Source organism: Veillonella montpellierensis DSM 17217, from assembly GCF_000426745.1.
Lineage (GTDB): Bacteria > Bacillota > Negativicutes > Veillonellales > Veillonellaceae > Veillonella > Veillonella montpellierensis.
In genome coordinates, this window is sequence record NZ_AUFY01000007.1 from 1 (window position 1) to 57,671 (window position 57,671).

Consider the following 57,671-nt stretch of genomic DNA (forward strand, 5'->3'; position numbering starts at 1 on the left):
GCAAATTTAAAATATAAGTATGGAAATAGACATTTCTGGTGTAGAGGATATTATGTGGATACGGTAGGACGATATGAAGGCGCAATAAAAGCGTATATTCGCAATCAACTACAAGAAGATATAGCACAAGATACATTAAACCTTAAAGAGTATACCGACCCGTTTACGGGTGAGCCAGTAAAATAGGCAAAAGAAAAGCCCCCGAGTAGGGGGCAGTCAGTGATAATAGAGTGGTTGTCAGATTATTCAATGCCCTCTTTAGAGGGCTACCACTAGAGAAAGACCCTTATAGGGTCAGAGCAAACCACCCGTTCTACGGGTGGGTATGATTTAAATAGGATAGGGATATAGTTTCTATCGATGTATGAGGATTTATTTTTATATGAGTAATGAAGTAATCGCATATAAATAGTATTTTAATGATAGGATAGAGTGTGTCACTGGATTATTCTCGTGTGACCAATGAAAAATAGAATACCTATCATGAGATTACTATAGATAAGAAGATATCCATCGCTTTATAGAGCACTGATAGCAGATGCATCGTTGGTTTGTCGTTTGACGAAGCGAAAGAAATAAGTGATGATGTTACTTGTAATCTGGTAGTGAAGTACGAAAATGGGGGGACAGAGTAGCCAAGTGATGAAGATACTTTTAATAAGAATAAAAATTATTACTAATTACTTGCTAAAATTATCGATATAGTGTATTATGTAATTGTAAATGAAAAATGTTTTCATTATAAAGAGTTTTAATCATTACATGATAGTATAGTGAGGTATCAAGTATGTCAATTATTGGTAAAGAAATTCCGGAATTTTCCGTACAAGCATTTAGAAATCCGAATATTGAAACAGTAACAAAAGCTGATATTATTGGTAAGTGGGCTGTATTCTGCTTTTACCCTGCAGATTTTACATTTGTTTGCCCTACAGAATTAGAGGATTTACAAACTAAATACGCTTATTTACAAGAACGTGGTGTTGAAGTGTATTCCGTATCAGTAGATTCTGAATTTGTCCATAAAGCATGGGCCGATGCATCTCCTAATATTGCGAAAATTCAATACCCTATGATTTCAGATCAACGTCATGAATTAGCTGATTTCTTTGGTTGCTTCTCTGAAGCAGAAGGTCGTGCCTATCGCGGATCGTTTGTCATTAATCCAGAAGGTAAAGTTGTAACAGCGGAAATTCATGATATGCCAATCGGTCGTTCTGCGGATGAATTAGTGCGTAAAGTAGACGCTGCTCAATTCGTAGCTGAACATGGCGATCGTGTTTGCCCAGCGAAATGGAAAAAAGGGGAAGATACATTAAAACCTGGTTTGGATTTAGTGGGCAAATTATAATTAATTAGTATATTTCTATATGATTGTTTAAATACACTCCTCATACAAAAAGCTACTATGGATCAAGTATTTGGTTCATAGTAGCTTTTTTTTGCTTTGATGCACGATACTTTCTATAATATTGTTCAATGTATTGAGGATTTATCGTAAAAGAAGTGACTACAGATAAGATTCCTACAAGTGTGTTCATAGGTGTGGTTGATAGATGTATATAGTGTACACGATGACGTTGGCGAAGTAGATACATTATCTATATACTTCCTATAATGGTAATAGAGGCATGGAACACGTACAGTAAAAGGAGAGAGTATAATAATGTATCTATAAATGTATGAGTATGGTGTGTGATAGATGCAGAGAATGTATACGATGACGTTGGTGAAGTAGATACATTACCTATATACTTTCTATAATGGTAATAGAGGCATGGAACACGTACAGTAAAAGGAGAGAGTATAATAATGTATCTATAAACGTACGAGCATGGTGTGTGATAGATGTTGCAGTGTATACGATGACGTTGACGAATTAGATACATTGCTATATATAATTCCTACAATTTTACTAGATGTATTGAAAGTTTGCAGTAAAAGTGATAGTATAGACATGAGTTTTCTATCGGTGTGTGCTGTGTCTGATTGATAGATTGTATATATTTTATACAATGCTCTTGACGAATTAGATAAATTGCTATATCATTAACATATGAATGATTATTCATATGTTAATGATGAAGAGTGATTGCATGCAGAAGTAATGATTATATAGTACAAGATGTGTATTATATAGTAGATAGAAATGATTTTATCATATATCAAAGGAGATATACAAACATGAAGCAAGTTTATCTAATGGAAGGGCTTACCTGCGCTAATTGTGCTGCTAAAATTGAAGACCGCATTCGCCAGATGGAAGGCATTCAAGAGGCCAACTATTCAGTGGGTACACAAAAAATGCATATTGTTACTGATATAGAAGACATGGAAGAACTAACCAGTAAATTTCAAAGCATTTGTGATGCCATTGAAGAAGGGGTTACAGTAAAACCGTTTCACCGTAAGGCAGTAGGGGAAGAAAAGAAGGAACACACTTTTTTGTTGAAAGGCCTTACTTGTGCCAATTGTGCCGGTAAAATTGAAGAAAAAATTAAAACATTACCCCATGTAAGTGATGTGACCTATGCGTTTAGTACGCAACAATTACGGCTAACATCGAATCATACTACCTCGATGTTGTGTGTGGAATTACAAGGTATCTGCGATGCCATAGAAGAAGGCGTGACAGTAGAAGCCTATAAACGACTTACGAAAGCGGAAACAGAAAAGAATCGGCAAGAGACTAAAAAAAGTGACGATGGTCTATGGACACTTATCATTGGTGGTATTATCCTACTCTTTGTATCGATTACAGAATTTGTTTCAGCTTGGGCACTTCCTAAACAGTTGGAAGATGTTATACTCGTTATTACCTATATTATTTTGGCCTATAAAATATTGTGGACAGCCATTAAGAATATCGGTCGAGGTCAAATTTTTGACGAAAACTTGCTCATGGGGATTGCAACGATAGGGGCTCTATTGATTGGCGAATTCCCAGAAGCGGTGGGTGTTATTTTCTTTTATCGTATTGGTGAAATGTTTGAACACCGTGCTACAGAACGGAGTCGTAATGAAATTATGACTGCCGTTGACATGCGTCCACAAGAAGTACGCGTGTTAACAGATGCTGGAAATGTAGTGATTGTGAATCCAGAAGAAGTGGAAGTAGGACAAATTATCGAAGTCCGTCCTGGCGATTTAATTCCATTGGATGGAACAATCATAGAAGGAACGACTCGTGTTAATACGGCGCCAGTTACAGGAGAACCGGTACCAATCGCTGCTGAACCGGGCACCTCATTATTGTCAGGGTGTGTTAATGAATCTGGTCGCATTGTATTGCGCGTCGATAATGCATTGAATGACTCAATGGTTACTAAAATTTTAGATTCTGTAGAAAATGCGGCAGCCTCTAAGCCTAAGATTGATAGATTTATTACTCGCTTTGCCCGTGTATATACGCCAATTGTTGTAGTAGTTGCATTAATTACAGGAATCATTCCTCCACTATTGGGATTCGGTACGTGGGATCATTGGATTTATACAGCCTTGACATTCTTGGTTATTAGTTGCCCTTGTGCATTGGTATTAAGCGTACCATTGGCCTTTTTCTCGGGTATTGGGGCGGCATCAAAACGAGGTATTTTATTAAAAGGTGGCTTAGTGATTGAAGCCTTATCAAATATTAAAGCGGTAGCATTAGATAAAACTGGTACGATTACAACTGGTGAATTTGCAGTACAGTCAATTAATCCTGTACCAGAATCAGATGAATTAAAAGTATTAACCTATGCAGCCGCCTTGGAAGTCATTTCTAATCACCCTATTGCGATTAGTGTTACAAAAGCGGCAAAAGATCGTAATATTTTTATTAGCAAAGCGACCGATACTGAAGAAATTCCTGGAGAAGGTCTGGTTGGTATAGTTGATGGTAAACAAGTATGCGTTGGTAATGTGCGTTTGATGGAACGTTATCAAGTAGCAAATCATCCTAGCGAATTAGCACCGTATTGCAGTGAAGTGTTGGTTGGTGTAGATGGTCAATACATAGGCAATATTCGCATTGCTGATAGCCTTCGTGAAGATTCGGCAGAGGCAATTCGCACGTTGAAATCTAAAGGTATTGAAAGTGTTATGTTAACTGGCGATAATCAACGAAGTGCAGAATATATTGCTTCCCAAATTGGCATTTCTGCTGTAAAAGCGCAATTATTACCACAAGACAAATTATCAGCAGTTAAAGAAATTCGTCAACAATATGGAGAAACTATGTTTGTTGGTGACGGTATCAATGATGCGCCTGTATTGGCTGGTGCTGATGTAGGTGGGGCTATGGGATCTGGTGCCGATGCAGCGATTGAGGCTTCTGATGTGGTATTTATGAGATCGTCATTAAGTGCGATTTCTGATGTTATGGGGATTTCAAAACATACAGTACGTATAGCATGGCAAAATGTTGCGTTTGCAATCGCTATTAAAATTGTTATCATGGCATTAGGTTTGGCTGGTTATGCATCCATGTGGTGGGCTGTATTTGGTGATACAGGTGTATCAATCCTTTGTATTTTGAATTCAGTTCGTATTTTATACAAAAAATAACTACCTTCGTAGATGTACGTATGCTTGCCAAGGCACATATTTGTGGTTGATATAGCATATCGATGTGATTACATTGAGTAACTAGTTCTAGAAAATTTACTATATGATATAGCTCTAATACCGTAGAGGAGCGTTGATTCATTGTATCAACGCTCCTCTGTTTTATTTGTAGCATGGAGTTAGTGATAGAAATAATGCCCTGATTACAAGCATAATCAATTTGACCGTTGCAATGCTTGCTTTCAAGGCGATTAGAAAAAGATAAAAGCAAGGAGGGTGAAAGCCCATCCACCTTTCTAATAATATTTTAAATATAAGGAGGCAATATGTAAAGCTTACTTGTTTTATCAATTGTAACAGGTGTATTAGCAACTACATTATATATTTTATTAATAGTTAGTAAATGAATTTTATATATTGGATTTTTGCAGTAGGTTATTTTACCTAGTTTTATTACATTTTAATAAAGTAGTTCTTTACAGCAATATATCATTATATCTTGTAAAAGTGTAATGAAATGGGGTATAATTCAATAGATATAGATGAATGAGGAGGTGCGATATGCTTACGGTATATAAACATGTAGATGAAGAACTAGTTTCTGATACAACCGTTGCGGATGCAACAAAAGGATCTTGGGTTAATTTGGTGAACCCAGACCCCGATGAGTTAGCATTAATCAATATCCTTACAGAAATTCCGACAGACGTATTAAAAACAGCCTTAGATATGGAAGAACGTTCTCACGTTGAGATCGAAGATAATTATATATTTGTTGTTATTAATATTCCTGCTTTGCGCGGTAATGATGAATATGATACGGTGCCATTAGGTATATTTTTAACTCCAGATTTTATTATTACTGTTTGTTTAGAAGAATCGGATGTGCTATATCCATTTATTAATAATCAAGTTTCTACATTTTATACGTATAAAAAGACACGATTTTTATTTCAAGTTTTATATCGTACAGCAGTATTGTTTTTGCGTTATTTGCAACAAATTAATCGACGTACGGATGATATTGAAATACAATTACGTCATACGACTAAAAACAAAGATTTCTTCCAGTTGTTAGAATTGCAAAAATCCATGACCTATTTTTCATCAGCCTTACGCACAAATGGAACTGTGATGGAACGATTGCTCCGCATGCGGCGGCATACGGCATTAACACATTTGCTCAAAATGTATGAGGAAGATGAAGATTTGTTGGAAGATGTTATTATCGAAAACAAGCAGGCTATGGAAATGGTAGAAATGTATTCTAATATTTTAATGAACATGATGAATGCGTTTACATCCATTATTTCTAATAATGTAAATAATGTCATGAAAATGTTGGCAGCCTTAACGATTACATTAGCAGTACCAACGATTATTTTTAGTTTGTGGGGTACTAATGTAGGGCTCCCTTTTCAACATGATATATATGGATTCCTTGAAATTATTTTAATTGCTGTGGTGGCTATGGCGATAGCTATTGTTGTTATGTGGAAAAAAGATTTGTTTTAGGATGGATGTATACTAGCGTAGATGTATACCAGTATTGCTTCTTACTAGCGTGATAGAGATTCGTTCATGCTAGTAGGGCATGGATGGAAATTATATAGACCTAGTTTATAATACTAACAGCCCCCCGTGGATAGGAGTACACGGGGGGCTGTTTCTGTTTGCATGTATGTATAGAATGATTATTTTAATTTCATTGGTTGACCACAGCATTGGAAGTCGCAGCAGTGATCATGGTTTGGTTGACAAGCGCTATCATGATCGCAAGTACATTCTTTAATTACTTCGATTTCAAAACCACAATCTGCACAAACGTACACTTGACCTTTTTTCATTTCTCCACAAGATGCCATAATAATATACCTCCTAGTATAAATAAAATAAAATTAACTTTTAATTATTAACATATACCCGTATAGGTATCGTCTATACTTCTATTATATATTAAATTTAAAATTTGTAAAGGGGGTATATCAAATTTTTTTGAAATATTTATGTTGATACAGATATATGCGAAAAATAGGCAATCAGAAGGTATAGAGAATTGTGAGTAGAGGAAGAACATATTGGGCTATGTGTAGAAGACATACAATATATTATATTGGCATACTTGTGAAGGTTAGTAACGTTCATAGTGAGTAGACATAGTATATAGTATTTTGTATAATAGAAAAATATTTTCAAGTCTTCTTGTGAAAAGGCTGATAATACTAGCCTAATAAGGAATATGAGGCGTGTGTTTATAGAGGGGTCATTTTCCATTATGGAATATTTCTAGACCTTTGCAGTGAAAGGAATTATGATGACAAATAGAGGGATTAAAGAATTAGCAAGAACGGGTTTATTTGTAGCATTGACAGTTATTATGTCATATATATTGGCAATTCATACAACCTTTGTACATATTACATTTGGTTTTATACCAACGGCTATATTTGCAATCATGTACGGACCAATTCGTGCAGGCATTATGGCAGCCATTGCGTGTTTGATTGGAATGACACTGTTTGGACGAGGTGTATTTTTCCCAGGGTTTATGGTAACAGAATTTTTGGTGGGATGTGTCTACGGTTATTGGTTATACAATCGACCTATTACGATACGTCGCATTTGCATTCCCGAATTGATAGTAACTGTGTGTTTACATTTGGGGTTAAATACATTGTGGCTTGTAATTTATTATAATAAAGCCATATCGGCTATATTTATGAGTCGATTGATTAAAAATATTATTTGTTTTCCTTTAGAAGTAGCCTTGATTTTCGTTGTGTATAAAGGGTTAGAAAAATGGTTGCAAACGTATCGCAAATAGGGTACCTGTAAGGGGAGCAGTTCCGCCCAATGATTTCCTTTCTATACGTAGTACATTAGTATATGCGTGACTTCTTTTCTGTGCGTGGCGTTGTAGTTATTTTGCATGGTACGTCATGGGGGAATTTAGTACGATTACTTTTTCTAGGGACAGTGATGTATAGTACACGCACGCTATCATAGGCGCGATATCTGGTAACGTCCAATCGTTGATAGGTAGAGAATTGTGCATAGCAGATTGACTATATCTATGTATGGTGAGTGGATACTTTATGTGACGGACCTTCTATCAAGTAGAAACCTACTTATAAAAAGCTTGCTAAAGACTAAAATTTTTGATAAAATACATATAGTTTTGGAGAGGTGTCTGAGCGGTTTAAGGAGCTGGTCTTGAAAACCAGTGATACGGCAACGTACCGTGGGTTCGAATCCCACCCTCTCCGCCACATATATGAATTCAATTTTTATCACCTAGATTTTTTCTAGGTGATTTTTATTATATTTTTGTGTACTCATCCTTTGATAAGAGATACATAATTAACTTTCGTGATATACAAAGGGAACGATTAGTATATAATGATATAGTATATAAAAATGTGATTTATTCTTCATAAGAAAAATATGATTGATGGCAAAGAATCAATAGATGAGCATATAGGCGTGTGCATAAAAATATTACATATACATAGACAAAGAACTTTTTATTACATATAATATGTGCATACGAGTCTGTGGTTGAAAGTCGATGCCAGACGCAGGCAAAACGATCCACGTAAGCAAGTGAATGACTTGTGAGCATGGTGCGTCTTAGATGTAAGTCCTGCCGGAATAACCGAGAGGAGCAGTAGTGGGGAGCAATAGACTTATGAGCGAACCTCCCAGCAGGCGAGTGTGGGGGCAAAAACCAGGTCAGTCGTATAGAAGGCACATGAGAATTTTCTCGTGTGCCATTTTTATGTATTGGGTCAATCATTTAAAAGTATATAGATTATGGTGATATGACTGAAGAAATGGTGTTACTTTACTCAGTAAGAAGGATTTTATAGTACGAGTCTACTCATAGTTTGTGAATCATTTCTTGTACGTGTATATGCATACACTTTTAGGTGGTACATATATGATTCTAGAAAATGAGAGGGTAGCTGCATCGTATGCGTAGTATGGAGCCTATACAAATGTGTGGTAGATGCAGTGCTTAATCGTTAGGTAGTATCGGTATATATTTATGATACGATTCATGATAAAAGTTGCATATAAATTAAATCTTTATGATGGTGATAAAATATATGTAAACAGAGTGATTGATAGTTACTTCCTATGAAATCTGGTTATACTAAAGTGATGATATAAGTTGTTGACTTGTATATTCATACAATATATAATGATTTAGTGAATAAAGCTACTCCTTTGTGTGGTAGTTATTAAAGATTGTACGATGTAAATAGAAAGATAGGGATCGGCGTATGAATTTTGATTGGTCATTAATTATTGATAATTTACCACTCTTGTTGAAAGGCGCATTGGTAACAGTGGAAATTACGGCCATGAGCGTAGGGTGTGGTTTCTTTATTGGGATGGTTGCTTCATTAGCTAATTTATCTAAGTTTAGACTTGTTCGATTACTTGCTAAATTATATGTAGATATTATTCGTGGTACACCACTATTGGTACAAATTTTCTTGATTTATTTTGCACTACCTATGATTATTCATACCAAGATTAATCCTTTTGTAGCAGCGGTGACTGCTTGTAGTATTAATTCTGGTGCCTATGTCTCTGAAATCTTTCGCGCAGGTATTCAATCGATTGATAAAGGACAAATGGAAGCAGGTCGCTCTTTAGGACTTAACTGGATGCAAACAATGCGTTATATTATCATGCCACAAGCGTTTAAACGAATTATTCCACCATTGGGGAACGAGTTTATTGCAATGTTGAAAGATTCCTCTCTTGTTTCTGTCATTGGGTTTGAAGAATTGACACGGCGAGGTCAATTAATTATAGCCAAAACCTATGGTTCTTTTGAAATTTGGACAACCGTAGCTATCATTTATTTAATTATGACCATGACGATTAGCCAATTAGTAGGATACCTTGAAAGGAAATATAAAATAAAATGATAAAATTACAAAATATACATAAAAACTTTGGCAAAAACGAAGTATTAAAAGGAATTAATCTTCATGTAGAAAAAGGCGAAGTAGTTGTTATTATTGGCCCTTCCGGATCAGGGAAAAGTACAGTACTACGCTGCATGAATTATTTAGAAGTGCCTACCAGTGGAGATGTTCTTGTTGATGGGCTGAATCTTAATGATAAAAACAATGTGAATCGAGTGCGTACTGAAGTGGGCATGGTGTTTCAACGATTTAATTTGTTCCCTCATATGACCGTTATGGATAACTTAACATTGGCACAGCGAAAGGTAAGAAAAATACCTAAAGCGGAAGCAGAAGCAACTGGGTTAGCTCTATTGAAACGTGTTGGTTTAGCGGATAAGGCTGATGCATATCCTGAAAGTTTATCTGGCGGTCAACAACAACGTGTGGCGATTGCCCGTGCATTAGCAATGAAACCAGAAGTTATGCTTTTTGATGAGCCTACATCGGCACTAGATCCAGAAATGGTTCATGAAGTACTAGATGTTATGAAAAATTTGGCTCGTGAAGGTATGACAATGGTGGTGGTAACGCATGAAATGGGATTTGCCAAAGAAGTAGCTACACGGGTTTTATTTGTTGATGATGGACAAATTCTAGAAGAAGGAACGCCATCAGAAATTTTTGACCATCCTAAACATGAACGGACACAATCATTTTTATCGAAAATCTTATAACAGATAGTCATATATATTTTGATTGATATTTATCACTGTCTATGATAATATGAATCTATAATTACAATCGTAATTATGATTGTGTAGTTTTAGGAGGAATTTTCATGTTAGGTAAAGTTAAATGGTTTAGTGCGGAAAAAGGATATGGATTTATTGAAAGAGAAGATGGTGGCGATGTATTCGTTCATTTCTCTGCAATTCAAGATGAAGGATTCAAATCTTTAACTGAAGGTCAAGACGTTAATTTTGATATTATCGACGGTGATCGTGGCCCTCAAGCTGCGAACGTAGTTAAAGCATAAATATAATACTTACAATCAGACGTCTGGTGAGATAGTTTCTCGCCAGACGTTTTCCTATATGGAATGAACAGTGAATTGATTCATACAACTAATATGGAAAGAAATTATTGGTTACTGATACTAACATATATTCTTATAAGAATATGTATGAGAAATTTAGTAGAATTGCTAGTCATCTATATGGAGAATTAAAGGCAATCAACATAGATTCAATAGTATGTTAGAGAGTATCGTTAGTGGCAGTGATGTAAGAATTTACACGGAAACTATGAAAAATATAAACAAAAAAGAGGAGTTTAGTAGTTACTTATAGAATATATATAATATATAAACATTATAATAATGAGAGAAATCTCATATATATAAAAGAAAGGGTGTTTATTATGAAAGTAACAGTACGAGGAAAAAACATTGAAATTACAGTAGCTTTACGGGAATACGTGGAAAAGCGTGCCGATAAATTGGGGCGTTATTTTGATGGTCCTTTTGATGTAAATGCGGTGTTATCTAGCATAAAAGGTGAAAATGTTATTGAATTGACTTGCTTCGTAGAGGGCGTTGTCTTGCGAGGCGTTGAAAAAAATAATGATATGTATGCAGCCATCGATTTGGTAGTGGATAAAATTGTACGACAAATTCATAAACATAAAACGCGCTTAGCAAGACGCTTTAAGAAACAAAAGACGTTCATTGCCGCTGCTAGTGATGCATCGATCGAAGAAGATTCGTTAGAAGTAGTAAAACGCAAACATTTTGCAGTGCGTCCTATGGATGTAGAAGAAGCGATTATGCAAATGAATTTAGTAGGACATAATTTCTTTATGTTCTTTAATGCAGAAACTGAAATTATGAATGTTGTATACCGTCGTAATGATGGTAAATATGGTTTATTAGAGCCAGAATTATAAGATACATAGAGTAAATTTGTGATATAGCTGGTTGATTAGGAATACATACTATATATTCCTAATCAATCAGCTTCTTTGTTTTGACTATTCTAGGCTTTTTTGATAGAATTAATTAGATACATATGTCGTTATACTCATTAAGGAGTTGATTTTTTTTGTTCGGTTTTATTGAAAAACTGTTAGGCAATAATAGTGCTAAAGAAATAAAAAAGATGCGTAAAATTGTAGATGAAATTAATGCGCTAGAAAATACATATATTGCATTGAGTGATGCTTCTTTAGTTGCTAAAACAACTGAATTTAAAGAGCGTTTAGAAAAAGGGGAAACACTGGATGACTTATTACCAGAAGCGTTTGCTGTTGTTCGTGAAGCTTCTAAACGCGTATTGGGAATGAGACACTTCGATGTCCAATTAATTGGTGGTATTACATTACATAAAGGCAATATTGCAGAAATGAGAACTGGGGAAGGTAAAACCTTAGTTGCCACATTGCCTGTATATTTAAATGCCTTGACTGGTAAAGGGGTTCATGTGGTTACGGTAAATGATTACTTAGCATCTCGTGACTGTGAACAAATGGGTAAATTGTACAATTTCTTGGGACTATCGACAGGTTTGATTATATCTAACTTGGATTATCAACAGCGTAAAATCGCCTATGCCGCAGATATTACGTATGGAACCAACAATGAATTTGGCTTTGACTATTTGAGAGATAATATGGTTAGTGATGTGAGCCAAATGGTACAACGACCATTGCACTATGCCATTGTGGATGAAGTGGATTCTATCTTGATTGATGAAGCTCGTACGCCATTGATTATTTCTGGCCCAGGTGAGCGGTCTACCGATAATTATTACACATTGGCTAAGATTGTGCCTCGTTTAAAAGCCGGCGAAGATGAAGATTATGTAATTGATGAAAAACAAAAAACCATAGCGCCTACAGAAAAAGGGATTGCGAAGGTAGAAAAAATGTTAGGCATTGAGAACTTATATGATCAAGAAAATCTTGAGCTTAATCATTTATTAGGGTGTTCCTTACGAGCTTATGCGATGATGCATCGTGATACAGACTATGTCGTTAAAGATGGCGAAGTAGTTATCGTAGATGAATTTACAGGACGATTGATGTTTGGCCGTCGTTACTCTGATGGATTGCATCAAGCCATTGAAGCAAAAGAAGGATTGAAAGTAGAACGGGAAAGTCAAACATTAGCATCGATTACGTTCCAAAACTATTTTCGCATGTACGATAAATTAGCAGGCATGACAGGGACAGCTAAAACTGAAGAAACTGAATTTAGTAATATCTATGGTTTAGCAGTGTGGCCTATTCCGTCTAATAAACCATTAATACGACTTGATTTACCAGACTTAATCTTTAAAACGAAAGCAGCTAAATATAGAGCCGTTGTACGTGATGCAGTAAAACGACATAAAGCAGGACAACCAATTTTGATTGGTACTACTTCTATCGTTCAATCAGAAGAACTGAGCGATATGTTAAAACGCAGTGGTGTGCCACATAATGTGCTAAATGCAAAACATCATGAAAAGGAAGCAGAAATTATTGCACAAGCGGGACAAAAAGGAATGGTTACCATTGCTACTAATATGGCTGGTCGTGGTACCGATATTGCCTTAGGTGAAGGTGTTCCTGAATTAGGGGGCTTGGCTATTTTAGGGACAGAACGACATGAAAGTCGTCGCATCGATAATCAGTTGCGTGGTCGTTCCGGTCGTCAAGGCGACCCAGGATCTTCACAATTCTTCTTATCCTTAGAAGATGATTTGATGCGTATTTTTGGCGCCGATAATATTGCGGGTATGATGGATAAATTGGGCATGGAAGAAGATGAACCGATTGAACATGCTTTGATTACTCGCTCCATTGAAAAAGCCCAGAAAAAAGTTGAAAATCGAAATTATGAAATTCGTAAACAAATTCTTGAATATGACGATGTTATGAATCAACAGCGTGAAGTGCTTTATGAACAACGTCACAAGATTTTACAAAATGAATCGTTGAAGGATACAATTATTGGAATGGTTGATAAAATTGTATTTGAAGCGATGGATCGGTTTGCCGATGAAAAGTTATATCCAGAAGAATGGGATTATGAAGGACTTTCAAAGCATTTAAGCAATTATTTCCTTGATACGAAAACGTTCACTGTTGCGCATATGGAAGAATTAGGCCGCGGTGAATTAGAGGAAAAATTATTAGATATTGCTCATGTAGAATATGAAGAACGGGAATCTTTACTCGGTGAATCTATGATGCGCCAGCTAGAAAAAGCGATTATGTTGCGCGTTGTGGATAGAAAATGGATGGAACATTTAGATAATATGGATATGTTACGCGAAGGTATTGGCCTTCGTGCGTATGGACAAAAAAATCCATTGGTGGAATATAAATTTGAAGCCTATGACATGTTCCAAAATATGATTGAATCAATTCAAGACGAAACAGTTATGTATTTATTCCGTATTCGTGCTCAATTTATTGAAAACGTAGAAGAAGAAAAACCTGTTGATTATTTACATGATGCACAGACCCACCATGACGATGTGTTGGAGCCACAAAACATAGATTAAGACTTGTGTGAATGGCACATTGCCAAGGAGAAACATCTTCTTGCAAGTGCCATTTTCTGTATGTATCATGATATGATGCGGCTAAAGTTGATAATGTATTGAGTAAAAGATAAATAGAAAGTGGGTGAACCAATTGCTAGAAGATTTAAAAGGTGTCATTGGCAATTTGGAGGAGCGTATTTATGGAATGAGGGATTCACTTTAACATTGCTCAAAAAGAAGATAGAATTTTTACATTAGATGTAAAAATGAGTGATCCTGAATTTTGGAATGATCCAGAAAAAGCTAAAGAAATTTCTCAAGAAGCGACTGCGTTGAAAACGGCAGTAGATAATTATAAAACATTGGTTAATGATATTGACGATGCAAAGTTGATGTTAGATATGGCGATTGAAGAAGATGAGCCATCGATGGAAAAAGAAATTTCTCTACATCTTGAACATATTGCAGAGTTGGTAGATAAACAAGAGATATTATTATTGTTAAGTGGCGAATATGATCATAATAATGCCATTTTAACATTCCATGCTGGTGCTGGTGGTACTGAAGCACAAGATTGGGTATCTATGTTGATTCGAATGTACTTGCGATGGGCAGAAAAAGCAGGCTTTTCAGTTACCATGATGGATGAACTACCTGGTGATGAAGCGGGGATTAAAAGTGCTACTTTCATGGTGTCAGGAGAAAATGCCTTTGGGTATTTGAAATCAGAAAAAGGAGTCCATCGATTGGTACGGATTTCTCCATTTGACGCGGCTGCACGACGACATACTTCGTTTGCAGCAGTTGATGTTATGCCTGAAATTGATGATACAGTAGATATTAATATTGATATGAAAGATGTTGATGTAGATACATTTCGTGCTAGCGGAGCAGGCGGACAGCATATTAATAAGACCAGCTCAGCGGTGCGTATGACACATAGACCGACAGGCATTGTTGTTCAATGCCAAACACAGCGCTCTCAGTTGCAAAATAGAGAAACTTGTTTAAAATTATTGAGAGCTAAATTATTCGAAATTGAATTAGAAAAACAAGCCGAGTTAAAAGCTAAAATTGGCGGAAATTATCAAGCTATTGAATGGGGCAGTCAAATCCGTTCCTATGTATTCCATCCGTACAATCTAGTGAAAGATCATCGAACTAGTGTAGAAACAGGCAATATACAAGCGGTAATGGATGGCAATCTTGATATGTTCATGGAAGGCTATTTAAAGAAAGAAGCTAATTTAATAGTATAATTACTATTGAGGAGAAGATAAATGAAAAAGTTAATTGTTTTTCTTGTAGTGGTGGCAGCCATAGTAACAGCGATAGCACAAGTGGTATTGCCAACATTTGTTAGTCATCAAATGGAATCCTTACTGGGCGATAAACTACATGCAGAGTCACGGTATGTAGACATACAATCTTCTCCAGCTATTAAAATGGCATCAGGACAGATTGATTCATTTGTAGGTGAATTTGAAAATGCAAAATTAGGAAAGTTAAATTTTGCAGAAGTGCGGGTGCATGTGAACCATGCATCGGTTGATCCGATTCAACTTATTATATCGCAACGCGTAGTCTTAACGGGGCTAGGAACTGGTGAGATTGAAGGAACGATTACATCACAAGATTTAGAATCGTTCATGGAATCATCCGTTAAAGGCCTAGATAATGCTCGTGTTACTGTACATGATGATACGATTGAATTGACTGGTAATATTGATGTAGGCGGATTTTTGCGAGGAAAAGCTACGATTGCGGGCGTGTTGGCAATTAAAGAAAACCAACTTTATTTTGTGCCTCAACGATTTGCGATTAATGGCATCAATGTAGGTGGACTTAATTCAGCTTTATTAAAAGATGTAGCGATTTATGATTTCTCGAATTTCCCTATCGCCGCACAAGCCGAACGGGTTGTGTTAGAGAATGGTGAAATTCATGTATTTGTTACACCAGGTGCTAACTAGGAAGGAATTGTTGTGAAAAATATTCAGAAACGACGAAAACTATATTCGCCTATACTATTCCTAATCATTGTAATAGGCTTACTTTCAGCGTTATATCTTGTGTATGAACGTCATCATTTGGAACATGCACAAAATCATATTGAAAATATTGTAGACTATGATGCAGTACTTCGTGCATCTTCCTATGAGAAAAGACCAGCTAGTGAGGCCTTTAAAGATTTGAAAGAGGCTGGCGTTACGGCAATGGCCATCTATGATCGTACGTTAGAAAAAGCAAATGATGCAGGGCAAGTACGCGTTATGCATGCCATTGATGCCAGTCATGTTGAGTTTATTGGCGCTCAGGTTGCTGATGGGGCCACATATATATTCCCCGTTGCAGGAAAAGAAGGCTATTTTAAAGAAATCCGCGAGGATCTAGAACATCGACTAGGGGCTAATCGTGTGGTTATATTGAATAGTGTATATGGTCCTGTTATAGAAATTAAGGGAATACCTTTTGACTCATTGAAGAAAATGAAGTTAAGTATTTCTCGCTTGCAAGCGGAAGAAGTGATTGCTCATGATTTTAATGTGGTGGTGCGACCATCGAACTTTAAAAATGAAACACGAAGTGACGTAGAGCTAGTCTTTAAACGGATTGACGGATTATCTCGTATAGATGGAATTGTGTTTGTTGGTAAAGAGGTATTAGGATATCCTAATCATTTAGATGTGATGCAGACATTGTTACAACAGCACCAAATTCCTGTAGTAGGAATTGAAGCTGTTAATCAATTGCAGTATGATCCACAAATGGGCTTTCATGAGTTAGCCGTAGGCAATCAGTATAGTGTAGGTAGACTGTACACTGTTACTAAAGAAGAAATGAAAAAGCTATCGCCTAATGAAGTAGCGCAATGGTTTTATATTAGTGATATTGAACGTAATATTCGTTTTAATTTATATCCAATTTACGAAGAGGGCGTCGGCAATCAGACTGCCTTAGCTACGAGTATTGGATATATGAAAACGGTGAAAGATAAGTTAGAAGAACGTGACTTTGTTTTTGGCGCACCATCTATATACCCACCATATAATCCGAGTCCTATTCTAGTAGTGCTTGTTATGGCTGGATCGATTGCCTTATCTGTATTCATGTTGTCTATGTTAGTTGTTATCGGACAACGACAACAGGTAGTGTTGTTATGTACATTATTATTACTATCTGTGGTTTTATATGTAGTTACAAATGGTACGGTGATTACACAATTATGGGCGTTGGCGGCGGCAGTGGCAGCTCCAGTAGTAGCGATTACGGCTGCGATGGATCATATGAAACAGAAACAGAGCTCATATCAAGGTGGTTGGAAACAAGCAACGGTTCGTGCGGTCATTTATTTAGTGGTTGCTGCATGTTTAGCCGCCATTGGAGGTATGTTCATTGCAGGTATGTTAGGTAATACAAGATTTTTTATGGAGTTTTCAATCTTTAGAGGTGTGAAACTAACATTTGTGTTACCGATTATATTGACCGCCATTGCGTTCTTACAACGCTTTCCACTGTGGAAAGGTAATACGATTACTACGGTAGATGAAGGTAAGAAATTTTTGGTAGAATTTTTCACCATAGATATTAAATTATATGTACTCGTTTTGGTAGCTGCATTAGCTGGTATTGCATGGATTTTTGTGGGCCGTAGTGGACATACAGCTGGCGTACCTGTACCAGGTATTGAAGTGGCATTGAGAAGGTTCTTGGAAAACACTTTGTATGCACGACCACGAGAAAAAGAATTTTTGATTGGACATCCTGCTTTCCTTATCGCTGTTGTAGCATGCTTACAAAAATGGCCAGTTATCGTACATTTTATCGCTACAGTAGCTGGTGTTATTGGTATTGCATCTATGGTAGAAACCTTCTGTCATATACGGACACCTGTTTATATGTCTATTATGCGTGGCTTGGATGGCTTGTGGATGGGCATTGTGATTGGTATTATCGCCATCATAGTTATTCGTTTTATCATGTATAGCATTCATTGGTATCAAAAAGAGGAGTCTCATAATGAATAGAATTATGATTTCTGGTTATTATGGCTTTGGGAATGCTGGTGATGAAGCTATGCTATCTGCTATTTTAGAAGCTATGTTAGAAGTAATTCCCGATGCAAGAATTACTGTCATTTCAGGTAATCCAAGAGATACAGCCGCCAAACATGGTGTTACATCGATAGGCAGATTTTCATTGCTATCAATTATACGCTCTTTATGGTCTTGCGATTTGCTCATTAGTGGCGGTGGCAGTCTGTTGCAAGACGTAACGAGTCACCGCAGCTTATACTATTATTTAAGTATTATTTTTCTTGCTACTGTATTGCATAAAAAGATTATGATTTATGCGCAGGGGATAGGGCCACTCACAAGACAATTGGCGAAAAGGGCCGTGGCAAACGTGTTAAATCATGTAACGATGATTACTGTACGCGACCAAATATCGAAAGACGAATTGTTAGAGTTAGGCGTTCACAAACCACCTATCAAAGTTACGGCAGATGCAGTATTATCTATGCATGCAGTAGATACGACGATTGGCAAACGCTTGTTGAAAGCGTATAATTTATCAGGTGTAAAGTATCGTATTGGCGTGAGTGTGCGCTCGTGGAAACAGGCAACGAGCTATAGACATTCATTAGCTAAGGCTTTGACTACTTTACAAGAAGAAATGAATGCGGAAGTTCTTTTTATTCCCATGTCGCATCCAGAAGATACTCTGGAAGCACAGAAAATAAGTGAACTTATGAAACATAGACCGATACTATTGGATAGAACCTATACAACTACAGAATTATTGGCGTTGTCTGGATGTGTAGATGTGATGATTGGCGTTAGATTACATGCGTTGGTATTTGCGTCACTCATGAAAAAACCAGTAGTGGGTATTTCCTATGATCCTAAAATTATTAATTTTTTAGACATGATAGGACAAGCCCCCATAGGTACATTAGACTCGCTAGATGAAACCTTATTAGTGGAGCGGGTGAAACAATTATTGCTTGATAAATCCGTATATGAGCAGTCTTTTAAACAGATTGAAACTTTGCAAGAAGAGTCATTGAAAACTGCACATATTGCATTGTCGTTATTAGATTAGAAAAGTATCTATCACAGCTATTTTAGAATGGAGGTCCTTTGACTATGCTAACAGTTGAAGAAAAACAATTAGTTCAAGAAAAAGCAAAACAAATTCGTGCTAGTATTGTAAAGGCTGTTACGGCAGCTAAATCCGGTCATCCTGGTGGCTCTTTATCTATTGCAGATCTTATGGCATTACTATATTTTAAAGAAATGAATGTAGATGTAGAACATCCAAAAATGTCCAACCGTGATCGGCTTGTACTTTCTAAAGGACATGCAGCACCTGCTTTATATGCTACGTTAGCAGAAAAAGGCTTTTTCCCTAAAGAAGAATTATTGTATCTTCGTAAAATCAATCATATGTTACAAGGACATCCAGATATGAAACATACACCAGGTGTTGATATGTCTACTGGTTCTCTAGGACAAGGAATCAGCGCAGCATGTGGTATGGCATTAGCTGGTAAAATTGACCATGCAAACTATCGTGTATATAGTATTTTAGGCGATGGTGAATTAGAAGAAGGTCAAGTGTGGGAAGCGGCTATGTTTGCAGGTCATTATAAACTTAATAACTTAACAGCTTTCATAGATTTTAATGGATTACAAATTGATGGAGATGTGACGAAAGTATTGTCGCCATTACCAATACCAGAAAAATTTGCGGCCTTTCAGTGGAATGTGTTAGAAGTAAATGGTCATGATATAGAACAATTACATGATGCCATAGAGAAAGCGAAAGCATGTACAACGAAACCAACTGCTATCGTTATGCACACTGTAAAAGGTAAAGGCGTTTCTGAGATGGAAGGTCAAGCTGGTTGGCATGGTAAAGCACCAAGTGAAGAACAAGCTGTAGTATTTGTGAAAGAAATTTTGGAGGCAGAATAATGGGAAAGGCAACTCGTGAAGCGTATGGACAGGCGTTAGCAAAAATCGGTAAAGAAAATACCAATATTATTGTTTTAGATGCCGATTTATCTAAATCCACTAAAACAGATGTATTTAAACAAGAATTTCCAGAACGATTTTTTAATGTGGGCATAGCCGAACAAAATTTGATTAGTGTTGGCGCAGGTTTGGCAGCGGCTGGCAAAGTACCATTTGTATCGTCGTTTGCCATGTTTGCCACAGGGCGTGCTTTTGAGCAGATTCGTAATGCCGTATGTTATCCTAAATTAAACGTGAAGATTTGTGCCACTCACGCAGGTATTACCGTAGGAGAAGATGGGGCTACGCATCAAAGCTTAGAAGATATTGCTTGCATGCGAGTTCTACCTAATATGACGGTAGTTGTGCCTGCCGATGGAAAAGAAACAGAATCTGTGATTCGATGGGCAGCTACCTATGAAGGTCCTGTATATGTACGGCTTGGTCGTGCTGGTGTAGATGATACAACACCAGATGATTATCAATTTGTGTCAGGAAAAAGTCAACAATTAATAGATGGGACTATGGCTACTATTATTGCTTGTGGCGCCTTAGTTGGACCAGCGATGGAAGCAAGTCGTCAATTAGCTAATAAAAACATTAGTGTTCGCGTTATTAATATGGCTTCCATTAAGCCAATTGATAAAGAAGCCATTATACGAGCTGCTCGTGAAACAGGTGCTATTGTTACTGCGGAAGAACATAATCGTATAGGCGGCCTTAGTGCAGCTGTTGCCGAAGTAGTAGTAACTGAAGCTCCAGTACCAATGCAATTCGTTGGCGTACAAGATACATTTGGCGAATCGGGCACACCGAAAGAACTTATGGCAAAATATGGATTGACTGCTGAACATATTGTAGCAGCTGTAGAAGCTATTATTGCTAAAAAATAGAAAAGGAAGTTACCTATGATTGAATTTAAGAATGTCAATAAAGTCTATGATAATGGGTCATTGGCTTTAGACAATGTATCCATTCACATTGATAAGGGAGAATTTGTACTTATCGTTGGGGCGAGTGGCGCTGGTAAGTCTACATTTATAAAACTTTTATCCCATGAAGTATTACCTGATACGGGTACAGTTGTGGTTAATGATATTGATGTGAGTCGTATCAAAAAACGCAAGATACCCTACTTGCGTCGCAAGTTAGGTATCGTGTTCCAAGACTTTCGCTTACTACCTAATAAAACGGTCTTTGAAAATGTTGCATTTGCATTAGAAGTAATTGAGGAAAAACCATCAATTATTAAACAAAAGGTAAATGAAGTGTTGGATATGGTTGGATTGTTACATAAATCCGACGACTTGCCAGAAGATTTGAGTGGCGGTGAACAACAACGGGTAGCAGTAGCTCGTGCGATTGTGAACAAACCATTAGTATTGATTGCTGATGAACCTACAGGTAACCTCGATCCTGCTACTAGTAAAGAAATTGTTGATTTATTTAAGGAAATTAACAATCTAGGTACAACAGTGGTAATGGTGACACATAATATGGACTTAGTGACCTATTTGAATAAACGAGTAATTGCATTGAGTGAAGGCCGTATTATTAGTGATAATTTGAGAGGTGCTGAATTCAATGAAAATTAGAACAAGTAACTATTTTATTAAAGAAGCCATTAAGTCGATGAAACGAAATGGACTTATGACATTAGCTTCCATCTCCACCGTAGCATTATCATTATTTATGCTAGGCGTATTTATTTGTGGCGTTGTTAATCTAAATAATATGGCAGCCAGTCTTGAAAATGAGGTGCAAATTAGCATCTATTTGAAAGACGATCTATCAACGGACCAAATTATGGCAGTCGGCAAAAAGATTAAGGCAATTCCACGAATTAAGGAAATTAAATTCGTTAATAAAGAAGAAGCTATGAAAGAGTTTAAAGAACGTTTAGGTGATCAACAACAACTCGTCAATGCCTTAAATGGTGTTAACCCATTACCTAATTCCTACGTATTGACCTTTGAAAATCCAGAAGATGTAAAAACTACCGCTAAAATGGTAGCTCAATTTCCTGGAGTAGAAAGTTCTCATTATGGACAAGATGTGGTGGAAGAATTATTCAAAGTTACACAAGTTATCCGCATTGGGGGCATTATTCTAATCGCATTCTTAGCAGCAGCGACTTTATTTATTATCTCTAATACGATTCGTTTAACCGTATTTGCTCGTCGTAAAGAAATTGCGATTATGAAATATGTAGGCGCTACCAATAGTTTTATTCGTTGGCCATTTTTGATTGAAGGCATGCTGTTAGGGGCTATCGGTGGATTGATTGCCATTGCCTGCGTATGGGAATTCTACCATTTTATTACCGTAGAAGTATCTGAATCATTAGCCTTTTTCCCATTGATTCCAATGTACCCATTCTTCTATCAACTTATGGGCGTTTTATTGGGCGTGGGCATTGTTGTAGGAGCTATTGGTAGTACGATATCTCTAAAACAATACATGAAAGTATAGATAAAGGGGTACACATGAAACAAGGTAAACTTACATCTCGCTTAGTGGCAATGGCACTTTGCGGGGCCATTCTTATGACACCTCTTTACATTTATGCAGACGATGAAGACTTAACCAATCAATTGACGGGCATTCAACAACAAATGGATGCACAAAATAGCAAAAAAGCAGATGCAGAAACTGTAATAGGTACGGTGTCTGAACAGTTAAAAGCCATTGAAGAAGAATTGAATCAAGCAAAGACGGCTTTGGCTGCTATCCAAAAACAACGTGTAGCCACTGAAAATGAAATTACGGTGACACAGAAAAAAATGGAAGAAGCACAAAAGCGTTTAAAAGGTCGTGAAGCTGTATTCTATAAGCGCGTTCGCGATATTTATATTAATGGGCGATTGAGTTATTTAGATGTTGTGATTGGTTCCAAAGACTTTAGTGATTTTGCGAATCGCTTAGAAATTTTAAAGCGTATTATTGATTCTGATATTAACTTATTAAAATCAATCAAGCAAGAACGGGCAGAAATTGAGGAACATAAGAAAACATTAGAAGCTGATAAAGCAAAGATTGTAGAATTAGAAAAAGATGCACAAGCAAAGCAGGCACTCATAGAAAAGAAAAAGGCGGAACGAAATGCTGTCTTAGAACGAGCACAAAATGATAAAGCTACGGCGATGGCGGCGATTGAAGAATTAAAGGCTTCGTCAGCACAGATCAGTGCATTGATCAAACAACGACAACAAGAACGTGCTGCAGCCGCTTCCTCTGCACAGGGGTCTGGTAGTGCTGGTTATGTACAAGGTACGGGCACATTTAGTTGGCCTGTTAACGGCGAAATTACATCACCGTATGGATATCGTATTCATCCTATTTGGGGAACACGTATTTATCATTCCGGTATTGATATTGGTGTGGATGAAGGAACACCAGTTCATGCAGCCGATGGTGGTACAGTTATTGCCGCTGAATGGTATGGCGGATATGGCTATGCCGTTGTTATAGATCATGGCAATGGTCTATCTACATTATATGGTCATAATTCTGAATTGGCTGTATCAGCAGGACAAACAGTGTCTAAAGGTCAAGTTATTGCATACGCAGGTAGTACAGGAAACTCTACAGGGCCGCATGTTCACTTTGAAGTGCGTGTAAATGGCGATGCTGTGGATCCTATGGGATATTTATAATATGAATAGGAAATATTTACAACAATGTAGAATTTGGATATATAGAGTATTAAAAGTTCTCATATCGGGTATAGTCGTGATGTGGCTTACTTTTTGGTATATATCGGGCTCTCCATTGGGAGCGGTGAAATTCTTCTTTACCTACTATACAGCAAGTCAGTTTTTTATGACACCAGTAACTAAAGATGCCTTATTTACGGGTGCTTTAAAAGGTATGATGGAATCACTAAATGAGCCACATAGTATGTATATGAATCGAGAGGAATTTCATGAATTGTTATCGGCCACATCTGGTACATATAGTGGCGTTGGTATAGTTTTGGGAGCTGCTGAATCAGGTGGACTTGAGGCTATGAGTGTTATTGAAGACCAACCAGCGGATCGAGCCGGGATTGTAAGTGGCGATAAAATTATTAAAATTGATGGCAAAGATATTACGTCAATGCCACTTAATGAAGCGGCTAGCTTAATCCGTGGTGAGGCTAATACGCATGTAACGTTAACGGTTGTTCATAATGGTGGTATGGAAGATATTGATTTAATTCGAGAACAAATAAAATTACCTACTGTAAAAGGTAAAATGTTAACACCTGATGTAGGTTATATACGAATTAGTCAATTTGCAGAAGATACGGGCAAAGATTTTGCACGTACCTATGAAGAATTACAAAAACAAGGAATGAAAAAATTAGTATTGGATTTACGAAACAATCCAGGTGGATTACTTAATGTAGCACAAGAAGTATCTAATTATATCATTCCTAAAGGCATATTGGTAACGGTGCAAAGTCGGACGGGTACGATTGATTACTATGAATCTGAAGGGGTAGAACCATCCATTCCTATGACGGTATTAATTAATAAAGGATCTGCTAGTGCATCAGAAATTATTGCTGGTGCGGTGCAAGACCGTCAAGTGGGAACTATCGTTGGCACTACTAGTTATGGTAAAGGTACGGTACAGACCGTATTGCCTAGTGTTGGCGGTGAAGGTATTAAAGTAACCATTGCTAAATATCATACACCTAATGATAGAGTGATTGATGGAATCGGGATTCAACCAGATGTAGAATTTCCTCTACCAGAAGGAGAACGACCAAGTTATAAAGATGTATTGGATAGTCAAATACAGAAATGTTTAGAAATTTTAGATAAGAAATAGTAATAGGCGGTTAAGGTTTATCGAATACAGGATATAGGCTTGACCGCCTACTTAGTACATGAATAGAAAAGGAAATACAATATGTTTATAGACCGTGCTAGAATTTTTGTAAAAGCTGGCGATGGCGGCGATGGTATGAGTAGTTTTCGCCGTGAAAAATATGTGCCTAATGGAGGCCCTAGTGGTGGTGATGGAGGCAGAGGTGCCGATATCATTTTACAAGCCGATAAAAATATTAATACCTTGGTAGACTTTCGATACAAACGGTTATTTAAAGCACCAGCTGGAGAAAATGGACAAAGTGCAGGTAAGTATGGGCGTGGTGCAGAACCTATGGTTATCCCCGTTCCCTTGGGTACAGTCGTTAAGGAAGAAGAAATGGGTAAGATTTTTTGTGATCTAACAGAAGATGGACAAACCTTTGTGATTGCTAAAGGTGGTCGAGGTGGTCGAGGCAATATTCACTTTCAAACCAGTGCGAATCGGGCCCCTACATTTGCAGAAAAAGGTGAACCAGGTGAAGAGTTTTGGTTACAATTGGAGTTAAAAGTATTGGCCGATGTAGGCTTATTGGGGTATCCGAGCGTAGGCAAATCCAGCATTTTGCGAAAAGTGTCAGCTGCACAACCTGAAGTGGCGGCCTATCATTTCACGACATTGACACCGGTGTTAGGTGTTGTGAACCTAGTAGATCATCGCAGTTTTGTTATGGCGGATATTCCAGGATTAATCGAAGGCGCCAGTGAAGGTGTTGGATTGGGGCATAATTTTTTGCGTCATATAGAACGTACGAACATTTTAATCCATGTCCTTGATGTATCGGGGATGGAAGGCCGTGATCCTAAAGCTGATTTTGCAGCTATTAATGAGGAATTAAAAAAATACTCTGAAAAATTAAGCCATAAAATGCAGATTATTGCATTGAATAAAATTGACCTAGTTGAAGACGAAAAACAGATTACTGCTGTACGAGAATACTTTGAACATAAAGGGTATGAAGTATTTCTTATTAACGCCCTATCTGGAGAAGGGCTAACAGAATTAATGGAACGCGCGTATTATTGGGTAGAAAACTTTGTGCCGGATCCAGAATCGAATGAGGATGTAGTTGTGTACGAGCCAAAACCAGAAGTGGAATTTGTGATTACACGAGGTGATGATGCAGCATTTGTTATCACTGGTAAGCGTATTGAACGACTTGTGGCTATGACAAATATGGACGACGAACAATCACTTCGACGATTCCAACGCATTTGGCGATATATGGAATTGGATAAAAAATTGAAAGAAAAAGGCTGTAAAGAAGGCGATGAAGTGCGAATTGGCGATGAAGTATTTACGTTCCAAGAGTAAAGGAGATATGATGAAAGGTAAACAAAAAAGATTTTTACGGGCGTTGGCAAGTACGATGGCACCAGTTGTTATGATTGGAAAAAATGGTTTGGAAAATTCCGTAATTGATAGTGCTAGAGCTGCTTTATTAGCACGAGAACTGATTAAAGTAAAAAACTTGTCAAATAGTCCAGAGGATAAGGATGTATTTCAAACGCTAGCAGATATGCTAGGTGCAGAATTAGTACAAGTCATTGGCAATAATGGCGTTATCTATAAGGCAAAACAAGAGCCTAAGATTATTCTTCCTAATTAGTAGTTACTGGTAGAGCATTTGAGGTGTATATATGAGAGGCGCATTGCAGCAGGCTAAACGTATTGTTGTTAAAGTAGGAAGTAGTACATTAACATATCCGAGTGGCCATTTGAATTTACATCGTATGGAAGCCTTGGTAAAAGAGATTTCAGATTTAGCCAATCAAGGTAAAGAGATGATCCTCGTTTCTTCGGGCGCCGTAGGTGCAGGACTAGCACCATTAGGGTTTGATAAAAAACCGACAGATATGATTTTAAAACAAGCTGCCGCTGCTGTGGGGCAAGGCGTTTTATTGCATATGTATGAAAAGCTATTTCGTGAATATGGTAGAACGGTAGGCCAAGTATTATTAACTAGAGAAGATAGCGTATCACATCGTCACTATTTAAATTTGCGTAATACCTTGATGGCCTTGTTAAATTTAGGTGTTATTCCGATTATTAATGAAAATGATGTGGTAGCCATTGATGAATTTAAGATTGGTGATAATGATCAGTTATCGGCACATGTAGCTAGCATTGTGGAAGCAGACTTGTTAATTGTTTTATCAGATATAGATGGATTGTATACGGCGAATCCTCAGAAGGATAGAACGGCTACCATCATAGAAACTGTTGAAACAATTACACCTCATTTGTATGATATTGCTGGCGGTGCCGGCTCTGGATTAGGAACGGGAGGCATGTATACTAAAATACAAGCTGCACATATTGCTACTAATTCGGGCATTCACATGGTCATCGCTTCTGGCGAACGAGAAGAAAATATTCGTGATATTGTACTAGGCAAACCGGTAGGTACTCACTTTTTACCTATCGATACGCATCCACATACTAAAAAGCGATGGATGGCATTTGGGGCCCGATTAAAAGGGTCTATTACCATTGATGAAGGATGTGCCAAGGCTGTTCTTGACAAAGGATCGAGTATTTTACCAGCAGGTATTATCGGTACGACAGGTACTTTTAGTGAAGGCGAAACAGTTAGCATCTATCATAAGGATAGAGAAATTGCGCGAGGAATTGTTAATTATTCGTGTCATGATATTAATGCGATTAAAGGTGCACAAACTAAAATGATTCCTCAACTTTTGCAAGTGAATACGGTATATGATGAAGTAATTCATCGTGATAATTTAGTGATATTGAGGTAGAGTCAGTATGGACATAGAAATAGATGTAATGAAAGAATATACTGCTATTTGTACTTCTATGGGACAAGCAGCAAAACAAGCCGCCGCCACACTGCAACTCTTGTCTACCGAGGATAGGAATGGCATTGTCTTGGCGATAGCCGACACATTGAAACGATATAGTGGTGATATAGTTAAGGCGAATGAGCTTGATATGAAGCGTGCTAAGTTAGCTGGCATAAGTACGACGATGCTCGATCGCCTGCGGGTCGATGAAAAACGAATTTCAGAGATGGTGGAAGGCGTACGTCAAGTAGCTGACTTGGAGGAGCCTATCGGTGGTATATTAGAAACTATTCATCGTCCGAATGGACTAATGATTGAAAAGAAAGCTGTACCATTAGGGGTAGTGGCTATGATTTATGAAGCAAGACCCAATGTGACGGTAGATGCGGCCGTATTATGCTTGAAAAGTGGAAATGCAGCTATCCTTCGTGGTGGAAAAGAAGCGATGGAAACAAATAAGGCCATTGTCGCATTTATTCAAAAAACATTAGTGGACGTAGGACTTCCCAAAAAAGCGGTTCAATTAGTACCTATAACAGATAGAGCTGTGGTGCCTATACTATTAAAACAACGAGAGTATATTGATGTGGCTATACCTCGTGGGGGTGCTGGCTTGATTCAACGTGTGGTGGCCTCAAGTACCGTGCCTGTCATTGAAACGGGAAGTGGAGTATGTCATATTTATGTAGATGAACAGGCGGATTATAAGAAAGTATTGCCGATTATTATCAATGCAAAAGTGCAGCGTCCATCGGTGTGTAATGCGGTAGAAACCTTGTTGATACACCGTGATAGAGTGGAAGATTGCTTGTTACCTATTTGCGAGGCCTTAGGAGAACAGGGCGTCATTATTTATGGTGATACTACTGTATGCAGTTACTATGATAAAAGTAATTTGGCGAGTGATATAGCGTGGTCTACGGAATATAATGATTTGATGATTAATATCAAAGTGGTCGACTCACTTGCACAGGCCATCGAACACATTAACACATATGGCACACATCATTCAGAATGCATTATTACAGAAGATGAAACAGGAGCGACAGTATTTATGAACTCTGTTGATGCGGCAGTGGTATATGTGAATGCGTCTACACGTTTTACTGATGGATTTGAGTTTGGCTTTGGTGCAGAAATTGGTATTAGTACGCAGAAGCTGCATAGCCGTGGACCTATGGGATTACAGGCCTTAACATCCTATAAATATTATGTACATGGCAAGGGGCAAATACGGTGATACAGCGATTCATAGCTATGGTAGAAGCATATTATAAATACATACAAACAGATAAAGGTCGTTATGAGTGGATATCGTATGGACAAGCAATCTTAATGGTGCTAATTATTAGTATTCTTATCTATGCTGTACTTGTATATATAGAAATAGGTACAGTACCATATAACTTAGTAAAACCTATAGGCACATAGTCTTGTTGACCATATGTATTCTAGTATGGAGCATGTATACATTGCTAGATATGAGATATAGGGCATTACGTAGTATGAATATAGTACGTATTAGTGGCCTATGAAGATTAGACAAGTTTGTGTATACAGTGGAGTATCAATTATAAGTGTGAATACAATGGTTGTATGCGTAGACTGTTGTATAGAAGACTTAGCGTATCTAATAGTATGAGTGATATTACTTATTATAGGTGTATGATATATCTAGATTAGTGTGATACATCATCTACCTATGAAAACAGAAAGGTTCTAGGACAGTGACATTTGAAGAAATTTATCAAGATTTATCGAGAAAACTCACACCGAAACGCTTTACCCATAGTATAGGTGTGACTGATATGGCTGAAACACTAGCTAAGCGCTATGGTGCGGATCCTACACAAGCTAGATTGGCAGGCTTGTTACATGATTGTGCTAAAGAACTTTCATTAGCAGAGATGCATAGATGGTTACAAGTGGCGAATGAAGTGGTCGATTCACAAATGATGAAAGATGGGGCCTTACTACATGGTGTTGTAGGCGCTATTGTGGCGAATTATGTTTATCATGTGACAGACACAGAAATACTCGAAGCTATTCGCGTGCACACCACAGGAAAAATAGGTATGTCAACCTTAGATAAAATTATATTTGTAGCAGATTATATCGAAGTGAATCGTGATTTTGACGGGGTAGATAGATTGCGAGAATTAGCTAACACTGATCTAGATCAAGCTGTATTAGGAGGCTATGATAATACGATTTCTTTTTTAATACAACAAAAAAAAGAAATTTATAGCACCACTATATTAGGTCGCAATGATATTATTTTCAGACTTCATCATTGTCATGTGAGTGAGGGTGCATTCTATGAATAAGGAAGAACAAGAAATAGAAAAGGACCAACAACGACGACGAAAACGGCGACGTAGACAGCGACGCTCCACATCGTTTCGTTGGAAACGGTTATTTGGAATTATATTGGCCTTGTTGATTATTTGTGGTGTTACGATAGCAGGTGTTAACCATGTGGTATCTCTATTTACTGATAAAAATGAGACGGCCTCTACTACAGAGACACAGACCTTGATGAGTACTACACCATTAAAACAACAAGCCTTAGATAAGCCTATGTATATATTAGTTGTGGGGCGTGACAATGAACATCCAACTCAAGGTGATGCTTTATTTTTAGTATCTGTCAATAAAGAACAGAACAATGTAGATGTTATAGGGATTCCATCAAATAGTAAAATTGAAAGTCGCGATAAGAAAACGGCAGAAACAATTAATACTATTTATAGTACCGGAGGCATAGATCTTACAAAGGCTGTTGTAGAAGACATTTTTCATATTACCATTCCATACTATATGATTGTAGATGAAGATTCTTTTAAACAATCTTTACAAGTGTTAGGAACACCAGATTTCTTCGTGGAAACGGATATGTACCATACAGATGCTACTAGTGGCATACAAGATATTCAAATTGCTAAAGGGTATCAGGCTTTGTCAGCGGATAGTGCCTATGGCTATATGCGCTATGCCGATGATGGCAATGATATGTTAGGTCGTATGCAACGACAAGAACGATTTATGAAAGCCATATTAAATTCCTATGATGCATCCTATACGATTACTAAACTATGGCATATATGGCGTATATGGGATCATTATGAAAGTAATATTAGCACATTTGATATGATGCGCTTAGCATTTTCTTTGCGTACATTGCCTCAAGATAATATTCACTACTATATTTTGGCAGGTACTAAAGAAGTATTGCCATCAGCACAGGAAGTATGGACTATTAATCCTACTGATGCACAACGGTTGATTGGCATTACGATGGGCACTGTATCTCCAGATGAAAATACTGATGAAATGGAAGTGGTTCATTCTTCTAAAAATAAAAAAGTAGATGATGTGGATACGGATCTGACTAAGGAACAAGGCATATAGTAGTAATAATTGTTGATAACACATAGAAAGGAGACGTATAGTGACGAGCGTACGTACCTATACGATATAATAATGAAAAATAAATTAGATATTCAAGACAGTGTATTAAATTTAGCACAAGCAGCATTTGATAAAAAAGGGACTGATATAAAAATACTCGATATGGAGACAGTTTCCTTTATGAGTGATTATTTTTTAATTGCCACAGCGAGTAATAGTAAACAATCACAAAGCATTGCTGATGAAATAGAAGATAAGGCTGCATTAGAAGGCCTTACGGTTCTGCATCGTGAAGGATACCGTGAAGGAGAGTGGATCTTACTGGATTTTGGCGATATTATTTGTCATGTTTTTGGAAATGATGAATCGCGTAGATTTTATGGGTTAGAACAACTTTGGAGTGATGCTATAGAAGTAGAATTTGAGGGGGTTTAATCTATGGCGAGTGCTTTATTAGAAAATACGATTGCCACCTTACAAGTATTGCGTACTAGTGAACAAGGTGCCTTTCTTGATGGAAAGACGGGCAATACTAATGACGACATTTTATTGCATAAGGATCAACAAGTGCACCCCGTATCTATTGGTGATATGGTAGAAGTATTCTTATATAAGGATCCTAAGGGACGCCTTACAGCGAGTATGAGATTGCCTGCTATGAAAATAGGACAAATCGGTTACACTCATGTGATTAATACGACTAATTTTGGCGCCTTTGTAGAAGTGGGGACAGAACGGGGAATTTTTATGCCCCATGCAGAAATGCGTGGTAGGCCACAAATTGGGGAAAAAGTTTGGGTACGTCTGTATGAAGATAAATCAGGACGATTAGCCGTATCCATGGATGTAGACGATGCGATGCGACGGGCCTCTAAACCAGCTACAGAAGCAGAAATTGGTCAAACTGTACAAGGAGCTGTGTATAATATAACCAGTGATGGGGCTTTTGTTATCACTCCAGAACGATGGATTGCTTTTTTACATCGTTCTGAAATGATAGGTTCTATTAAAGTGGGAGAAATGATTTCTGCACGCATTACATTTAAGCGCCACGATGGCCGTGTGAATGTATCGATGAGACCAGTTAAAGAAAAAGCCTTAGTAACTGATGGAGATACCATTATGCATTATTTATATATACGTAATGGTAAGATGCCCTATAGTGACAAATCGGCAGCCGATATTATTAATGATACGTTTCATATTAGCAAAGCGGCTTTTAAACGTGCCTTAGGTCATCTTATGAAAGAACAGAAAGTGGTTCAAAAGGATGGATGGACATTCTTAACAGAAATAGGATCTAACTTTTTAAAAGAAACTATGACGCATAGAGATACTAATTGAGATTAGAGGATATGTAGATGAAAATTATTGTAGTTGGTGCTGGTAAAGTTGGCTATTCATTGGCACAAAGACTAATACAAGATGAACATGATGTCTATATTATTGAAAAATCAAAAGAACGGATTTACACATTAAAAACTACGTTGGATGTAAATATTGTCCAAGGAAATGGAGCTAGTTTATCACTATTACAAGAAATCGGGATGGATGATGTAGGCATGCTGATTGCTGTGACTGATTCGGATGAAGTTAATATGCTAGCCTGTGCCATTGCTAAGATTGGTGGCATTCCAAAAACGATTGCACGTATACGTGATAATGACTATTTAACTAAAGAAAATGAATTGATTCATGAACAACTAGGCGTTGATTTATTTATTAATCCTGAGATGGTAACGGCCCAAGAATTATTTCAAATATTGGAAACACCAGCTGCTTTGGGCGTAGAAGATTTTGCTAAAGGTGCTGTACGTCTTATGGAATTTAAAGTACGCGATGACTTGCCTATTTTAGGTGAACCATTAAAAAATATTCAATTTCCTGGGAGTGTACTGGTGGTAGGTATCTTGCGTGGAGGAGAGATGATTATTCCTCATGGTGAAAGTTGCCTATATCCTAATGATAGTGTCTTTTTCTTAGGTTCCACAGAAGGCATTGAAGAATTAGAAAGCACCTTATTTGTAGAGTCGCGCACCTTAGTCAATCGTGTATGTATTGTAGGCGCTAGCTTGATAGGGAGAAATTTAACAAAACTGTTAGAGAAAGCGGGCTATAAAGTTAAAGTCATTGAAAAAGATATGGCTCGATGTGAACAGTTAGCGATGGAAGTGACGGATGCTATGGTCATTTGTGGCGATGGCACTGATGCGGACTTGCTCGTAGCAGAAGAAATTTCAGACTGCGATGTCATGATTTGTTTAACCAATGATGATAAATTAAATTTATTAGTGGCCTTATTAGGAAAGCATTTAGGAATTCCTAAAACACTAGTTCGTGTAGGACGACCTGAATATATTACCCTTATGGAGCAAGTAGGAATTGATGTTGTGTTCTCGCCACGGTTATTAACATCTGGAGAAATTCTTCGATTTGTTCGTAAAGGAGAAGGATTGATTAGTATATCTACGTTTGAAGGTGCTAAAGCAGAGGCAGTGGAAATTAAAATTAGTCCTACTTCTCCCGTTGTAGGAAAAGCATTAAAAGATGTGAAATTGCCAGGGAAAGGCTTGGTAGGAGCTATTGTGCGTGACAATAAAACGATTGTTCCTACAGGGGCTACTGTTGTCTTTGAAGGGGATCATATTATTATTTTTACATTACCAGAATTCGTCAATAAATTATTGAAATATTTGCAATAAATTAAGTGAGAATCATTATGCGTATTCAAATTGTTATGAAATTGTTAGGTTACTTAATATTGATATTTTCCGCATTACTCCTGGTTCCTTTTGGGTATAGTATCATATTTGAAGTACCGTATCTATCATTTTTAATAACTGCTGTTTTGGCTGGTTGTATCGGTGGTTGTTTATATTATTATGGCATATCATCGAAAGCGTTTAGTTTGCGAGATGGGTTTTTAGTGGTAGGAGCCACATGGGTCATAACTTCGTTGCTGGGTGCACTTCCATTTCTGCTCAGTGGCATTATCGATACAGGAGTGAATGCACTATTTGAATCTGTATCGGGCATTACAGCTACAGGCGCCAGTATTATTAGTAATGTTGACGACCTACCAAAAACATTTGTGTTGTGGCGAAGTCTTCTCCATTGGATGGGGGGCATGGGGATTATTGTCCTCGTATTAGCATTTTTGAAAAATTTAGGAGCCGACTCGGCACATCTATTTAATGCAGAAGCGTCTGTGCCACGACCTGGTGTGGTGTTGCCGCGCATTCAGTCGATGGCTGGTAAATTATGGAGCATTTACGTATTTTTCTCAGTTATTTGTGCCATATTACTGATGTTAGCAGGTTTGAGTGCATTTGATGCGGTTAATTTAGCCATGTCATTAGTATCAACAGGGGGATTTGCCCCCAATCAAAATGGTGCATTTTTATATACCGATAATTATCTAGTTCGCTATATTTTCATCATATTTATGGTGTTAGCTGGAGGTAATTTTACCGTTTACTATAGTGTTTTGAAAAAAGGAATTAAGGCGGTTTGGAATGACTTTGAGTATAAAATGTATCTTCTTATTTTATCGTTGAGCATTTCCGTTATATTTATATCAGTATATTTTCAAACGAATAGTACTTTATTCCGCGCCGTGAATGACTCGGTTTTTACACTCATATCGATGCAAACGGGATCTGGTTTTGCCGTAGTTGATTATGATAAGTGGCCACCGTTAGCGCAAACTATGTTATTGTTGTCTACATTTTTTGGCGGTTGTAGTGGTTCCACAACGGGGGGCATGAAAATTATTCGCATTATACTCCTCTTTAAAAGTGGCATTCTGTATTTGCGAAAAGCAATCCATCCGGATATGGTCCAAACGATTCGTGTGAATGGTAAACCCATGCCCGAAAAGTGGTTGGCTATGACCCATCAATTCTTTTTTCTTTATTTATGGGTATTTGCATTATCGATATTAGGCATGACGGCTACGGGGATTTCTGTAGGTGAGTCTATTCAATGCGTAGCCGGACTATTAGGTAATGTGGGTCTTGCCTTTGGCGAGTTTGGGCCTACCGATTCCTTTGAAAGTTTGTCAGGTGTCGCTAAATGCATAGGCATTGTTGATATGCTCCTAGGGCGTTTAGAATTATTTACATTTTTTGTTATGTTTCACCCTACATTTTGGGAAGGATATTTTACGAAAACGCGGACACAACGGTATAAAGTGGTTTGGAAACGACGTCATTAATGGGCTATCTTCAATGATGATTGTTTGCCATCACCGATGACTTTCATTAGGGGAAAGCATGTGATTGGTTTGTGGGTGGAAATATTGATGAGAGGTGATTTCTATCATTTCTATTGTGAAACGTCCATTAGGACTATATAAAGCGAATTGTTATGTACTCAAAAAAGGATCTGTATCGATTATTATTGATCCTGGCTTTCATGGGGAACAGATTAAAGCAATGGTAGGCGATACGACACCACTAGCAGTGTTATTAACACATGGCCATTGTGATCATATAGCCGCATTAGATGATATATGTGAGTATTATCAGATTCCAGCCTATTTGCATAAGCGCGATCATGAATTGTTGCACGTGATTAGACGGCGCCCATCAGCGTATAAAAAATTGATTACTACGGCTTGTAAGGAGCTTGATAAGGGAGAGTTAGTCATAGGACCGTTTCATTTTTTCATACATGAAACACCTGGACATAGTGCAGGATCTGTGATGATTGAAATCGAAGGGTACTTATTTACAGGGGATACTATATTTCGTAATCAGATAGGTAATTTTGATAATTACAATGGAAATCAAAAAGAACTGAAAAGTACACTACAACGTGTGCTGGATTGGGATGATAGACTTTGTATTTTACCAGGCCATTCAGAAAATAGTGTGCTAGGAGAGGAGAAAAAAAACATTAAAAATTTTGTTGACAAAACACCTTAAACCATATATACTTACAGAGTACCACTTAGCTGACAGCTAGGCGGTAATAAGTAAGTGGCCCCGTGGTGTAGCGGTTAACATGTCGCCCTGTCACGGCGAAGATCGTCAGTTCAAATCTGATCGGGGTCGCCAAGTTGCCTCGGTAGCTCAGTCGGTAGAGCAACGGACTGAAAATCCGTGTGTCGACAGTTCGATTCTGTCCTGAGGCACCATGTATATGCGGGAATAGCTCAGTGGTAGAGCACCGCCTTGCCAAGGCGGGGGTCGCGAGTTCGAATCTCGTTTCCCGCTCCAATAATGTGGCGGCATAGCCAAGCGGTAAGGCAGAGGTCTGCAAAACCTTTATTCCCCAGTTCGATTCTGGGTGCCGCCTCCACATTCAAATAAAAACTATACCGCTCAATACCCATGCCGGGGTGGCGGAACAGGCAGACGCAACGGACTTAAAATCCGTCGATTGGAGACAATCGTACCGGTTCGATTCCGGTCCTCGGCACCATGTATAGACTAACAAAAGTTAGTCTATTTTTTTATCATTATTAAATGGTAGAATTCTTTTAACATGTAAAATAATTAATCGTTCCTATGAGGACAGCACTGATTAGTTGTATACTAGAATAGTAAAGTAGCTCAATGTGCATTATATACAAAAAGCGATTATAGGGCTAACTGCTAATCTATTGTAATTGTAGAGTATCAGTGTAGTTAATAGATTAGAAAGGCATCATTATGAAAGAACCCTTACTTATTAGCGCGTGTCTATATGGTATTGCTTGCCGTTATGATGGAAAGGATAATCGGATTTCCCATATAGAGTTATTGCAACAGCGATATACATTGATACCTTGTTGTCCTGAAGTGATGGGCGGATTGCCTACACCTAGAACGCCAGCTGAGAGAAGGGGTAGAGATGTTATTACTCGTAAGGGCGTAGTAGTCACTAGAGAATTTCAAAAAGGCGTTTGTCAGTCGGTACAATTAGCTAAACAATATGGCTGCAAAGTAGCACTTTTGAAAGCGAATAGTCCAAGTTGTGGATGCGGTTTTATTTATGATGGTACTTTCACACATACTTTAATCGCTGGTGATGGCATATTAACAGAAGCACTAAAAGATGAAGGAATTCATGTATTTACAGAAAAAGAAATTGAAAAACTATTATAAATATTCTTTGTAAAGCAGGAGTTTATAGTAGGAATGGAGAAATATTATATTATAGATTTATTTAATTATATGGTATGATGAATTTAGTAATAGATTCTATTATTAATATGGCTCCATATATAATTGTACATATGGGGAATGGTGTGATAGGAGGCATATGTATGAATTTTGAATTACGAGATGGTCATGAACATTTAGAAGAAACTAAGCAATTGTTTACAGAATATGTTCGATCCCTAGGCGTAGGGTGTGATAGTAAAGAATTCAATGATTTAGGCGATAAGTATAAATCTGAAAGAGAACGACTCTATATCGCTTATATGGATGGAAAGCCTGCTGGTTGCGTAGCAATTCGAAAAATTGATGCAGCACATGCTGAAATGAAACGTTTGTTTGTACGACCAGAGTTTAGAAGAACAGGGTTAGGCATGAGTTTGGCTAAAATTGTCGTAGAAGAAGCTAAAGAGTTAGGCTACAAAGAATTGTTACTGGATAGCTTGCCTAGTATGGAAAGTGCGGTAGAACTGTATAATGCATTAGGTTTTAAGAAAAATGTAGATAAATTAAGCCCTCAAAAAGTGACAACTGTTGTACACCTTCGCTTACCATTGGTATAATAGCGTATTAGTTACTATCTACTTATTAACCGCATATACTATAAAAGCGTATACCTTGTACATAGGGTTTCCTATGCATAATAGGGTATATGCTTTTTATTGCACGATTCGCTGAATGTGGGTTATAGGACAAAACGTGTTGTTTTGATTGCCGATAGAGCTAGGAAATACCTAGCTCTATCGGCATTTTATCTTTTTAGTGATTTACATGTAATGGAATTGTTAGTTAATTAGGATCATTGGTTAATGGTTGTGTTCCTAATAAGGTAGTTAGATTATATAGATTAAATCGATACGATGGATCTGAAAAATCTCGTGTTTTATCATAATGATCACTTGGAGCATGTAATATACCTACTAATGCATCATAGAGCAAATCATTTGTGAAGTATTCATGTTGATGTGCATTCAATGCAGCGATTGTATTCGGATAGTTTGCTCGATAAGCCGGTGATAAATACATCCAGAATGGAATCCGTACCATTGTAAAGTCGAAATTATCTGGATTATGGGATTTATCTACACTTTCACCATGATCCGAAAAATAAATCATCGCTTGTAGGTTCAAATTGTTTTGTGCATAAGTATAGATGCTTTGTAATAACCAGTCTGTATATAGTTGGCTATTAGCATAGGCTTCTAAGCCTTCTGGGACAGGCCCTTTTTTCCATTTGCTAAATTCTGATGGATAGCGATCATTATAGTAAATGTGACTGCCCATAATATGAATTACAATAAAGTTGTTTTTAGTAGGATCTACTTCCTTTAATAAAGGTAATAAATAACCATCATAGCGATCAGAAAAAGCATAGGATTCATGAGCCCATTTTGCAGTATCCGATGTTTTAGCAATTAATGAAATAGCTGTATCATATTCGCCGTATACACCTTGGTTACTAAACCAGGTTGTAGTGTAACCAGCTTTTTTAGCCACATCTAAAATGCTAACAGATTCTAAGAATGGTTTATCATCGTATTGGTTGCGTTCAGTTAATGCTCTTTCTAAACTTGGTACTGTTTGAGGATATGATGAGTAAGCTTTGTCAAAAAATGTAAAATTAGGATTATGACTCATTTCACTTTGCCAAGGTGTATCTTCGTAAGGGAAGTTTGGATTATAGACTTTCATATAATCACGAGAACCAGATTCGCCGATGACTAGAATGACTGTGCCAGGCACTGTTTGTGCAGCAGTGGTTTTAGTGCTTAATTGGAATGAATCAAAAATCTGATGATGGTTCGTGTTATATTGTTGCATTTGTTTTACATAATCGATTACTTGACCCCAATTAGAAATAATGCATGTCTTAGGGAACAAGAAGATAGGTGCACAAATAATAAATAGTACACTGAGAATAGTTGCTATCGCAGTACGGATAGGCCGTGTGGTATGTAAATCGACAATGTGTATCACTTGTTTATGACACCAGTATAAGAATAGAAGGTAGACGATTTGAAATATACCAATGCCGACTAAACCTAATATACCTGCTGTATTTTTTAAGAATCCCCAGGCTTCTTCAGGGTTGGTCATATATAGAGCCATTAAACTGGCAGGTGTTAAGCAATGCCAAGTAGACACGTAATAGCCAATTTGAAGTAAAGGAATTTCTGATAATATAAGACTGATAATTGCAAATATAGCAGCAATGATACGCGGATAGCGTTGAGGAATAGTGAAAATATATTGTAATAAAAACATACCAATAAAGAGAACTAAGCCAAAGAGAAAATCATTGGCAAATTCATAAAAATACAAGGGCTTAATATAGGACCAATGAAAGAGAACAGGAAACGTAACACCCCAAAGAATAGCCACAATTCCATGACCTATAAAGGAACGATGTAATAGTGTGTGACCAAGAAAATATTGAAATAAAAACAAGCCTACAATAGTTGGTACGGCTAGAATAGTAATATCTTCTACGTCTAACCCTAGTGTGATAGGAGTATAAATGATTGTTAATATACAGTAAATAATAATACCGATAACTCCATACCCGAATAATGGGTTATGACGCAGTTGCCTTAATATGTTCGACATAATAGGACGCCTTTCTTTCATAACTAAAACAGAAATATTGTGTAGAGATTTGATATATATTTTCACTATATTTAAAGATAGCAGATGAAATAAAAAAAAACAATATGGGGAGCATTATTTATACTACTAGAGTTTTCTAGTAAATTACTTTATAATTAGATAGAATGTATAGAATATATGTGATATATGAGTTGGCGTAGGAGCGTATGAGTGATTATAGTTATAAATTAGATGTTTTTGAAGGCCCGTTAGAATTATTGTTACACCTTATTGAAAAACATAAAATTGAAATTTGTGATATTCCTATCGTAGAAATTACATCTCAGTATATATCGTACTTAGATAATTGGAATCACTTTGACATTGACTATAGTAGTGAATTTCTTGTTATGGCGTCCACTTTATTACAAATTAAATCGCGCATGCTATTACCTAAACTAGTCACTACTTGTGAAGAAGAGGACCCTCGAGATGAATTAGTATCACGATTAGTTGAATTTAAGCATATTAAGGAATTAACGGCTTTCTTAATCGATAAAAGTGACAGATATGGCTATTCTTTTACGCGTCCTGAAGAAGTAAGTGTTATTGGCAAAGATAAAGTGTATCGATTAGAACTAGCACATTTATACGAATTGTTTACGGCAGCGTATACAAGAAAACCAGAAGTGGTAGAGGCCTCTCCCAAAGTGCACGTAGAAAAAGAAGCGCTGAGCCTTGATGAAATGATGCAATTAGTTAGGATGCGAGTTCAACAAGAAGAAGAGATACTATTTTCTATACTTTTACAAGAGGCCAACTCACGTAGTGAAATGGTTACTATATTTTTAGCCATATTAGAGTTACTTAGGCAGCACCATATAACATTGTATAGTGATGAGAAAGACCAAGATAGTATATTCATTCGAGCAGTAGATGATAAGGAGTTAGATAATGAGCACCATGATGAAAGACGAAGAAATTAAAAGTGCTTATATAGAAGGCGTATTGTTTTCGGCAGCTAAGCCTATATCATTAGACATGTTAGCAGATATATTTTCTTGTTCTTTAGATGATATAAAAGAGAAAGTGCAAGTGCTATCTGAGGAGCTAATAGCGGCTGATCGAGGGCTTAGAATTAGAATATCTGGAGCAGGTGTGGAACTAATTAGTGCCAGTGCATGTCACAAATACATTAATAAAATTAGAAAGAAAGAAGATACCTTATCATCAGCAGCTGTTGAAACGTTAGCGATTGTAGCATTTAAGCAACCTGTTACAAAAGCAGATATTGAAGAAATTCGCGGAGTAAATAGTGAAAAAGTGATTAAACAATTAGTATCACGACAACTTATAGCAGAGTTGGGACACAAAGATACAATAGGGCGACCTATATTATATGGCACTACAGATGAATTCCTGCGCAGTGTGGGAATTTCTTCATTAGATGATTTACAGGAAGAAATGGCTGAGATTGTAACTAAACATACAAAGGATACATAGAATTTGAAAGGATTATGGATCGACATGGAACGATTACAAAAATTTATTGCTAGTTGTGGCATCGCTTCTAGACGGAAAGCGGAAGAATTGATTAAAGAAGGCCACGTTCAAGTTAATGGTAAGTATATAACTGAATTGGGTGTGAAAATTAATCCTGCCCGTGATCGTGTGAAAGTAGATGGTAAATTATTAGCTACAGAACCATTTGTATATTATTTATTTAATAAACCGAAAGGGGTTATTACTTCTGTTGGTGACCCAGAAGGGCGCACGACTGTTATGGATTATATGAAAGGATGTCGTTTTCGGATTTATCCAATCGGACGACTGGATTATAATACAGAGGGATTATTACTTCTTACTAATGATGGACAGTTAGCGCAAGAGTTAACACATCCGTCGAAAGGAGTAGAAAAAACATATGAAGTTAAAGTGAAAGGGCCTATGACAGATGAGCATATATTGATGTTGAGTCAAGGTATTCCTTTAGAAGAAGGCATGACATCGCCGGCGGTTGTGACAGATATGGGCTATGATGCACGGCGGAATATAACAGAAATTTTGATTACCATTCATGAGGGACGTAATCGACAAGTTCGTCGTATGTTTGAGCATTTTGGCTATAAGATACATAATTTAAAAAGGACCATGTATGCAGGCTTGACTTTATCTGGCGTGAAACGTGGATCTTTTAGAGAATTGACAGACACGGAAGTGCGCTTATTAAAACAGAATGGAACGGTGTTAGACCTATGAAACGTGTCGTTGTAATTGGTGGTGGCGCTGCAGGTTTAATGGCGGCGGCTATTGCTGCCCGTGAAGGTGCACTTGTTCATGTGATAGAAAAAATGAATAAAGTGGGCATGAAAATGGGAATCACAGGAAAAGGCCGTTGCAATATTACGAATGCCGCTCCTATGAGTGAATTTATAAAACATACGCCAGGTAATGGTAAATTTTTATATGGTGCTTATGAGCGATTTACAAATCAAGATTTATTGGATTTATTGCATAGTTGGAGCTTAGTAACGAAAGTTGAACGGGGTGGCCGCGTGTTTCCCGTTAGCGATTCTGCTATTGAAGTGCGCAATATGTTTATGAAAGTGTTGCGACAATATGGTGCTCATGTGCATTTGGGAGAACGGGCTACGTCTATTAAAGTAGAAAATAATAGGGTAGTAGGCGTTATAACAGATCGTGACACATATTACTGTGATGCGGCGATTATAGCGACGGGTGGAAAATCCTATCCGCTAACAGGTTCTACGGGAGATGGATATGCTATGGCTAATGCTGTAGGGCATAGCGTAACACCGCTACGACCATCATTAGTACCCATTGAGATAGAAGAATCATGGGTTCGCACTGTTATGGGACTTAGTCTTCGCAATGTGGAAGTATCTGTCATAGGAAAAGGTAAAGTACAAGCCAAACAATTTGGAGAAATGATGTTTACTCATTTTGGCGTTACGGGTCCTATTATATTGTCATTGAGCCATACAATTGGTAAATTAGATAAAAAACACATACAGCCCATCTATTTGGAGATTAATTTAAAACCAGCTCTTTCAGCAGATGTATTGGATAAACGATTACAAAAAGATTTTTCCCTATATTCAAAGAAACAATTGGTAAATGGTATGAAAGATATATTGCCAAGTCATTTAATCCCTATTGTCATATCGTTAGCAGGACTAGATGAACGTAAGTTCATTAATCAAATCACAAAAGAAGAGCGGTTGACCTTAGTTCGTGTGTTACAGCATATGCGAATTACTTTTAAAAAGATGCGTCCCATTGAGGAGGCTATTGTAACGGCTGGTGGATTATCCTTAAAAGAGTTTAATCCTAAGACGATGGAGTCTAAGTTGGTCACAGGATTGTATGGTGCTGGTGAAGTACTCGATATTGATGCTTTCACAGGCGGTTATAATTTACAAGCCGCTTTTTCTACCGCCTATGTAGCAGCTATGCATATTACGCATGGGGATGCAATGTGAGAACTAACTATGTTCAGCGTATGAGAAACTTTTATGATGTAGGATGTGCTTTTTTAAAAAGTACACACTAGTACATCATATAGGTAGGACAGAGAAACTGTTGATTATACATACTTATAACACGATTAGTAGATTGCTATTTTTAGAAAGAAAGGACGTATGCAGTGGAACATCCAAAAATCAGCATTGCTATTGATGGACCAGCAGGAGCTGGTAAAAGCAGTGTTTCCAAAGAAGTAGCTAAGAAACTACATTATTTATATATTGATACAGGCGCTATGTATCGTGCCGTTACATGGGCTGTATTAGATGCAGGCGTTGATCCATCTAATCAAGCTGCCGTAGAGGCCTTGTTGCCAGAATTACAGTTGATTATGAAACCAGTGGACGATACATTTCGGATTGAAGTGAAAGGTGTTGACATTACGCCTTTAATTAGAACACAAGAGATTAATGATACAGTGTCCACAGTAGCTTCTTATAAAGGTGTTCGCCAATATTTAGTGGAACGCCAACGATTTATGGCACGCTCTGGTGGTGTTATTTTGGATGGACGCGATATAGGATCTATTGTGTTACCTCAGGCAGAATTAAAAATATATTTAACCGCTTCTGTAGAAACAAGGGCTACACGTCGCTGGATAGAAGTGCATGCAGTGGATCAGTCCGTGTCATTAGAGACGATAAAAGAAAGCGTAGAAAAACGAGATTATATGGATAAACATCGTGATGAATCTCCATTGATGTGTGTAGACGATGCAATCGTGGTAGATTCTAGTCATTTGTCTTTTGATGAAACGGTGAAGCGTATTTTATCATTAGTACAGGAGCGAATCAAAGATGAATAAATTTGGTAATTTTTTATGGCGCAGTGCATTTAGCATTGTGTTTGGTTGGTATTATAAAACAAAAGTCTATGGTCGTGATGAGTTCCCTAAAGAGGGCCCTGTTATCGTTGTTCCGAATCATTTGAGCAATTTTGATCCGCCTGTATTAGGGTATGCCATTCCGCGTCATGCACATTTTATGGCTAAGGCGGAACTATTCGTTAATCCCATTTCACGATTTTTTTGTACTTGGTTAGGCGCATTTCCTGTGCATCGAGGTACAGTTGATAAAATTGCTATACGTCATGCGATGGGGTTATTGAAACATAAAGAAGTGTTGGGAATTTTTGCTGAAGGATCTAGACAAAAACCTGGTAAATTAGGCAGGTTTCATGATGGTGCTGCATCTATAGCACTACGTACAGGTGTTGGCATTGTACCGATTGCTACGATAGGAACCTATGATATACAACGACATGGTGTGGCTATTATTATTGGCGATTTGATTCCTGTACGTAAAGATAAAGCAACAGCTGAAAATATAAAGGCCGTTAATGAGACGGTAAAAAGTGCTATTCAGCGGATGATAGATGATTATGAAAGCGGACGTTATGAACATACACCATATCGCAGTGGATTTATGTTATAACCGTATGTACAATAATCAGTACGATTAGAAGCATTTCTATTCATCATAAGAGTATTGGTAAAACTAGGTTAGTATTGAATAGTAAATGTTAGACTTTTTAACTCCTGTGTTTTCAGTTAGTGGGAGTAGAGTATCATTGAATAGGAAAGAACTATACTAGAAATTAGAATAGTTTATGTAGAGTGATGTGTGCTAGCAGATTACAGTATATATCTAAATATATAAGGGAATTATTAGGCATACTATAACACATAATAGTGCTACATCATGCACAATAGTAAAATACAGTAGAAAGGTTATGCTATATGGAAATTAAAATAGCAGAGAATTGTGGCTTTTGCTTTGGCGTTAAACGAGCAGTGCAAATGGCTCTAGAAGCAGCTGATAGTGATAGAGAAAGTTATACCTTGGGCCCGATTATTCATAATCCTCAAGTAGTGGGGAAATTAGCTGATAAAGGGGTGGGGAGCGTTGATACGTTGCAGGATATTCCAGAAGGGACCGTTATTATTCGATCTCATGGAGTGGGACCTGCTGTGTATGAAGAAGCAAAATGTCGAGACCTCGATGTGATCGATGCAACGTGTCCTCACGTGAAAAAAGCACAACGTGACGCAGCTTCCGTTGTTGAAGAAGGTATGACGTTGGTGATTTTGGGTGAAAAAGACCATCCTGAGGTCAAAAGTATTAACTTGTGGTCTGGAAACAAAGCTATAATCGTTGAAACGGAAGAAAACGCCAAAAATCTACCAATCGTGGAAAAAATGGGAGTTGTTGTACAAACCACCTTTTCACAATTTAAATTTCAAAGTATAATAGACATATTAGAGACTAAGTCTAAAAATCTTAAGGTTTTCAAAACTATATGCACGGCTACACAGGAACGACAAAGTTCAGCAGTAGCACTTGCTAAAGAGGTGGACCTTATGATTGTGATAGGTGGTAAAAACTCGGGCAACACGACTAGACTTGCAGAGGTCTGTCGCGATGTTGGCTGTACTACATATCACATAGAAACCGCTACTGAATTACAACTGGCGTGGTTTAAAGACACACAGACAGTAGGGGTCACAGCCGGAGCATCAACTCCTGACTGGATAATTAAGGAGGTCATTAAGACAATGAAAGAATTTGAAGAATTATTAGCAGCTGAGTCTGCGAAAGCAGAGGATCTAAAAAAAGGTTGCGTAGTTGAAGGTACAGTTGTACAGATTGAAGATGAACGTGCTTATGTATCTATTTTTGGTTTAAAGACAGAAGCAGTTTTGAATAAATCTGAAATTGCATATCCTGCACCTGCATCTGCTAAAGATGTTCTTCATGATGGCGATGAAATTAAAGCTGTTATTATGAACCATATTAAAGAAGATAATCCTGTATATCTTTCTATTACTCGTTTGGCTAAAGACGAAGATTGGCAATATGTCATCGAAGCACAAGAAAAAGATGAACCAATCGTATGTAAAGGTATCGACGCTATTCCTGCAGGTTTAGTGGTTACTGTTAAATCTTTACGTGGTTTTATCCCATTGAGCCAAGGTGATGTACATTTTGTTAAATCGCTTGACAGCTTAGTAAATACTGAATTTGAAGCGAAAGTATTAGAAATCGATGAAAAGAAAAACCGTTTAGTTCTTTCTCGTCGAGCTGTACTTGAAGTAGAACGACAAGCTAAATTAGAAGAAGCTTTGAAAAATATTACTGTTGGCGAAACTTACAAAGGTATTGTTCGTAAGATTATGCCATATGGTGCATTTGTTGATATTGGTGGCATTGAAGGATTACTTCACATTTCCGATATTTCTTGGCAAAAAATTAAAAAAGTTGAAGATGTGTTAACTGTAGGTCAAGAAATTGAAGTGAAATTACAATCGTTTGAACCAGAAACTAACAAATTATCCTTATCATTAAAAGCATTAAGCAAATCTCCTTGGGATGTAGCGGAAGAAACATTGCATGTAGGCGATGTTATTACAGGTAAAGTGGTTCGCTTAGTTGCTTACGGTGCATTTGTAGCTGTTAATGATGACATTCAAGGTTTATTACACATTTCACAAATCACTAAACAACGAAATGCTAAAGTAGAAGATTACTTGACTCGTGGTCAAGATATAGAAGTTAAAATTATTTCTTTAGATAAAGATGTTAAGAAATTAGGATTGGCATTAACTGAATTAATGGAATCTAAAGAAGTTGCTGAAGAAGCTGAATAATTTGATCTTACCATTCAGTTGATCGGTAAATTATATAAGGCTACACAGTATGTACTTCGGTACGTATTGCTGTAGCCTTTTATTATTAGTGTAACCAGTCATTGTATGGTAAAATATATAATGAATTAATATGACAAGGACAGAGGTGATGAATATATGGCAAAACCTTTAGTGGCAGTAGTAGGGAGACCTAATGTGGGAAAGTCTACACTATTTAACGCTATCGTAAATAAACGCATTTCTATAGTAGAAGACATTCCTGGTGTCACTCGTGACAGAATTTATTTTGATGGGGAATGGTTAAATCGTGAATTCACGATGATTGATACAGGGGGCATTGAATTCATTAATGAAGATAGCCATGTGATTCCTAAAATGATGCGCTTGCAAGCCGAGTTAGCCATAGAAGAAGCAGATGTAATTTTGTTTGTTGTAGATGGTAAACAAGGCATTGTACATGCAGATGAAGAAGTGGCTACTATTTTGCGTACTAGTGGCAAACCGGTGATACTCGTGGTTAATAAAATTGATAGTATCAACCAAGAACCGAATATTTATGAATTTTACAATCTGGGTATTGGAGATCCTATTGGTATTTCTGCTAAAAATTTAATGAATTTAGGAGATTTACTAGATCAGGTAGTTAGTTACTTCCCTGATGGAACTAATGAGCAAGACGAAGAAGACACAATTCATGTGGCGTTAATTGGGCGTCCTAATGTAGGAAAGTCGTCCTTAACGAATGCTCTATTGGGACAGGATCGGGTGATTGTTAGTGATGTAGCAGGTACTACACGAGATTCTATCGACACCCATTGGACGCATGAAGGACAGAAGTTTGTATTAATTGATACAGCTGGCATGCGGAGAAAATCAAAAATAGAAGAAGCCGTAGAGCGCTACAGTATTGTACGTTCCTTGCGCTCTGTAGATAGGGCTGATATAGTTGTGCTTGTGATTGATGGCGTTGATGGAGTTACAGAACAAGATAAAAAAATTGCTGGTTATGCGCATGAAGCTGGAAAGGGCATGATTATTGTTGTTAATAAATGGGATTTGGTAGAAAAAGATAGTAAAACAACAATTCACTATACAGAAGATATTTATGATGAACTAGGCTTTTTACAATACGCACCCATTCTATTTGCATCTGCATTGACGAAACAGCGTATTCATCGGTTAGCAGATATGCTGAAATTTGTATCCGAACAACAGTATCGACGTGTTGCTACAGGTACATTGAATCAATTATTAGCAGATGCACAAACGGTCAATCCTGTGCCATCACGAAATGGTAAAACGCCTAAAATCTACTATATGACACAAGCAAGCGTAAAACCGCCTACATTTATCTTGTTTGTTAACGATCCGACATTGATACATTTTTCTTATATGCGCTTTTTAGAAAATCGATTGCGTGAATCCTTTGGATTCGAAGGGACACCGATTCGTCTTATATTGCGTGGTAAACGAAGGGACGATGAGTAATGGATGAAAGTATGCTTATAGGAAAATTTATACTAGCCTATCTATTAGGATCGATCCCTAGTGGGTTACTCATTGGCAAACTTTGCTTTCACACGGATGTACGTCAATTTGGTAGCAAAAATATAGGTGCTACTAATACCTATCGTGTACTGGGCTGGCGTGCAGCATTACCGGTTTTTTTCTGTGATGCTATAAAAGGCAGTATTGGTGTATGGCTGATGATGGGTACCTCACCACTATACATGATATTAGGTGGCATTATGGCGATGATTGGTCATAATTGGTCCATCTTTTTAAAAGGAAAAGGCGGTCGTGGTGTAGCTACTGGATTAGGTGTTATCATTGCCTTATCTCCAGCAGTAGCAGGTATTGCGTTTGTTATTTGGGGTATATTAGTTTTACTATTTAAATTTGTATCACTAGGCTCTATTGTGGCGGCAGCATCAATTCCTATATTGATGTATGCTTTTGATGAGTCCGTAGAATACATTATATTCGGTGCTATTGCGGCTATATTTGTTATTTTTCGTCATCGTGAAAATATAGTGAGATTATTACAAGGTAAAGAATTAAAAGTAGAACGAGTGAAACGTGGTGAATAATATGAAAGTTGCAATTATCGGTTCTGGAAGTTGGGGGACAGCCTTGTCCATTAAATCGGTGGAAGCAGGCAACGATACGTATTTATATTGTCGTCGTCCAGAATTTGCGAATCTATTAACGAACAGAAGAGAAAATACAGAATACTTACCAGGTGTTATGTTGCCTACTGCGTTATCCATTACTTCATCTAGTGAAGAGGCATTACGAGATGTGCAGATTGTGTTATTGGTAACGCCATCTGTATATGTACGAACTACATTACAGTCTATAAAAAAGCAAATTCCTAACAATGCTGTGTTAGTGTTATGCTCGAAAGGTATTGATCGCTCATCAGGGACCCTATTGTTGAAAGTCATCGAGGAAGAACTAGGTGATGATTGTCACTTAGCCATTCTATCAGGACCTAACCATGCAGAAGAAATAGGTCGGGGACTACCTGCGGCTACAGTCGTAGCGGCTAAAGATATGACGATTGCTAAACAAGTACAAGGCGCATTAAATTCTAGTAATTTTAGAGTCTATGTGAATGATGATTATATAGGATTAGAGCTAGCAGCAGCCACTAAAAATATTATTGCCTTGGCAGCAGGCATTGTGGATGAATTGCAGCTAGGGGACAACACAAAGGCCACTTTGTTAACAAGAGGACTTTATGAAATGACAAAGTTTGGCGTTGCTTTTGGCGCTAAAAAAGAAACCTATGCTGGGTTGGCTGGTATAGGAGATTTAATTGCTACGTGTATGAGTCAACATAGTCGAAATCGAGCTGCAGGACAGCAACTTGCTATGGGACAATCTATGAATGATATTATGAGCCAAACCAATATGGTGGTAGAAGGCTTTTATGCGGTGGAAATTGTACATCGTATGGCGATGGAACATGATGTTGATATGCCAATCACACAAGCTTTATATGATATATTATATAATCATAAAACACCATTGGAGGCATTAGCAGAATTAATGCAACGAGAAATGAAAGTTGAATCATATTTATAAAAGATAAGACTTTTATTTTATATAGTTATATACTATAATTAATAATATCGTCAGAGTGAGGAAGTTATGAGAATTATTTCAGGTATTGCAAAAGGACATACATTGAAAGCACCTAAGGGGGTTACTACAAGACCTACATTAGATCGGGTGCGAGAAAGTATATTTAATGTAGTGGCGAATTACGGGATACCGGGAAAACGAATATTAGATTTATTTTCAGGAACAGGGGCCATGGCACTTGAAGCATTAAGTCGGGGTGCTAGTCATGCAATAGCGGTAGATCGAGTGACTAAACCGTTGATAATAGAAAATGCAAAGCATTGCCATTTAGAGGATAGACTACATGTTGTATCATGCTCCTTAGCTCGCGTGAGTCAATTTTTAGAAGGACAACAATTTGATTATATTTTTTCTGATCCACCATATGAGAAAAATTATATTAATGCTACAATAGAAATGGTAGTGGGTTGTAATATATTAGCACTAGATGGAATGCTTATTTTAGAACGACATGAAAAAGAAATTCCTATATTGCCAGAAGATTGGGTTTGTATAAAAGAACAAAAATTTGGCTATACCATGGTATCTTATTGTGTTAAAAAATAAGCTTGGAAGGAGTTGCTTTTGTGCGCATAGGTGTTTGCCCAGGAAGTTTTGATCCTGTTACACAAGGTCATATAGATATTTTTGAGAGATCCAGCAAATTGGTGGATAAATTAATTGTAGCTGTTTGCGAAAATCCGGCTAAACATTCTTTGTTTTCGATGGAAACACGGGCAGAGCTAATTCGTCGATCGGTTACGCATATACCGAATATTGAAGTGGACTTTGCCACAGGCCTATTAAATGATTATGTGAAATCTAAAAATAGTCATATCATCATTAGAGGCCTTCGTGCATTAAGTGACTTTGAGTATGAATTTCAACGGGCCTTATTTGCTAAATATTTGGATGATGATATTGAAACGATGTTTATTATGACGAATAATAAATATTCTTTTGTAAGTTCTACAGGTATTCGAGAATTAGCTAAATTCGGCGGTTCATTGGATGGGTTAGTACCAGAGGAAGTTAAACTTGCTTTAGAATCTAAATTTAATGGTGAGAATAATAGGAGTGAATAGAATGAAAACTGAAAAATTACTTGAAGATTTAGAAAATTTAATTGAAACAAGTGGTCGTATTCCAATGACGACAAAAAAGATGATTGAAGAAGATGATATCATGCACATTCTTGACTCTATTAACGAATCGTTGCCATTGGAATTAGAAGAATCACGTCGAATTGTTAATGAAAAAGATAAAATTTTAGCCGATGCACAACGTCAAGCGGATACGCTAATCGCCCAAGCTAAGGATTATATTGCGAAACTAACAGAAGAAAGTGAATTGGTGAAACAGGCACAAGAACATGCGAATGAAATCATTACCTATGCAAATCAATCCTCTGAAGAATTAAAAAGTAGTTCCATTCAATATGCTGGTGATGTATTAAAATATGTGGAAAGTAATCTAGAAAAGACCTTAGAAAGCTTGCGCCAAAACAGGGAAAGTTTGAAAAATTCTGGCCGCAATGAGCAAGCCAAATAATATACCATAATATAATAAAAGAGTACGTATACAAGAGTGTCATAGAAATCAATGATGACAGCTTGTATACGTACTTTTTTAGTCATGAATGAGATGTTAGCTCTTGGCAATCAATTCTAGTTCTGGTTCCACTGGGTCTACATATAGCGTTTTTTGATTCGTAAACGTAACAAATCCTAATGGAGAAGCAGGCGGTTTTTTGATATAACGAACGCGTACATAATCAACAGGTACTTTTGAAGAATCTTTTGCCTTGCTATAAAAAGCTGCATAACGGGCCACTTTAATAATGGTATCCTCGCTTGGTTCGTGACAGGATCGTAAAATTACATGGGAACCTTGTATGTTAGTCGTGTGAAACCATAGATCAGTAGGTTTAGCAAATGTATGGGTTAAATAGTCATTTTGCTTATTATTTTTACCAATATATACGTCACCATCATCTAAGGTGAGGTGTATAAAGTTTTCTTTCTTTAACTTATAGGAAAGAGGCTTTTTAGATTTTTTTATAATGCCTAAATCCATACATTCATTATAAATTTCTTGTAATGTCATTTTATCTTGGCAGAGAGACAGACTATATACGATAGATTGGAGATAGTCTAACTTGCGGCTACTTTGTTCTAACTGAAAGCGACCACTTTGGATACGGTTTTTCAATTTCGTATATAATTTATAATAGCGCTGAGCATTTCCAGATACGGTTAATTGAGGATCTAAAGGTATCGTTATAGGTCTTGTAGGTGATACAAGTAAATTATCGACCGTGATTTCTTCTTTGTAATGGACAGGTAAGTGCGCATAAATCATGAGTAAATCACCGTATTCTTTATATTGATCCATGTGAGATGTATCATCTAATTCTTGTTGAATTTTGCTATGCCGTAATTCTTCTTTTTTGATGGCCTGTAAAAGCTTTTTTTCGAGTTCTTTATCTGCCGTAGCAATGGCTCCACTTTTTTGAATAGCAGTAGCGATAGCTTTCGATAGAGTATCATACATGATAGGTTCATCGAATGTGTCGTATTGCAAGGGAATGGGAGAAATCACTGCTTTATTCATAAATGTATATTCATACAGTTGGTGAGAACTATTAATTTCTTTTCCTAGCTCATAGAGGTTACTAGCTAATGCTTGACACTGTTCTTGGGTGATTTCATCAAAAGCGATGGACTTAGATAATTGACTTCGATAGAGTACTTCTTTCAGTAAAGGCGTACCAAATCCATTAAAAATAGAACGAATCGTATTGCTTAGCGTATCTTGATGAAATGCATGAAGTAAATTTTCAATTTCTGTGACATTAAAGTCGAATAGGCTGACCCGATTTGCATTAGGTGGTAAGTCGTAAGATATTTTGGGCATAATTGTTCTTTCTCGATTCATTAGTGGTGTTACATGAATGAGTGCATCTAATATGATGCCGTTTTGCACAAAAATACAGTTCGAATATTTTCCCATGAGTTCAATATAGAGGTTAGTCCTCAATATAGTACCATTTAGTTCGAGTTTATCCATGTGGATACAGATAATTCTGTCTGAATGAATCTGCTCTACTGTAGTGATGCGACTTCCCTCTATATGTTTGCGTAAAAACATACAAAGCGAGGTAGGCTCTTTTGGCAAATCTTGTAGGGGCGGGCTTAGATATATAGCCGGCTTGTTGCCAACAGTGATTACTAGGTCATGATTTTCCTTGCCAGTATGAATTTTACACACTAAGGTTGTTTTATCTATTTGATAGATCCGTTGTAATTGACCGTCTAATAAAGCCTGTGATAATTCTCTAGTCAGAACGGACATAGTTAAGCCATCTAGGTTCATATATATCATCCTTTCTATTTACATAGTATAATAGTAAATAAACATATATTCAAAGAAATTTTATAAATGATCTCAGTGCGACGTACAAATATTCGCTTATACTAGGAATTGCTGGCTAGTATCGAATACAATGTATGGATGTGTTGCATGTCAATTATTGCTAGTTGTTAGGTAGTATGTTATGAAAGTCTATAACGTGTTATGATAAGCTTATATAGAAATATATGTAATATCGTAATGCAATAGGCGAATTAGAAAATATAGGCTATATGGCCCATGAATGAGGAGGCTCTCTAATGAAAAGTATGACCGGCTTTGGTCGTGGTAGTGCTGTTATGGGTGACATACAATGCATTGTAGAATTAAAAACTGTCAATGCAAGGTATTGTGATATTTTTATTAAAACCGATCGACCCATAGGATCTATGGAACAGAGGATTCGCAATATGATACAAACATCTATCCAGCGAGGCAAAGTAGATGTAGCGATTACTCTAGTAGATGATCGTGCAGATGGAAAGAATATTGTGATCGATCGTTCGTTAAAAGAAAAGATTCAAACTATGCTAGTGGAAGAAGGATTTTTTACATCTATCGAAGACGTGCCATTTGAAGCTGTTACGAGTGTATCGAGAGAGTGGATATGTGTGGATGCTATAAAGATAGATGAATCTACCATGGTACCATTGATAGAAAATGCCATGGAAGAGGCACTCATGAATTTAGTACATATGCGGCAAGTGGAGGGAACTTGCATAGGGAAGGACTTGTTGAAACGAATCGAGTATATTGAACATCTGTTGTCTGATATTGAATGTCATAAGGATGATGTGGTGGCTAAGTATCAAGAGCGGATTACGCATAAAATTCTTTCTATGATAGACACTATGAAACTGGAAAGTACGAAAGAACGTATATTAGAAGAAGTTGCTATTGTGGCAGATAAGACAGATATTACAGAAGAGATTGTAAGATTTAGTGCACATGTGGTACAATTAAAAAATACTTTAACAGATACTAATGCTATAGGAAGAAAATTAGACTTTCTATTACAAGAGATGAATCGAGAAGTTAATACGATGGGGTCAAAATGTACAGAACTGATAGTTACCGATAGAGTTCTACAATTAAAATGTGAATTGGAGAAGATTAGAGAGCAAATCCAAAATATTGAGTGATGGCAAGGAGTGTAGCGTATGGGCATTAAACTGTTGAATATAGGTTTTGGTAATATGATAGCCGCTAATCGGGCGATTGCCATTATTAGTCCAGAATCGGCACCTATTAAGCGTATGATACAAGATGCAAAAGATAAGGGCTTGTTAATTGATGCTACCTATGGGCGTAAAACGCGGGCTGTCTTAGTTATGGACAGTGGACATGTGGTATTATCGGCCATACAACCAGAAACAGTATCGCATCGTATTATACAACAAGATGCAGTAGAAGAAACTACAGAGGCATAAGCAGATGATGAAAGAACGAGGTTTATTAATAGTCATATCTGGTCCATCTGGTGCAGGTAAAGGAACCATTTGCTCCGAATTACGAAAAGAAATGCCTAACTTAGTGTACTCTGTATCTATGACGACACGAGATCCACGAGTAGGTGAAAAAGAAGGCATTAACTATTTCTTTAGAACAAAAGAGCAATTTGAAGAATTATTGGCACAAGGTGATTTTTTAGAATATGCTAAGGTATATGATAATTATTATGGTACACCGAAAGCACATGTTATGGACTTGTTAGATGAAGGCAAACATGTGATTTTGGAAATTGATATTCAAGGGGCAATGCAAGTTAAAGATGCCTTCAGCGATGGCGTATTTATTTATATTGTGCCACCATCTTTGAGCGTGCTTTCAAATCGCTTAAATGGGCGGGGGACAGATGCACAAGATGTTATCAATAAGCGATTGTCCTTAGCCTCATCAGAATTAGCGTTAGCTCATCGGTATGATTATATTGTAGTAAATGATATACTAGATGAAGCAGTAGAAAAAGTAGCTTCTATTTTGCGAGCAGAAGCTTGTAAAATTAGTCGCAATAAAGAAAAAATTCAAGATATTTATAAGCAATACATGACAAAGGAGTGATTGAATATGATGGTAACACCACCATTATTAAAATTAGAAGAAGAAGTGGACAGCAAATATACATTGGTAACCCTTGCTGCGAAACGGGCAAGAGAGTTGACAGATGGAGATCCTGTATTGGTAGATGAAAAAGGCTTGGATACAGATAAAGCAGTATCCTTAGCGTTTCATGAAATTGCAAATAAAAAGATTGGCTTTGTTCGTACTAAAGAAGGCATTAAATAAATTGGCTTGGAGTTGAACTCATGATGGCAGTATTAAAAGGTAAACATATTATTGTAGCTGTATCTGGTGGCATAGCTGCCTATAAGGCGATTGAAGTAGTGAGCCGCTTACGGAAAGCCGGTGCTGAAGTTAAAGTGATTATGACGCAAAATGCCACACGTATTGCATCTCCATTGACCTTTGGCGAAATTAGTGGATATCCTGTAGCGGTTAGTATGTGGGATGAAATCCATAATTGGGATGTAGAACATATCGCATTGGCCACATGGGCAGATGCTTATATCGTTGTGCCTGCTACAGCTAATGTGATAGGTAAAATTGCTAATGGTATTGCGGATGATATGCTAACCACGACGATTATGGCTACAGAAGGTAAAAAATTAATATGCCCAGCCATGAACTCTGCCATGTATAAAAATCCTATTACTCAACGTAATTTAGCATATTTAGAAGAATTAGGATATGCCATTATGGAACCAGCTGTAGGACAATTAGCATGTCATACAGAGGGAATTGGTCGATTACCTGAGCCAGAAGATATTGTCAATTGGTTAGAGCTACAATTACATGAAACAATAGATCCTACACGATTGGCAAATAAAACAATATTGGTAACAGCAGGTGGTACACAAGAAGCGATTGATCCTGTCAGGTATATTAGCAATCGATCTAGTGGAAAAATGGGCTATGCCATTGCAGAACAAGCGGCTATGTATGGGGCTAAGACCATTCTTGTGAGTGCTCCTACATCATTAGAGGTGCCTAGGCACGTAACGTATATACCAGTGGATTCTGCTATGTCTATGAAAGAAGTGGTAGATGAGCAGTATCCTCAAGTAGATGCAGTTATTATGGCAGCAGCAGTAGCTGATTTTTGCGTGGCACAAGTAGAAGAACATAAGATCAAAAAAATGGAAACTATGACCTTGAAATTAGTTAAAAATCCAGATATTTTGGCAGGACTTGGTGCTACTAAGAAACATCAAGTGTTGGTGGGCTTTGCAGCAGAAACTAAAAACTTATTAGAATATGGTTTTGGCAAAGTGAAAAAGAAACAGTTAGATATGTTAGTTGCTAATGATGTGAGTCAATCTAATGCAGGATTTAATGTAGATACGAATGAAGGCTATTTTTTATATCCAAACGGAAACACAAAAAGAATACCGAATATGACAAAGCGTGAATTGGCACGATTGATCATTGAAGAAGTGGGAAACTTATTAGAAAAAAGGTGAGTCTATAGACTCACCTTTTTTTATATCCCACATAGTATGATTGCGTATTGAATCTAATAGAAAATTGATATATAATAATAATTAATTAATAGAAATCTTTTTATTAGGAGGTCTAAAAAATGAAAGAATATGTTCCTTTTAAATCTGGTAAAGTGCGTGAATTATATGACTTAGATGATAGTTTACTGATTGTTTGTACCGATCGCATTTCTGCATTTGATACTATTTTAAAAGATACAATCCCTCAAAAAGGAGCAATTCTTAATAAAATGTCATTATTTTGGTTGGATTTTACAAGGGATACAGTACCAAATCATATGATTAGCGTGAATCTTGACGATATGCCAGAATACTTTCAAAGGCCTGAATTTAAAGACAAGACCATGTTAGTAAAAAAATTAGAAATGATTCCTGTAGAATGTATTGTACGCGGTTATATTACTGGTAGTGCATGGGAAAGTTATCAAAAAGATGGACATGTTTGTGGAATTTCTCTTCCTAGTAATTTACAAGAGTGCGAAAAATTACCTGAACCTATTTTTACACCTTCTACGAAGGCACCCGTCGGTGAGCATGATATGAATATTTC

The 57,671-nt window shown here is 37.1% G+C and carries 55 protein-coding genes and 6 tRNA genes (1 of these 61 running past the window's edge); 58 read left to right on the plus strand and 3 right to left on the minus strand.

Annotation, left to right across the window (positions count from 1 at the left end):
* The 4 genes from K357_RS0103150 to K357_RS0103165 all read left to right on the plus strand — a co-directional run.
* Window positions 1–186, plus strand: a 186-nt coding sequence (locus tag K357_RS0103150) for an IS200/IS605 family transposase (RefSeq protein ID WP_028257420.1), incomplete at its 5' end; no start/stop codon positions are given.
* A gap of 601 nt (window positions 187–787) precedes the next feature.
* Window positions 788–1,351: an alkyl hydroperoxide reductase subunit C gene (ahpC, locus tag K357_RS0103155; protein ID WP_028257421.1), complete on the plus strand. Its 564-nt coding sequence runs from the start codon at window positions 788–790 to the stop codon at window positions 1,349–1,351.
* A gap of 833 nt (window positions 1,352–2,184) precedes the next feature.
* A complete protein-coding gene (locus tag K357_RS0103160; RefSeq protein ID WP_071838031.1) occupies window positions 2,185–4,548 on the plus strand; it encodes a heavy metal translocating P-type ATPase in 2,364 nt (787 codons plus the stop codon).
* Window positions 4,549–5,109: 561 nt separating this feature from the next.
* Window positions 5,110–6,063: a magnesium transporter CorA family protein gene (locus K357_RS0103165; protein WP_028257423.1), complete on the plus strand. Its 954-nt coding sequence runs from the start codon at window positions 5,110–5,112 to the stop codon at window positions 6,061–6,063.
* Window positions 6,064–6,242: 179 nt separating this feature from the next.
* Here the strand turns inward: K357_RS0103165 and K357_RS09845 are convergent, their stop codons facing one another.
* Window positions 6,243–6,413, minus strand: coding sequence for a hypothetical protein (locus K357_RS09845; protein ID WP_169712403.1), 171 nt, complete (start codon window positions 6,411–6,413; stop codon window positions 6,243–6,245).
* A 446-nt stretch (window positions 6,414–6,859) separates the two neighbouring features.
* Here K357_RS09845 and K357_RS0103175 point away from each other — a divergent pair, with 446 nt between their 5' ends.
* The 35 genes from K357_RS0103175 to K357_RS0103350 all read left to right on the plus strand — a co-directional run bounded on the left by K357_RS0103175 (window position 6,860) and on the right by K357_RS0103350 (window position 37,806).
* Window positions 6,860–7,372: a folate family ECF transporter S component gene (locus K357_RS0103175; protein WP_028257424.1), complete on the plus strand. Its 513-nt coding sequence runs from the start codon at window positions 6,860–6,862 to the stop codon at window positions 7,370–7,372.
* 356 nt (window positions 7,373–7,728) lie between these two features.
* Window positions 7,729–7,817: transfer RNA gene (locus K357_RS0103180), tRNA-Ser, on the plus strand.
* Between the two features lie 1,017 nt (window positions 7,818–8,834).
* The gene (locus K357_RS0103185; RefSeq protein WP_028257425.1) at window positions 8,835–9,491 is read left to right on the plus strand and encodes an amino acid ABC transporter permease; all 657 of its coding nucleotides are present in this window, start codon (window positions 8,835–8,837) and stop codon (window positions 9,489–9,491) included.
* Window positions 9,488–10,207 carry an amino acid ABC transporter ATP-binding protein gene (locus K357_RS0103190; RefSeq protein WP_028257426.1) on the plus strand — a complete coding sequence of 240 codons (720 nt, stop codon included), beginning with the start codon at window positions 9,488–9,490 and terminating at the stop codon, window positions 10,205–10,207. The genes K357_RS0103185 and K357_RS0103190 overlap by 4 nt, the downstream gene beginning before the upstream one ends.
* Before the next feature lie 104 nt (window positions 10,208–10,311).
* Window positions 10,312–10,509 carry a cold shock domain-containing protein gene (locus tag K357_RS0103195; protein WP_028257427.1) on the plus strand — a complete coding sequence of 66 codons (198 nt, stop codon included), beginning with the start codon at window positions 10,312–10,314 and terminating at the stop codon, window positions 10,507–10,509.
* A gap of 383 nt (window positions 10,510–10,892) precedes the next feature.
* A complete protein-coding gene (gene hpf / locus K357_RS0103200; protein ID WP_028257428.1) occupies window positions 10,893–11,417 on the plus strand; it encodes a ribosome hibernation-promoting factor, HPF/YfiA family in 525 nt (174 codons plus the stop codon).
* Window positions 11,418–11,629: 212 nt separating this feature from the next.
* Window positions 11,630–14,020, plus strand: coding sequence for a preprotein translocase subunit SecA (gene secA, locus K357_RS0103205; RefSeq protein WP_425314970.1), 2,391 nt, complete (start codon window positions 11,630–11,632; stop codon window positions 14,018–14,020).
* Between the two features lie 133 nt (window positions 14,021–14,153).
* Window positions 14,154–15,261, plus strand: a protein-coding gene (prfB, locus tag K357_RS0103210) for a peptide chain release factor 2 (protein ID WP_244869367.1) whose coding sequence is annotated in 2 segments (ribosomal slippage) — window positions 14,154–14,210 and window positions 14,212–15,261 — 1,107 coding nt in all. Because the reading frame shifts where the segments join, the coding sequence is not laid out codon by codon here.
* A gap of 21 nt (window positions 15,262–15,282) precedes the next feature.
* Window positions 15,283–15,975, plus strand: coding sequence for an LmeA family phospholipid-binding protein (locus tag K357_RS0103215; RefSeq protein WP_028257431.1), 693 nt, complete (start codon window positions 15,283–15,285; stop codon window positions 15,973–15,975).
* Between the two features lie 12 nt (window positions 15,976–15,987).
* On the plus strand, window positions 15,988–18,030 hold the full coding sequence (locus K357_RS0103220; RefSeq protein WP_028257432.1) for a DUF5693 family protein: 2,043 nt from the start codon (window positions 15,988–15,990) through the stop codon (window positions 18,028–18,030).
* Entirely contained in the window at window positions 18,023–19,108 is a 1,086-nt protein-coding gene (gene csaB / locus K357_RS0103225; RefSeq protein WP_028257433.1) for a polysaccharide pyruvyl transferase CsaB, read from the plus strand. Before K357_RS0103220 ends, csaB begins: the two co-directional genes overlap by 8 nt.
* Window positions 19,109–19,152: 44 nt before the next feature.
* Complete coding sequence (locus tag K357_RS0103230; protein ID WP_038113503.1) at window positions 19,153–19,983, plus strand: transketolase; 831 nt, start codon at window positions 19,153–19,155, stop codon at window positions 19,981–19,983.
* A complete protein-coding gene (locus K357_RS0103235; RefSeq protein WP_028257435.1) occupies window positions 19,983–20,915 on the plus strand; it encodes a transketolase family protein in 933 nt (310 codons plus the stop codon). Before K357_RS0103230 ends, K357_RS0103235 begins: the two co-directional genes overlap by 1 nt.
* Before the next feature lie 15 nt (window positions 20,916–20,930).
* Window positions 20,931–21,617 (plus strand): cell division ATP-binding protein FtsE, encoded by a 687-nt coding sequence (ftsE, locus tag K357_RS0103240; protein WP_028257436.1) that lies wholly within the window; start codon window positions 20,931–20,933, stop codon window positions 21,615–21,617.
* The gene (gene ftsX, locus K357_RS0103245; RefSeq protein ID WP_028257437.1) at window positions 21,607–22,494 is read left to right on the plus strand and encodes a permease-like cell division protein FtsX; all 888 of its coding nucleotides are present in this window, start codon (window positions 21,607–21,609) and stop codon (window positions 22,492–22,494) included. Before ftsE ends, ftsX begins: the two co-directional genes overlap by 11 nt.
* A gap of 14 nt (window positions 22,495–22,508) precedes the next feature.
* Window positions 22,509–23,678 carry a murein hydrolase activator EnvC family protein gene (locus K357_RS0103250; protein WP_028257438.1) on the plus strand — a complete coding sequence of 390 codons (1,170 nt, stop codon included), beginning with the start codon at window positions 22,509–22,511 and terminating at the stop codon, window positions 23,676–23,678.
* Window position 23,679: 1 nt separating this feature from the next.
* Complete coding sequence (locus K357_RS0103255) at window positions 23,680–24,840, plus strand: S41 family peptidase (protein ID WP_028257439.1); 1,161 nt, start codon at window positions 23,680–23,682, stop codon at window positions 24,838–24,840.
* A gap of 81 nt (window positions 24,841–24,921) precedes the next feature.
* Window positions 24,922–26,193, plus strand: coding sequence for a GTPase ObgE (gene obgE / locus K357_RS0103260; RefSeq protein ID WP_028257440.1), 1,272 nt, complete (start codon window positions 24,922–24,924; stop codon window positions 26,191–26,193).
* A gap of 10 nt (window positions 26,194–26,203) precedes the next feature.
* Window positions 26,204–26,488, plus strand: a complete 285-nt coding sequence (yhbY, locus tag K357_RS0103265) for a ribosome assembly RNA-binding protein YhbY (protein ID WP_028257441.1) — start codon at window positions 26,204–26,206, stop codon at window positions 26,486–26,488.
* 31 nt (window positions 26,489–26,519) lie between these two features.
* The gene (gene proB / locus K357_RS0103270) at window positions 26,520–27,641 is read left to right on the plus strand and encodes a glutamate 5-kinase (protein ID WP_028257442.1); all 1,122 of its coding nucleotides are present in this window, start codon (window positions 26,520–26,522) and stop codon (window positions 27,639–27,641) included.
* A 28-nt stretch (window positions 27,642–27,669) separates the two neighbouring features.
* The gene (locus K357_RS0103275; protein ID WP_028257443.1) at window positions 27,670–28,926 is read left to right on the plus strand and encodes a glutamate-5-semialdehyde dehydrogenase; all 1,257 of its coding nucleotides are present in this window, start codon (window positions 27,670–27,672) and stop codon (window positions 28,924–28,926) included.
* A 487-nt stretch (window positions 28,927–29,413) separates the two neighbouring features.
* Window positions 29,414–30,013: a bis(5'-nucleosyl)-tetraphosphatase (symmetrical) YqeK gene (yqeK, locus tag K357_RS08690; protein WP_038113505.1), complete on the plus strand. Its 600-nt coding sequence runs from the start codon at window positions 29,414–29,416 to the stop codon at window positions 30,011–30,013.
* The gene (locus tag K357_RS0103290; RefSeq protein WP_028257444.1) at window positions 30,006–31,097 is read left to right on the plus strand and encodes an LCP family protein; all 1,092 of its coding nucleotides are present in this window, start codon (window positions 30,006–30,008) and stop codon (window positions 31,095–31,097) included. Before yqeK ends, K357_RS0103290 begins: the two co-directional genes overlap by 8 nt.
* A 72-nt stretch (window positions 31,098–31,169) precedes the next feature.
* Window positions 31,170–31,532 (plus strand): ribosome silencing factor, encoded by a 363-nt coding sequence (gene rsfS, locus K357_RS0103295; RefSeq protein ID WP_028257445.1) that lies wholly within the window; start codon window positions 31,170–31,172, stop codon window positions 31,530–31,532.
* A gap of 3 nt (window positions 31,533–31,535) precedes the next feature.
* A complete protein-coding gene (locus tag K357_RS0103300; RefSeq protein WP_028257446.1) occupies window positions 31,536–32,441 on the plus strand; it encodes a CvfB family protein in 906 nt (301 codons plus the stop codon).
* Window positions 32,442–32,458: 17 nt separating this feature from the next.
* Window positions 32,459–33,799: a Trk system potassium transporter TrkA gene (trkA, locus tag K357_RS0103305; RefSeq protein WP_028257447.1), complete on the plus strand. Its 1,341-nt coding sequence runs from the start codon at window positions 32,459–32,461 to the stop codon at window positions 33,797–33,799.
* 17 nt (window positions 33,800–33,816) lie between these two features.
* Window positions 33,817–35,313, plus strand: coding sequence for a TrkH family potassium uptake protein (locus tag K357_RS0103310; protein ID WP_028257448.1), 1,497 nt, complete (start codon window positions 33,817–33,819; stop codon window positions 35,311–35,313).
* Between the two features lie 94 nt (window positions 35,314–35,407).
* Window positions 35,408–36,025, plus strand: coding sequence for an MBL fold metallo-hydrolase (locus tag K357_RS0103315; protein ID WP_244869369.1), 618 nt, complete (start codon window positions 35,408–35,410; stop codon window positions 36,023–36,025).
* 56 nt (window positions 36,026–36,081) lie between these two features.
* A tRNA-Asp gene (locus tag K357_RS0103320) sits at window positions 36,082–36,157 on the plus strand.
* Between the two features lie 4 nt (window positions 36,158–36,161).
* Window positions 36,162–36,237: transfer RNA gene (locus K357_RS0103325), tRNA-Phe, on the plus strand.
* Window positions 36,238–36,244: 7 nt separating this feature from the next.
* Window positions 36,245–36,319: transfer RNA gene (locus K357_RS0103330), tRNA-Gly, on the plus strand.
* Between the two features lie 7 nt (window positions 36,320–36,326).
* Window positions 36,327–36,401, plus strand: a tRNA-Cys gene (locus K357_RS0103335).
* A gap of 34 nt (window positions 36,402–36,435) precedes the next feature.
* Window positions 36,436–36,524 (plus strand) — tRNA-Leu (locus tag K357_RS0103340).
* 230 nt (window positions 36,525–36,754) lie between these two features.
* Window positions 36,755–37,189, plus strand: a complete 435-nt coding sequence (locus tag K357_RS0103345) for a 2-thiouracil desulfurase family protein (RefSeq protein ID WP_038113506.1) — start codon at window positions 36,755–36,757, stop codon at window positions 37,187–37,189.
* Window positions 37,190–37,350: 161 nt separating this feature from the next.
* The gene (locus K357_RS0103350; RefSeq protein WP_028257451.1) at window positions 37,351–37,806 is read left to right on the plus strand and encodes a GNAT family N-acetyltransferase; all 456 of its coding nucleotides are present in this window, start codon (window positions 37,351–37,353) and stop codon (window positions 37,804–37,806) included.
* 226 nt (window positions 37,807–38,032) lie between these two features.
* Here the strand turns inward: K357_RS0103350 and K357_RS0103355 are convergent, their stop codons facing one another.
* On the minus strand, window positions 38,033–39,850 hold the full coding sequence (locus K357_RS0103355) for a phosphoethanolamine transferase (protein WP_028257452.1): 1,818 nt from the start codon (window positions 39,848–39,850) through the stop codon (window positions 38,033–38,035).
* A 206-nt stretch (window positions 39,851–40,056) separates the two neighbouring features.
* Here K357_RS0103355 and K357_RS08695 point away from each other — a divergent pair, with 206 nt between their 5' ends.
* The 13 genes from K357_RS08695 to K357_RS0103420 all read left to right on the plus strand — a co-directional run bounded on the left by K357_RS08695 (window position 40,057) and on the right by K357_RS0103420 (window position 51,701).
* Window positions 40,057–40,815, plus strand: coding sequence for a segregation and condensation protein A (locus tag K357_RS08695; RefSeq protein ID WP_051212049.1), 759 nt, complete (start codon window positions 40,057–40,059; stop codon window positions 40,813–40,815).
* The gene (scpB, locus tag K357_RS0103365; RefSeq protein ID WP_244869370.1) at window positions 40,784–41,332 is read left to right on the plus strand and encodes an SMC-Scp complex subunit ScpB; all 549 of its coding nucleotides are present in this window, start codon (window positions 40,784–40,786) and stop codon (window positions 41,330–41,332) included. The genes K357_RS08695 and scpB overlap by 32 nt, the downstream gene beginning before the upstream one ends.
* 24 nt (window positions 41,333–41,356) lie before the next feature.
* Window positions 41,357–42,088, plus strand: a complete 732-nt coding sequence (locus K357_RS0103370; RefSeq protein WP_028257454.1) for a pseudouridine synthase — start codon at window positions 41,357–41,359, stop codon at window positions 42,086–42,088.
* Entirely contained in the window at window positions 42,085–43,332 is a 1,248-nt protein-coding gene (locus tag K357_RS0103375) for a BaiN/RdsA family NAD(P)/FAD-dependent oxidoreductase (RefSeq protein WP_028257455.1), read from the plus strand. The genes K357_RS0103370 and K357_RS0103375 overlap by 4 nt, the downstream gene beginning before the upstream one ends.
* 164 nt (window positions 43,333–43,496) lie before the next feature.
* On the plus strand, window positions 43,497–44,180 hold the full coding sequence (gene cmk, locus K357_RS0103380) for a (d)CMP kinase (RefSeq protein ID WP_028257456.1): 684 nt from the start codon (window positions 43,497–43,499) through the stop codon (window positions 44,178–44,180).
* Complete coding sequence (locus tag K357_RS0103385) at window positions 44,173–44,808, plus strand: lysophospholipid acyltransferase family protein (RefSeq protein ID WP_028257457.1); 636 nt, start codon at window positions 44,173–44,175, stop codon at window positions 44,806–44,808. Before cmk ends, K357_RS0103385 begins: the two co-directional genes overlap by 8 nt.
* Window positions 44,809–45,113: 305 nt before the next feature.
* Entirely contained in the window at window positions 45,114–47,021 is a 1,908-nt protein-coding gene (locus K357_RS0103390) for a bifunctional 4-hydroxy-3-methylbut-2-enyl diphosphate reductase/30S ribosomal protein S1 (protein ID WP_028257458.1), read from the plus strand.
* Between the two features lie 156 nt (window positions 47,022–47,177).
* Window positions 47,178–48,509 (plus strand): ribosome biogenesis GTPase Der, encoded by a 1,332-nt coding sequence (gene der, locus K357_RS0103395; protein WP_028257459.1) that lies wholly within the window; start codon window positions 47,178–47,180, stop codon window positions 48,507–48,509.
* The gene (gene plsY, locus K357_RS0103400) at window positions 48,509–49,111 is read left to right on the plus strand and encodes a glycerol-3-phosphate 1-O-acyltransferase PlsY (RefSeq protein ID WP_028257460.1); all 603 of its coding nucleotides are present in this window, start codon (window positions 48,509–48,511) and stop codon (window positions 49,109–49,111) included. The genes der and plsY overlap by 1 nt, the downstream gene beginning before the upstream one ends.
* A gap of 1 nt (window position 49,112) precedes the next feature.
* A complete protein-coding gene (locus tag K357_RS0103405; protein ID WP_028257461.1) occupies window positions 49,113–50,111 on the plus strand; it encodes an NAD(P)H-dependent glycerol-3-phosphate dehydrogenase in 999 nt (332 codons plus the stop codon).
* A 66-nt stretch (window positions 50,112–50,177) separates the two neighbouring features.
* The gene (gene rsmD, locus K357_RS0103410) at window positions 50,178–50,717 is read left to right on the plus strand and encodes a 16S rRNA (guanine(966)-N(2))-methyltransferase RsmD (protein ID WP_028257462.1); all 540 of its coding nucleotides are present in this window, start codon (window positions 50,178–50,180) and stop codon (window positions 50,715–50,717) included.
* Window positions 50,718–50,737: 20 nt separating this feature from the next.
* Complete coding sequence (coaD, locus tag K357_RS0103415) at window positions 50,738–51,235, plus strand: pantetheine-phosphate adenylyltransferase (protein ID WP_028257463.1); 498 nt, start codon at window positions 50,738–50,740, stop codon at window positions 51,233–51,235.
* Window position 51,236: 1 nt separating this feature from the next.
* Window positions 51,237–51,701, plus strand: coding sequence for a hypothetical protein (locus K357_RS0103420; protein WP_028257464.1), 465 nt, complete (start codon window positions 51,237–51,239; stop codon window positions 51,699–51,701).
* Window positions 51,702–51,797: 96 nt separating this feature from the next.
* On the opposite strand, the gene K357_RS0103425 is transcribed toward K357_RS0103420, so the two are convergent.
* Window positions 51,798–53,525 carry an Rqc2 family fibronectin-binding protein gene (locus K357_RS0103425; RefSeq protein WP_028257465.1) on the minus strand — a complete coding sequence of 576 codons (1,728 nt, stop codon included), beginning with the start codon at window positions 53,523–53,525 and terminating at the stop codon, window positions 51,798–51,800.
* Window positions 53,526–53,821: 296 nt separating this feature from the next.
* Between K357_RS0103425 and K357_RS0103430 the strand changes: the two genes are divergently transcribed.
* The 6 genes from K357_RS0103430 to K357_RS0103455 form a co-directional block, all read left to right on the plus strand.
* On the plus strand, window positions 53,822–54,703 hold the full coding sequence (locus K357_RS0103430) for a YicC/YloC family endoribonuclease (RefSeq protein ID WP_028257466.1): 882 nt from the start codon (window positions 53,822–53,824) through the stop codon (window positions 54,701–54,703).
* A gap of 18 nt (window positions 54,704–54,721) precedes the next feature.
* A complete protein-coding gene (gene remA / locus K357_RS0103435; protein ID WP_028257467.1) occupies window positions 54,722–54,991 on the plus strand; it encodes an extracellular matrix/biofilm regulator RemA in 270 nt (89 codons plus the stop codon).
* Between the two features lie 7 nt (window positions 54,992–54,998).
* Window positions 54,999–55,622, plus strand: a complete 624-nt coding sequence (gmk, locus tag K357_RS0103440) for a guanylate kinase (protein WP_028257468.1) — start codon at window positions 54,999–55,001, stop codon at window positions 55,620–55,622.
* A 6-nt stretch (window positions 55,623–55,628) separates the two neighbouring features.
* Window positions 55,629–55,847 carry a DNA-directed RNA polymerase subunit omega gene (gene rpoZ, locus K357_RS0103445; RefSeq protein ID WP_028257469.1) on the plus strand — a complete coding sequence of 73 codons (219 nt, stop codon included), beginning with the start codon at window positions 55,629–55,631 and terminating at the stop codon, window positions 55,845–55,847.
* A 20-nt stretch (window positions 55,848–55,867) separates the two neighbouring features.
* Complete coding sequence (gene coaBC, locus K357_RS0103450) at window positions 55,868–57,082, plus strand: bifunctional phosphopantothenoylcysteine decarboxylase/phosphopantothenate--cysteine ligase CoaBC (RefSeq protein ID WP_028257470.1); 1,215 nt, start codon at window positions 55,868–55,870, stop codon at window positions 57,080–57,082.
* 119 nt (window positions 57,083–57,201) lie between these two features.
* A protein-coding gene (locus K357_RS0103455; RefSeq protein ID WP_028257471.1) for a phosphoribosylaminoimidazolesuccinocarboxamide synthase crosses the window boundary here: on the plus strand, window positions 57,202–57,671 show its 5' portion. It continues 397 nt past the right edge of the window; 470 of the gene's 867 nt are visible here — the first part of the coding sequence; the start codon lies at window positions 57,202–57,204; its stop codon lies beyond the right edge, outside the window.

What these genes read in the sequence shown, in the direction of transcription:
- ahpC (WP_028257421.1), top strand. Translation starts at nt 788, where the DNA reads ATGTCAATTATTGGTAAAGAAATTCCGGAATTTTCCGTACAAGCATTT.
- K357_RS0103160 (WP_071838031.1), top strand. Translation starts at nt 2,185, where the DNA reads ATGAAGCAAGTTTATCTAATGGAAGGGCTTACCTGCGCTAATTGTGCT.
- K357_RS0103165 (WP_028257423.1), top strand. Translation starts at nt 5,110, where the DNA reads ATGCTTACGGTATATAAACATGTAGATGAAGAACTAGTTTCTGATACA.
- K357_RS09845 (WP_169712403.1), bottom strand. Translation starts at nt 6,413, where the DNA reads ATGGCATCTTGTGGAGAAATGAAAAAAGGTCAAGTGTACGTTTGTGCA.
- K357_RS0103175 (WP_028257424.1), top strand. Translation starts at nt 6,860, where the DNA reads ATGATGACAAATAGAGGGATTAAAGAATTAGCAAGAACGGGTTTATTT.
- K357_RS0103185 (WP_028257425.1), top strand. Translation starts at nt 8,835, where the DNA reads ATGAATTTTGATTGGTCATTAATTATTGATAATTTACCACTCTTGTTG.
- K357_RS0103190 (WP_028257426.1), top strand. Translation starts at nt 9,488, where the DNA reads ATGATAAAATTACAAAATATACATAAAAACTTTGGCAAAAACGAAGTA.
- K357_RS0103195 (WP_028257427.1), top strand. Translation starts at nt 10,312, where the DNA reads ATGTTAGGTAAAGTTAAATGGTTTAGTGCGGAAAAAGGATATGGATTT.
- hpf (WP_028257428.1), top strand. Translation starts at nt 10,893, where the DNA reads ATGAAAGTAACAGTACGAGGAAAAAACATTGAAATTACAGTAGCTTTA.
- secA (WP_425314970.1), top strand. Translation starts at nt 11,630, where the DNA reads ATGCGTAAAATTGTAGATGAAATTAATGCGCTAGAAAATACATATATT.
- K357_RS0103215 (WP_028257431.1), top strand. Translation starts at nt 15,283, where the DNA reads ATGAAAAAGTTAATTGTTTTTCTTGTAGTGGTGGCAGCCATAGTAACA.
- csaB (WP_028257433.1), top strand. Translation starts at nt 18,023, where the DNA reads ATGAATAGAATTATGATTTCTGGTTATTATGGCTTTGGGAATGCTGGT.
- K357_RS0103230 (WP_038113503.1), top strand. Translation starts at nt 19,153, where the DNA reads ATGCTAACAGTTGAAGAAAAACAATTAGTTCAAGAAAAAGCAAAACAA.
- K357_RS0103235 (WP_028257435.1), top strand. Translation starts at nt 19,983, where the DNA reads ATGGGAAAGGCAACTCGTGAAGCGTATGGACAGGCGTTAGCAAAAATC.
- ftsE (WP_028257436.1), top strand. Translation starts at nt 20,931, where the DNA reads ATGATTGAATTTAAGAATGTCAATAAAGTCTATGATAATGGGTCATTG.
- ftsX (WP_028257437.1), top strand. Translation starts at nt 21,607, where the DNA reads ATGAAAATTAGAACAAGTAACTATTTTATTAAAGAAGCCATTAAGTCG.
- K357_RS0103250 (WP_028257438.1), top strand. Translation starts at nt 22,509, where the DNA reads ATGAAACAAGGTAAACTTACATCTCGCTTAGTGGCAATGGCACTTTGC.
- K357_RS0103255 (WP_028257439.1), top strand. Translation starts at nt 23,680, where the DNA reads ATGAATAGGAAATATTTACAACAATGTAGAATTTGGATATATAGAGTA.
- obgE (WP_028257440.1), top strand. Translation starts at nt 24,922, where the DNA reads ATGTTTATAGACCGTGCTAGAATTTTTGTAAAAGCTGGCGATGGCGGC.
- yhbY (WP_028257441.1), top strand. Translation starts at nt 26,204, where the DNA reads ATGAAAGGTAAACAAAAAAGATTTTTACGGGCGTTGGCAAGTACGATG.
- proB (WP_028257442.1), top strand. Translation starts at nt 26,520, where the DNA reads ATGAGAGGCGCATTGCAGCAGGCTAAACGTATTGTTGTTAAAGTAGGA.
- K357_RS0103275 (WP_028257443.1), top strand. Translation starts at nt 27,670, where the DNA reads ATGAAAGAATATACTGCTATTTGTACTTCTATGGGACAAGCAGCAAAA.
- K357_RS0103290 (WP_028257444.1), top strand. Translation starts at nt 30,006, where the DNA reads ATGAATAAGGAAGAACAAGAAATAGAAAAGGACCAACAACGACGACGA.
- rsfS (WP_028257445.1), top strand. Translation starts at nt 31,170, where the DNA reads ATGAAAAATAAATTAGATATTCAAGACAGTGTATTAAATTTAGCACAA.
- K357_RS0103300 (WP_028257446.1), top strand. Translation starts at nt 31,536, where the DNA reads ATGGCGAGTGCTTTATTAGAAAATACGATTGCCACCTTACAAGTATTG.
- trkA (WP_028257447.1), top strand. Translation starts at nt 32,459, where the DNA reads ATGAAAATTATTGTAGTTGGTGCTGGTAAAGTTGGCTATTCATTGGCA.
- K357_RS0103310 (WP_028257448.1), top strand. Translation starts at nt 33,817, where the DNA reads ATGCGTATTCAAATTGTTATGAAATTGTTAGGTTACTTAATATTGATA.
- K357_RS0103345 (WP_038113506.1), top strand. Translation starts at nt 36,755, where the DNA reads ATGAAAGAACCCTTACTTATTAGCGCGTGTCTATATGGTATTGCTTGC.
- K357_RS0103350 (WP_028257451.1), top strand. Translation starts at nt 37,351, where the DNA reads ATGAATTTTGAATTACGAGATGGTCATGAACATTTAGAAGAAACTAAG.
- K357_RS0103355 (WP_028257452.1), bottom strand. Translation starts at nt 39,850, where the DNA reads ATGTCGAACATATTAAGGCAACTGCGTCATAACCCATTATTCGGGTAT.
- K357_RS08695 (WP_051212049.1), top strand. Translation starts at nt 40,057, where the DNA reads ATGAGTGATTATAGTTATAAATTAGATGTTTTTGAAGGCCCGTTAGAA.
- scpB (WP_244869370.1), top strand. Translation starts at nt 40,784, where the DNA reads ATGAGCACCATGATGAAAGACGAAGAAATTAAAAGTGCTTATATAGAA.
- K357_RS0103370 (WP_028257454.1), top strand. Translation starts at nt 41,357, where the DNA reads ATGGAACGATTACAAAAATTTATTGCTAGTTGTGGCATCGCTTCTAGA.
- K357_RS0103375 (WP_028257455.1), top strand. Translation starts at nt 42,085, where the DNA reads ATGAAACGTGTCGTTGTAATTGGTGGTGGCGCTGCAGGTTTAATGGCG.
- K357_RS0103385 (WP_028257457.1), top strand. Translation starts at nt 44,173, where the DNA reads ATGAATAAATTTGGTAATTTTTTATGGCGCAGTGCATTTAGCATTGTG.
- K357_RS0103390 (WP_028257458.1), top strand. Translation starts at nt 45,114, where the DNA reads ATGGAAATTAAAATAGCAGAGAATTGTGGCTTTTGCTTTGGCGTTAAA.
- der (WP_028257459.1), top strand. Translation starts at nt 47,178, where the DNA reads ATGGCAAAACCTTTAGTGGCAGTAGTAGGGAGACCTAATGTGGGAAAG.
- plsY (WP_028257460.1), top strand. Translation starts at nt 48,509, where the DNA reads ATGGATGAAAGTATGCTTATAGGAAAATTTATACTAGCCTATCTATTA.
- K357_RS0103405 (WP_028257461.1), top strand. Translation starts at nt 49,113, where the DNA reads ATGAAAGTTGCAATTATCGGTTCTGGAAGTTGGGGGACAGCCTTGTCC.
- rsmD (WP_028257462.1), top strand. Translation starts at nt 50,178, where the DNA reads ATGAGAATTATTTCAGGTATTGCAAAAGGACATACATTGAAAGCACCT.
- K357_RS0103420 (WP_028257464.1), top strand. Translation starts at nt 51,237, where the DNA reads ATGAAAACTGAAAAATTACTTGAAGATTTAGAAAATTTAATTGAAACA.
- K357_RS0103425 (WP_028257465.1), bottom strand. Translation starts at nt 53,525, where the DNA reads ATGAACCTAGATGGCTTAACTATGTCCGTTCTGACTAGAGAATTATCA.
- K357_RS0103430 (WP_028257466.1), top strand. Translation starts at nt 53,822, where the DNA reads ATGAAAAGTATGACCGGCTTTGGTCGTGGTAGTGCTGTTATGGGTGAC.
- remA (WP_028257467.1), top strand. Translation starts at nt 54,722, where the DNA reads ATGGGCATTAAACTGTTGAATATAGGTTTTGGTAATATGATAGCCGCT.
- gmk (WP_028257468.1), top strand. Translation starts at nt 54,999, where the DNA reads ATGAAAGAACGAGGTTTATTAATAGTCATATCTGGTCCATCTGGTGCA.
- rpoZ (WP_028257469.1), top strand. Translation starts at nt 55,629, where the DNA reads ATGATGGTAACACCACCATTATTAAAATTAGAAGAAGAAGTGGACAGC.
- coaBC (WP_028257470.1), top strand. Translation starts at nt 55,868, where the DNA reads ATGATGGCAGTATTAAAAGGTAAACATATTATTGTAGCTGTATCTGGT.